This is a genomic window from Mesorhizobium sp. P2_C4, from assembly GCF_056404575.1.
Genome location: NZ_JBFUDT010000001.1, coordinates 1017883 through 1075333, shown reverse-complemented (window position 1 = coordinate 1075333; position 57451 = coordinate 1017883). Strand labels below are relative to the sequence as shown.

The window sequence follows — 57451 nt, the reverse complement described above, 5'->3', positions numbered from 1 at the left end:
ATCGGTGACGATGCCTTCCTCCATCACCCTGGCAGCTTCCAGCGCAATGGTGACCAGCAGGCGCTGCTGCAACTCTTCATAATCGACCTTTTCGGGCGCCAGCTGCGGATAGAGATCCCTCAGGCCGGGCCACAGCTTCTTCTTGGCCGGCTTTGCCGGATAATCGTAAAAGCCCTTGCCGTTCTTGCGGCCGAAGCGGCCGTGCGTGTCGACCATGGTGTTGATCAGCGCCATCTGCTTGGGGTCGACGGCTTTGTCGCCGAGATCCCTGATGGTCTGCTTCATGATTTTCTGGGCGAGGTCGATCGCCGTTTCGTCGGTCAGAGCCAAGGGACCGACCGGCATGCCGGCGGCCTTGGCGGCGTTCTCGATCATCGGCGCCGGAACGCCCTCGATCAGCATCTTGTAGGCTTCCGACATGTAGCGCAGCACGCAGCGGTTGACGTAGAAGCCGCGCGTGTCGTTGACGACGATCGGTGTCTTCTTGATGGCCCGCACGAAGTCGATCGCGGTCGCCAGCGCCTTGTCGCCGGTCTTCTTGCCCAAAATGATCTCGACCAGCATCATCTTGTCGACCGGCGAGAAGAAATGAATGCCGATGAAATTCTTCGGCCGCGCCGAATTCTTGGCCAGCGACGAGATCGGAATGGTCGACGTATTTGACGCGAAGATCGCAGCCGGCTTCAGCACCGCCTCGGCCTGTTCGGTCGCGCTCTTCTTGACGGCCGAATCCTCGAACACCGCCTCGACCACCAGGTCGCAACCGGCAAGGTCGGCATAGTCGGCCGTCGGCGTGATCATTGACAAAAGCCTGTCCTTCTCCTCGGGCTTGGCGCGGCCCTTCTTCACCTGGTCCGTTACCAGGCTTTCCGAATGCGCCTTGCCCTTGGTGGCCGACTCCATGTCGCGGTCGAGCAGCACCACCGGAATGCCGGCCTTGGCCGTGACATACGCGATGCCGGCGCCCATGAATCCGGCGCCGAGCACGCCGATCTTCTTGAACTTCGTCTCCGGCACGTCGGCCGGGCGGCGCGCGCCCTTGTTCAACTCCTGCAGCGAGACGAACAGCGAGCGGATCATCGCCGCCGCTTCCTTGGTCTGCATGATTTCGGTGAAATAGCGCTGCTCGATCCTGAGGCCGGTGTCGAACGGCACCAGCAGGCCTTCATAGACGCATTTCAGGATCGCGGCCGCGGCCGGATAATTGCCAAAGGTCTCGCGGCGCAGGATGGCGATGGCCGGCGGCCACAGATTGGCGCCCGCCACCGAATAGACCGGGCCGCCGGGCAGCTTGAAACCCTTCTCGTCCCACGGCGCCACCGGCTTCAGGCCATTCTTGATCATCGCCTTGGCGGTCTCGACCAGCTTGGCCGGCTCGGCGATCTCGTGGATCAGGCCCATCGCCTTGGCCTTCTGCGGCGACAGCGTCTGGCCGGAGGTAAGCATCTGCAGCGCCTGCTGCTGGTCGGTCAGCCGCGGCACGCGCTGGGTGCCGCCGGCGCCCGGGAAGATGCCGATCTTCACTTCGGGAAGCGCCATCTTGACCTTGTCGCTGTCGGCCGCGACACGGCCGTGGCAGGCGAGCGACATTTCGAAGGCGCCGCCCATGCAGGTGCCGTTGATCGCCGACACCCAGGGCTTGCCGCACGTTTCCAGCTTGCGGAACAGACCGGTCATATAGCCGGCATTGTCGAACAGCGCCTTGATCGCCTTGTCAGCGTCCTTGCCTTTATCAGTGGCGTAGGTGGCCAGCATCTTCTGCAGCATGGTGATGTCGGCGCCGCCGGAGAAGGTGTCCTTGCCCGACGTGATCACCGCGCCCTTGATGGCGGCATCGCCGGCCACATGATCGACGATTGCGTTCAACTCGCGCATCACCTCCTCGGTGAAGACGTTCATCGAGCGGTCCGGGCTATTCCAGGTGACCAGGGCAATGCCGTCAGCGTCGGTGTCGAGGGTGAAATTGGTGTAGCTCATTGGTCTCTCTCCCCGTCAGACGCGTTCGATGATCGTTGCGGTGCCCATGCCGGCACCGATACACAGCGTCACCAGCGCGGTGTTCAGGTTGCGCCGCTCCAGTTCGTCCAGCACGGTGCCGAAGATCATGGCGCCGGTGGCGCCGAGCGGATGACCCATGGCGATGGCGCCGCCATTGACGTTGATCTTGTCGTGCGGGATGTCGAAGGCCTGCATGTAACGCAGCACCACCGAGGCGAAGGCCTCGTTGAGCTCGAACAGGTCGATGTCCGAAATCTTCATCTTGGCGCGCTTCAACAGCTTCTCGGTGACGTCGACCGGGCCGGTCAGCATCAGCACCGGCTCGGAACCGATGTTGGCGAAAGTCCGGATGCGGGCGCGCGGCTTCAGGCCCATGGTCTTGCCGGCTTTCTTCGAGCCGAGCAGAATGGCGGCGGCGCCATCGACGATGCCGGACGAATTGCCGGCATGGTGGACGTGGTTGACCTCCTCGACCTCGGGATGCTTCTGCACCGCGACGGCGTCGAAGCCGCCCATTTCGCCGGGCATGACGAAGGACGGGTTGAGCGCTGCCAGCGACTGCATGTCGGTCGACGGACGCATGTGCTCGTCATGGTCGAGGATGGTCAGGCCGTTCTGATCCTTGATCGGGATCACCGAATTCTTGAAGCGGCCGTCGGCCCACGACTTCGCGGCGCGCTTCTGGCTCTCGACGGCGTAGGCGTCGACGTCGTCGCGCGAAAAGCCGTATTTGGTGGCGATCAGGTCGGCCGAGATGCCTTGCGGCACGAACCAGCCGGGCAGGCCGACCGAGGGGTCCATGAACCAGGCACCACCGGACGCGCCCATGCCGACGCGCGACATCGATTCGACGCCGCCGGCAATGACAATCTCGTCAGCGCCCTGCGCGATCTTGGCGGCGCCGAAATTGATGGCGTCGAGACCGGAAGCGCAGAAGCGCGAGATCTGCATGCCAGGCGCCTTGGTGTCGTAGCCGGCCTCGAAAGCAGCGGCGCGCGGAATGACCGAACCGGCTTCGCCGACCGGGTCGACGCAGCCGAAGATGATGTCGTCGACAGTGCCGGTGTCGAGCCCGTTGCGGTCGCGCAGCGCCTCCAGCACCTTGGCGCCGAGCCTTACCGCGGGCACTTCGTGCAGCGAGCCATCCTTCTTGCCTTTGCCGCGCGGCGTGCGCACGGCGTCATAGACATAGGCCTCAGTCATCTTCTTGCTCCTCGGGTTTGCTGACAGTCGCTCAGAGAGAGCGTCCGATCAGCAATTTCATGATCTCGTTGGTGCCGCCGTAGATGCGCTGGACGCGGGCGTCGCGGAACATGCGGGCGATCGGATATTCATTCATGTAGCCATAGCCGCCATGCAATTGAAGGCATTCGTCGACGACTTTTCCCTGCAGATCGCTGAGCCAGTACTTGGCCATCGAGGCCGTCACCGGGTCGAGACCGCCAGCGATGTGGCGGGCAACGCAGTCATTGTAGAAGACGCGGCCGACGGTGGCTTCGGTCTTCAGTTCGGCGAGCATGAACTGGGTGTTCTGGAAATCGATGATCGCCTTGCCGAAGGCCTTGCGCTGCTTGACGTAGTCGATGGTCAGCGCCAGCGCCCGCTCGATCATGGCGATGGCGCCGGTGCCGATCTGCAGCCGCTCCTGCGGCAATTGCTGCATCAGCTGGACAAAACCCTGGCCTTCCTCGTGGCCGAGCAGGTTGGAGGTCGGCACGCGCATGTCGTTGAAGAACAACTCCGAAGTGTCGTTGGCCTTGAGCCCGATCTTGTCGAGGTTGCGACCGCGCTCGAAGCCTTCCACCTCGTCGGTCTCGACGACGATCAGCGAGGTGCCCTTGGCGCCCTTGGCCGGATCGGTCTTGGTGACGATGATGATGAAGTTGGCCAGCTGGCCGTTGGTGATGAAGGTCTTGGAACCGTTGATCTTGTACTGGTTGCCATCCTTCTCGGCCCGGGTCTTGACGCCTTGCAGGTCGGAGCCGGCGCCGGGCTCGGTCATGGCGATGGCGCCGATCAGCTCGCCGGTCGCCAGTTTCGGCAGCCACTTCTTCTTCTGCTCCTCCGAGCCGTAGTGGAGGATGTAGGGGGCGACGATCGAATTGTGCAGGCCGATGCCGAAACCATCGACGCCGACATGGCCGATCGCCTCGATGATGGCGCTCTCATGGGCGAAGGTGCCGCCGGAGCCGCCATATTCCTCCGGCATCGAGGCGCAGAGCAGGCCGGCAGCACCGGCCTTCAGCCAGCTCTCGCGGTCGACCATCTCGTTCTTCTCGAACTCGTCGTAGCGCGGCGCGATCTCTTCCGACATGAAGCGGTGCGCCATGTCGTAGAGCATGCCAACCTCGTCCGCCGCCCAGGCGGGCTTGGGAAGGCCAAGAATTTCGGCTGGATTTGTCGCCACGATTTCCTCCGCGTTCCGACAATTGTGGGCCGGCGGTACCGGCCCGCCAAACTTAGAACGCTTCCGCAGGCAGCGCCATTAGCGTGTCCGCACCACTCGAAATGCGGGCAAGATGTGCCGATGTCTCCGGCATGATCCGCTCCATGAAGAAGCGCGCCGTGACAATCTTGTTGTCGTAAAAGGACTGGGAGCCATTGGCACCGCTCTTGCCGAGCGCCGCCTTTGCCATCTGCGCCCACATGTAGCCGAGCGCCACCAGGCCGAAGAGATGCATATAGTCGGTCGAGGCCGCACCGGCATTGTCAGGCTTGGCCATGCCGTTCTGCACCAGCCACATCGTCGCCGCCTGCAAATCGTTGAGGCCCTTCTTCAACGCCTTGGTGAAGGGCGCCATCTTTTCTTCAGTGCGGTTTTCCTCGCAGAATTCGCCGACATCCCTAAAGAAGGCCTGGATGGCGCGGCCGCCATTGAGGCCGAGTTTGCGGCCGACGAGGTCGAGCGCCTGGATGCCGTTGGCGCCTTCATAGATCATGGCGATGCGGGCATCACGGACGAACTGGCTCATGCCGTGTTCTTCGATGTAGCCATGGCCGCCAAACACCTGCTGCGCCATCACGGCGTGGTCGAAACCCTTGTCGGTGAGCACGCCCTTGACCACCGGCGTCAGCAGGCCGGTGTAGTCGTCAGCCGCCTGGCGGTCCTTGTCGTCGGCGGAGCGGTGGGCGATGTCCGACTTGATCGCCGTCCACAGCGCCAGCGCGCGACCGGCCTCGTTGAAGGCCTTCATAGTCATCAGGCTGCGGCGGATATCGGGATGGACGATGATCGGGTCGGCCTTCTTGTCCGGCGCCTTGGCGCCCGACAGCGAGCGGCCCTGCAGGCGGTCCTTGGCATAGGACACGGCGTTCTGGTAGGCGACCTCGGACATGGAAAGTCCCTGCAGGCCGACGCCGAGCCGCGCCTCGTTCATCATCGTGAACATGGCCTTCAGTCCGCCATTGGCTTCGCCCAGCAGAGTGCCTTCCGCCTCGTCATAATTCATGACGCAGGTCGAGTTGCCGTGGATGCCCATTTTCTCTTCGATCGAGCCGCAAGAGACCGTGTTCCTCGCGCCCGGATTGCCCGCGGCATCGAGCTTGAGTTTTGGCACGACGAACAGCGAAATGCCTTTGACGCCTTCCGGCGCGCCCTCGATGCGGGCCAGCACCAAATGGACGATGTTGTCGGCCATGTCGTGCTCGCCGGCCGAGATGAAAATCTTCTGGCCAGAAATCTTGTAGGTGCCGTCGCCGTTCGGGACAGCCTTGCTGCGCAGCAGGCCGAGGTCGGTGCCGCAATGCGGCTCGGTCAGGTTCATGGTACCGGTCCAGGACCCCTCGACCAGCTTCGGCAGCCATGTCGACTTCTGCTCGTCGGTGCCGTGAGTGATGATGGCCGCGATCGCGCCCTGGGTCAGGCCGGGATACATCATCAGCGACATGTTGGCCGACACCATATATTCGGCGACCGCCGTGTGCACCGCGTAGGGCAGGCCCTGGCCGCCAAACTCGACCGGCGCGGCCAGCCCCATCCAGCCGCCTTCGCGATACTGGTCGAAGGCTTCCTTGAAGCCTTTCGGTGTCGTCACCGAGCCGTCGGCATGGCGCACGCAGCCTTCCATGTCGCCGACACGGTTGAGCGGCTGCATGACGTTTTCGGCGAGCTTGGCACCCTCGGCGAGGATGGCCTCGACCACATCAGGCGTCGCATCGGCAAATCCGGGAAGATTGGAATAGCGCTGGTAGCCCAGCACTTCGTTGAGCACGAACAGCGTGTCCTGGACAGGCGCCCTGTAGATCGGCATGCGTTTCCTCCACCATGCGGTCCTGGCCCGAAATCAAGCCGTTCACGGCAAGCGGACCAAAGTTGAAGTTCGCATAGCAAAAATTGACGTTTGCGTAAACGTCAATTTTTTGCTGCGGCAAAATTTCTTCGGCGCGGCACACCGGAGCGTAGTGGGGCAACATCATGAGCACCAGCACGGAGCGTGCCTGAAATGCCGTTCTGCCAACAGCCAAGCGCACAAGGAAAGAGCCGCGCGGCAGGCCACGCGGCTCTCATTCATCAAAAGGCTGTTCGGGGATGGACGTCGCCGAATTAACCGGCGGCGCTGGCCGGCGTCGAGCGTTCTGCGAGCATCTGCCGTACGGCCGACATCGAGCCGCTCAGCTCGTTGATGGCGTCGTCGATCAGCGAGCGCTGCTTCTGCAGGCGGGCAAGCTGCTTCTCCGACTTGTCGAGCGCCAGCCGCAACTGCTTGGTGTTGGAGCCGGTGGGATCGTAGAGATCCATCATCTGCTTGACGTCGCGCAGCGAGAAACCGACCTTGCGACCGAGCAGGATCAGCTTCAGCCTAGCCTTGTCGCGGCGCGTGTAGAGACGGGTCGCACCGTCGCGCTTCGGGTTGAGAAGGCCCTTGTCCTCGTAGAAACGCAGCGTGCGCAGAGTCACGCCGTATTTCTTGGCCATCTCGCCGATGCGGACAAGTTCCTCACCGGCTTCGTTCGATATATCATTGGTATTGGCCGCGGCTTCGCCGGGCGAAACGAGTTTCATGGTCACTGGCTTTCCCCGTCTGTGGCGCCGCGGTCCCGGACCTTGCGTCGCCTGAGTGGAAGCGGGGGCGTGCTTCCAATCGTGGTTTCAACAAAATATCGCAAAAGGCGCGATCTGCGCCCCTTTTACGTTTACGTCAATTCTATACCGATAGCCGCCTTACGACGCAAGCGTGTTCTGTGCGCGGCACCTTATGCCGCACCTGACAGACGGCCCGCCAACAACGTTGCAACTTCTTAAGCTTGGTTAACGCGTTGTTTACCACGTTGGGCGAAATGTGCGCATGTCGGTTACCCGTGTTTATCCTGTATCGAATTTTTCACGGTTTTTCGGAGCGCGGGTGAGAACCCCGGGAAGCCTTTCTTCCACCGCAGCAAGGCTGCGGGCGCCTTCGGTTCCGGCAGGAACTTTGGGGAAAACTGGTTGCAAGCCAGCAATTCTGAAAACGGGCGCATCGATGAACAGCAAGCGGTCCTATCTCGATACACTCAACGCCGGCAGGCAGCGCAGGCCGCACACCGCGCTTGAAGAGCTGAACCGTTCACTTGAAACGCTGGAGCAGCGGCTGGAGCGGTCGCGCGAGGACCGGGCAGAGCAGCGGGCCGATCCGCGCCGACCCGGCGCCGAGCCGCGCTACGCCAGCGCCCAGCCCTACGGCCAGCCGCGCTGGTATGAGGATCCGCATCCGGCGCAGCGGCTGAAAAGCCCGGCACCGGCGGCACCCGCCTTCGATCAGAAATACCAGACGATCGCCCGCGACATCGACCGCGTGCGCGGCCAGGAAGACAGCGTCGCCGTGGTCGGCAAGATCGCCGGCGAACTGCGCGGCCTGCGCGAGGAACTGCGCCACCAGATGACGGTCGGGCTGCAGCGCGAATTCGACGCGCTGCGCAAGGACATCGAACGGGCTTTCCAGGCAAGTAGCCAATCAGGGGGCCAGTCGGGCAAGGGCAGCGCCGAACTCGGCATCGAGTTCGAGCGGCTTTCGGGCGCCATCCAGACCCTGGCCGAAAAGAGCGACGACAGAAGCGTCAATATGCTTAGGCTGGAGCTGGAACAGGTCAAGGCCGCGCTCGACACGCTGGCGCGCGAGGAGAGCGTGCAGGCCGTCGACCGCCGCTGGGACGATTTCGACCGGCGCTGGAGTGCTTTCGAGGATCGCGTCGACGCCGACCAGCGCCAGCGGTCGGACGCGCCCGGCTTCTCGATGCTGACCGACCGGCTGGAGCAGATCAGCAATGCGGTCAACAATCTGCCGGAATCGCTGTCGCTGCGTTCGCTTGAGGACAAGGTTCGCACGCTTGCCGGCGCCGTCGATCATTTCATCAACCAGCAGGACAATCGCGGCAGCGATACGTTCGGCATGATCGACGAGCGGCTTGACGAGATTTCCCGCGCCATCGTTGCCTCGACCGTCGCCGCCCAGGCCAATTCCGTCGACCCCGAACTCTTCGAGCGCATCGAAAAGCGGATCGCTTCGCTTGCCCAGCAGATCGAGGAAGTGACGCAGGACCGTCCGAGCGGCGAGGTCATCGACCGCCTCAACATGCTGTCGGACCGGGTCGACGATCTCGCCGGCCGGGCCAATTTGCCGGAACAGGCGATGGAGCGTCTCGGCAAGCAGATCGCCCTGATCGCCGACAAGATCGACCGCGCCCCGGCCATGCCGGACGCCGACTATATTTTCCAGGGGCTGGAGCAGCGCTTCGACGTTTTGTCCGGCATGATGGAACGCCGCCAGGGTGATGCGATCGAACAGGGCAATATGCTGTTTCGCGATCTCGAACGGCGGCTGGACGAAGTCGCCGACCGGCTGGACCAGCGCACACCGCAGGTCGACGGCGCCGGCATCATGGACGCCATCGACGCCCGCTTCACTGCACTGGCCAAGCGCATGGAGACGCGCGTTCCGGATCCGGCCAACGAGGCGGCGATACGTGGCCTGGAGACCCGGCTGGAAGACATTTCAAGCCGGCTGGAATCGTCGGCCGCGCAGGTCGCCGGCATCGACCCGGCATTGATCCGCAGCCTCGAGGCACAGGTCTCGGGCCTGTCGGCTCATCTGTCCAAGCCAGGCACACCATTGCCGGAATTCGAGGACATCAGCCCGCGTCTCAACGAAATCGAAAGGTCACTGGCCGGAACCCGCGATTCGATCCTCGGTGCGGCGCGCGAGGCGGCCGAGAGTGCCGTGCGCACGATGGCCGGGTCAAGCGCCAACACGGCGGCCGTTGCCGGCCTCGCCCAGGATCTGAAGACGCTCGAATCGCTGACCCGCCGTTCCGACGAACGCAACTCGCGGACGTTCGAGGCCATCCACGACACGCTGCTCAAGATCGTCGACCGCCTGGGATCACTGGAAACCAACGAGCCGATCGAGGCGGTGAGCGAACTCGTCGATGCGGCCGCGCCAGCGCGTGCGCGCACGATCCGGGCGACACGCACCTCCAAGATCGCGGTGCAGGATCCACCATCGATGGATATCGACCAGCCGCAGCCGCTGACAGGCGACATGGCCGACCTCGACAGCCGCGCCGCAGCCATCATGCGCAACGAGCCGGATACGGATGGCGACCTGGGTACGCATGGCGACCCGGGTGTGCGTAGCGAACCAGCTCCGCGCTCGCCAGCCGAAGCCGCTGCCGCTGCCGCCATGGCGGCGCTCGGTTCGGACACCGTCCCGGATAGAAGCGGCCAGCCCGGTCGCAAGACGTCGATGTTTGGCGGACTGGCGCGCGCCTTCAAGGGCAAGAAGCAAGCGGACATCCCGCCGCTTGCCGGCTCGGCGCCGAATGTCGACATACCGAGCGTCGATCTCGACGAGCCGCTCGACCCCAAGCTCGCCAACCGGCCGCTGGAACCCGGCTCGGGTGCGCCTGACCTCAACGCCATCATGAAGCGCGTGCGTGACGAGCGCGGCCAGCCGGTCCGGCATAGCGATACCGATGCGTCGAAATCCGACTTCATCGCCGCAGCCAGGCGCGCCGCGCAGGCCGCCGCCGCCGAGGCCGAGGCTCTGAAACGCCAGTCGACGATGAAAGGTCCGGTAAAGGCGCTGAGGATCGGCGACCTGCTCAAGGCGCGGCGCAAGCCGATCCTGATGGGAGCCATCGCGATCATGCTGGCGCTTGCCGGCCTGCAACTGGGCAAGGCCTTTTTCGCCGATCCCGTCGAAATGGCCAGCAATGATGCGGCGCCGATTGTTGCCGCACAGCCGGTGAAAACGGCTGCGGTCACCACCACCAACGAGCCCAAGGCAGAACCGCAGGCAGCCGCGCAGGAGGCGCCGGCCCGCATCGTGAGGCAAGCGGAGCCCGCCGAGCCGGCAGCCAAGGACGAGATGCCTGCGCAAATTGCCTCGGCCATGCCATCAAACATCGAAGCACCGATGGACGATGTGGCCGCGCCGGCTCCGGCGCCGATGGCTTCGACACCGTCTGCCGATGCGGCAGCGCCAACAGCGGACGTGAAGGCGCCGGCTGTTCCGGCTGCAGCGGAACCGGTGGCGTCGGATACCGACTTCCCGCAGAACGTCAGCGCGCCAGCCCCCTCCCAGGACACGACCGGTGCGGTTCCCCCCACCAACGCTTCGGCAACCACGGCCACGGCCAAGATCGACATCCCGGCCGATGCCGGTCCGGCCGCACTGCGCGACGCGGCTGCCGGCGGCGACGCCAAGGCGCTGTTCGAGATCGGTTCGCGCTATGCCGAATCGCGCGGGGTCAAGGAAGACATGGCGGCGGCAGCCAAATGGTACGAGAAATCGGCCGAGCTCGGCTTTGCTCCGGCCGAATACCGCATCGGCAATTTCTACGAGAAGGGCATCGGCGTCGCCCGCGACATCAAGAAGTCGAAAACCTGGTACCAGCTCGCCGCCGAGCAGGGCAATGCCAGCGCCATGCACAATCTTGCCGTGCTGTTCGCCATGGCCGCGGACGGCGTCACCGACAATGAGTCGGCGGCGCACTGGTTCCAGGCCGCCGCGGACGTCGGCGTCAAGGACAGCCAGTTCAATCTCGGCATCCTGGCGGCCAAGGGCGTCGGCATGAAGCAGAACCTTGAAGAATCCTACAAATGGTTCGCGCTCGTCGCCAAGACCGGCGACAAGGACGCAGCGGCCAAACGCGACGAGATCGCCGCTGCGCTGCGGCCCGAGCAGCTGGAGCGCGCACGCGCCGCCACTGAGCTGTGGAAGCCGAAGCCGCTCGATCCGGCGTCCAATTCGGCCGACATCCCTGAATCATGGCAGGAAGGCGCACCGCAGACGACCGCCAGCATCGACATGAAGAAGGCGGTCAAGAACATCCAGCTCATTCTCAACAAGAACGGCTACGACGCCGGCGGCGCCGACGGCATGATCGGCCAGAAGACCAAGGACGCCATCATGGCGTTCCAGACCGACAACAAGATGAAAGCAACCGGCGAGATCGACGAAAAACTGGTCAAGGCGCTGCTTGCACACAAATAACGGCAGATGCGTCGCTTATGCGACGCCCTTGCCACACATTTGCCTGTTAACTGATTGAGATGTTTTTTGTTTCGGCGTCGCGGCGAGGTTTGACTTCGCCGCCTTGCCGGCGCAAGAACAAACCAGCTTTTCGGCGCAAAATGCCCGCAACGGTTGCATTCGCCGAGGGCACACTGATCGAGACTGACGGGTGGGCATCTATCTCCCGATCGCGGAAATTTCCGTCAACGTCTTCGTACTGCTGGCCATGGGCGCGGCGGTGGGTTTCCTGTCGGGCATGTTCGGGGTGGGCGGCGGCTTCCTCATCACCCCGCTGCTGATCTTCTACAACATTCCACCGGCGATTGCGGTCGCCACCGGCGCCAACCAGGTCATCGCCTCCTCCTTCTCCGGGGCGCTGTCGCACATGAAGCGAGGCACGCTCGACTTCAAGCTCGGCGGCGTGCTTCTGGCCGGCGGCATTGTCGGCTCCACCGGCGGCATCTTTGTCTTTGCCTTCTTGCGCCGGCTCGGCCAGCTCGACCTGTTCATCTCGCTGCTCTATGTCGTGCTGCTCGGCACCGTCGGCGGGCTGATGCTGGTCGAGAGCGTCAATGCGCTGCGCGCCACCCGCAGCGGTGCTGCACCGGTGCTGAAGAAATCCGGCCAGCACAACTGGATCCACCGGCTGCCGCTGAAAATGCGCTTCCGGGCCTCGAAACTGTTCGTCAGCGTCATCCCGGTGCTGGGTCTGGGTGCCGGCATCGGCTTTCTGTCGTCGATCATGGGCGTCGGCGGCGGCTTCATCATGGTGCCGGCGCTGATCTACCTCTTGAAAGTGCCGACCAATGTCGTCATCGGCACCTCGCTGTTCCAGATCATCTTCACCTCGGCCTACACCACGCTGGTCCACGCCACGACCAACCAGACGGTCGATGTCATGCTCGCCTTCCTGCTGATGGCCGGCGGCGTCGCCGGGGCGCAATATGGCGCCAAGGCCGGGCAGAAACTGCGCGGCGAACAGCTCCGAGCACTGCTGGCGCTGCTGGTGCTGGCGGTCGCCATCCGGCTTGCCATCGACCTCTTCGTCACGCCGCCTAACCTCTACTCGCTGACCGCCGCGGGCGTTAGCTGATGGCGGGCTTGAAGACGTTTGCGGCCGCTGCATTTCTGTCGCTGCTCAGCGCCGCGTCGTCAGGAAAAGCGCAGACGCTGCCGACCGAAAGCATCCAGATCGGCCTGTCGACCGATGCGGTGTCGATCACAGCCGGCTTTTCCGGCGCCGACCTCACCATCTTCGGCTCGCTGGAAAACGCCGACCCGCTGGTCGCGCGCCAGGGCCGCTATGACGTCATCGTCGTGCTCGAAGGCCCGCCGCGGCCAGTGGTGGTGCGCCGCAAGGACCGGGTGCTCGGCGTCTGGATCAACCTGCAGTCGGAAACTTTCGAGAACGTGCCGATGTCCTATTCGGTGGCAACGACGCGCCCGCTGCAGGACATCACCGAGCCCAACAGCTACAAGCAATTGTCGCTCGGCGCCTCCAACCTTTACATGCAGCCGACCGACGAAGGCGACAGCCCGGCGACGATCGCGGAATTCACCACGGCGCTGCGCGAACGCAAATCGGCGACCGGTCTCTACAGCGAAAATGTCGGCGGCGTGCAGTTCCTGTCGCAGAACCTGTTCCGCGCCACGGTGCGGCTGGCGCCGAATGTCCCGGTCGGCACCCACAAGGCACGGGCCTTCCTGTTCAAGAGCGGCCTGTTCATCAAGGAAAGCTCGGCCCAGCTCGAGATCCGCAAGTCGGGTTTCGAGCAATCGGTGTTTCGCGTCGCCCACGACTACTCCTTCCTCTATGGCGTCTTTGCGGTGTCGCTGGCCATGCTGACCGGCTGGCTTGGAAGACTGATCTTCCGGCGCGACTAAAGCACGTCGCGTTGAAAAGGATTCAGTCGACGTGCTTTAGGCCTTTGTTTTTATGCATGTCGTTGTCCCAAAACCGCTGCGCACTTTTGGGCGACATGCATTAGGATCGGCCTTTTGCGAAAAGCGGTTTCCCTTTTGAGGGTCATGCGTTAGACCGCGCTCTCCCAGCCACCCGGCAGACACAAACAATTCAGTTCAGCAGAGCAGTCCGGTCCCCGGATGCGCGCCCTCCCATGGCGCCGATCCGCTCGCCAAAGACAATTCAGGAACAGGCCATGCGACCAGCATTCGGCGGTATCGACTTCGGCACGTCAAATTCCACCGTTGGCGTGGTCAGGAACGGCCAGCCGCGGCTGGTGGCGCTGGAGGACGGCCAGGTGACGCTGCCAAGTGCGGTGTTCTTCAATTTCGAGGACAACCGCACCTGTTACGGCCGCCACGCCATCGCCAACTACACCGACAGCATCGAAGGCCGCCTGATGCGCTCGCTGAAGAGCGTGCTCGGCAGCTCGCTTGCCCATGAAAAGACGCGCATCAAGTCGCGCTCGATCGGCTTTATGGAGATTGTCGGGCTGTTTGTGGGACATCTGAAGAAGCGGCTGGAAGGAGATGCAAAAGACACGGTCGAGAGCGTGGTGCTCGGCCGTCCGGTGCAGTTCGTCGACGACGATGCGGAGGCGGACGCCAAGGCCGAGGGCGAACTCGAACACGCGGCCCGCGCGCAAGGGTTCAAGCACATTGCCTTCCAGTTCGAGCCGATCGCCGCCGCACTCGACTACGAGCAGAAGGTGGCGAAGGAAGAACTGGCGCTGATCGTCGACATGGGCGGCGGCACGTCGGATTTTTCCATCGTGCGGGTCTCGCCGCAGCGCGCCCGCTCGCCCGACCGCAAGGACGACATCCTGGCCAGCCGCGGCATCCATATCGGCGGCACCGATTTCGACCGGCTGCTGAGCATCGCCCATGTAATGCCGCAGCTCGGCTATCTCACCCCGACCAAGGACGGCAAGCGCAATCTGCCGGCCAGCTACTTCATCGACCTGGCGACATGGCAGCGCATCAACCTGGTCTACACCGCCAGGGCGATGACGCATCTGCGCCAGATCCGCTATGAGGCCGAACGCGCCGACCTGGTCGACCGCTTCATCCATATCGTCGAGCACCGCTACGGACACGCGCTGGCCGCGCTGGTCGAGCGAGCCAAGATCAAGCTGACCGACCAAGTGTCCGCCGATGTGGCGGTCGCGCTGCCGGGGGTAAAGTTCGCCGCCGAAATCACGCGCGCTGGGCTGGAAGCAACGATTGACCGGGACATCGAGCGTGTGACCGCCACGGTGGCGCAGACCATTCAAGATGCGCAGGTGAAACCGTCCGACATCACCGCGGTGTTCCTAACCGGCGGATCGACGGCGATCCCGCTGGCCAGGCAGCAGATCCTGGCACTGGTGCCGCAAGCGTCCGTCATCGAAGGCGACATGTTCGGCTCGGTCGGGCTTGGCCTGGCGCTGGACGCTCAAAGAAAGTTCGGCTGAAGCCTTCCAAGAGCGGTTCAGCTTTTCACAGAATCGCTGATCCGCTAGCTGAAGACCGCGCCCACGGTTCGATTGGAAGAAGCAGGGTTCGGCGATCGGCCGGATACCAATGAATTCCGTGCTGGCCAAGTAGAATCACTTGACCGCCCGCCCTTGGCATGGACGAGAACCGCCGCAGTGCTGATGCTTGCGAGGCGGCGCAGGGTGTCTGAAAGGATATCAGCGCCAAGCCCCTTCCCGGTATGGCTACGTCAGACCGTGGATATCGCGATGAGCCCGTAGCGGACTTGTCCAAAACGCAAACCGCAGATCTCGCACAAATAGGCCCAATCCCGCAATCAAGTCTTATATTATTCTGCTCACAATCCAGCGATGTTGTAGCATGTCTTTTCGAGGGCAGTGAGATAACACTAGCCCGGCACAGTAACCGATGGAACCTTTCGAATGCAGGACGAGCAATGGCCGCCCGATAGTTTGATCGATATGATGATGCAGTTGAGCGATGGAGACTTCTCTGTTCTTGTTGGCGCGGTGGCGCACCGCGCTTCAATGTCAACATGGGCCGGTAGTCGCAATCACGCATTCTGGAGTGAGCTTGCAAAGCTCGGATTGTTGAAAGAGGATCCACCCATTCCCATCGAAGAACTCGCCGATGCGCGTAATTTCTCTGTCGTCAAAGGGGGTGCGCCTCGCCTCGATAAATTGCTCCGCAAACGCGTCATCTACACCATGATGCGACAATTTTTGGAGACCGAATGCGAACCATTTTCGACGAAGGTCGTTGAGCGCGTTAGGGATGCAGGAGGCGGCACTGCGGACATCATAATCTTGATGGGTGTCATCCTCACTTCTGTTCTATCGAAGAGTTTTCCGCAGCAAGATTGCGAACAGGTGATCCAAGCCGTGGCAGACCTTGCCAGGAAGCGTTTGGCTAGGAATAACTCTTAGAAGGATCCGCTGCCGCGCGCAGCAAATGCCGCGATGCCAAGGAAAATCAGAATGGCGCGCAGCGGTTTTCCTGGAATTGCTCTAGCCCGTCGGCGATGCATCCGCCTTGCCCGTCAGATGCGCCTTGAGCGCCATCTGGGCGAGGCTCGCCTGCCGGTCGCGGTGGGTGATCATGGCGAAATCGCGCTTCGGCAGGTCTAGCGGCACCGCGCGCAAACTGCCCTCGGCGACCGCGCGCGCAACGACGAGTTCTGAAATGATGGTGGCGCCGGCGCCGGCCTCGACCGCCTGCCGGATCGCCTCGTTGCTGGGCAGCACCAGGAATATCTGCAGCTCGGCGAAGGAAATCCCTTCGCGGCCGGCAATGTCCTCCAGCACCTCGCGCGTTCCCGAGCCGGCTTCGCGGATGATCCAGCGCAGTCCCCTGATGTCGGGATGCCCGCGCGACAGTTCCGCGATCTCAGGATGCGAACGCCCCACCACCAGAACCATGCGATCCACGTCGACCTTTGCACGTCGAAGAATGTCGGATTCGGTGCGGCCCTCGACCAGGCCGAAATCCGCCGTGCCGTCGAGAACATTGGTCTCGACCTGCCTGGTGTTGCCGATGGTGACGCTCAGCCTGACGGCGGGATAGGCTTCGTGGAAGGAGGCCAGGCGGCGCGGCAGCCAATAGCTGGCGATGGTCTGGCTGGCGGCGATCGACAGGCTGCCCGATATCGTCTGCGAGACATGCTCCAGCACGTTGTTGGCGGCAGCCGCCCGCTCGAGAACAGCCTTGGCCTCGGGCAGGAACCTGAGCCCGGTCTGCGCCAGCTCGATGTTGCGCCCGACACGGTTGAACAGCTGGACGCCGTGCTGTTGTTCAAGCGAGCGAATGGCGGCAGACGCCGCCGATTGGGAGATGCCCAGCAGCTCGGCCGCCTTGGTCATATGGCCGCGCTCGGCGACGGCGACGAAGATGCGCAACTGGTCCAGGGTCATGCCTGATTAAGAAGCAAATTCGATCGGAATTACAAGAGCAACTTGTTAGACAGATCGATTGCTTTGTTCTAAGTTTTTGCGCGAAATTGGAAAAAAATCGCGATCGAATCGCGAGGGTTAGAAATTGATGGGGCGGTTCAAGTCTTTGTTCGCGCATTGGACGCGTAGCCTGAGGCGGCGCGTCGCCGGCGAACGCTACCACCCTGAGCAGCACTACATGCGCGGTCCCGGACCCAAGACGAGAGCCAAGAACGCGGACCGCAAAAGCGCGCCCAGATCATGAGGCACGCAGCGCCGCGCGGCGCCAATTCCGCACCTTCGCAACGGCCGCTTGCCGACACGCGCGCGCCCGACGAGGGCGACGGCGTCGAGACATCGCCCAGCATCTCCGACAGCATCGCCAAGACCACCTGCTATATGTGCGCCTGCCGCTGCGGCATCGACGTCCACCTCAAGGACGGCAAGGTCCGCTACATCAACGGCAACAAGGACCATCCGGTCAATCGCGGCGTGCTGTGCGGCAAGGGCAGCGCCGGCATCATGCAGCATTACAGTCCGGCGCGGCTGAAGAAGCCGCTGTTGCGCAGCGGCCCGCGCGGCTCCGGGGAGTTTCGCGAAATCGAATGGGAAGAGGCGCTTTCCATCGCGACAGAGCGACTTTCGAATATCCGCCGGACCGATCCGAAGAAACTCGCCTTCTTCACCGGGCGCGACCAGTCGCAATCGCTGACCGGCTGGTGGGCGAGCCAGTTCGGCACACCGAACTTCGCCGCCCATGGCGGCTTCTGCTCGGTGAACATGGCCGCCGGCGGGCTCTACACGATCGGCGGCTCGTTCTGGGAGTTCGGCGAACCCGACTGGGACAACACCAAATACTTCATGCTGTTCGGCGTCGCCGAGGACCATGATTCCAACCCGATCAAGATCGGTCTCGGCAAGCTCAAAGCGCGCGGCGCCAAGGTGGTTTCGATCAACCCGTGCCGCACCGGCTACAACGCCATTGCCGACGACTGGATCGGCATCCGGCCCGGCACTGACGGGCTGTTCGTGTTTGCCCTCATCCATGAATTGCTGAAGGCCGGCCGCATCGATCTCGATTATTTGCTGCGCTACACCAACGCCCATGTGCTCGTCGTGCAGGAGCCTGGGGCTGCCAGTGACGGGCTGTTCGTGCGCGACGGCGACGGCAATCCGCTGGCCTGGGACAGGGTGGCGAAGACACCTGTCAGCGCCACCTATGCCGACGCGAAACCGGCGCTGACCGGCAGCTTCACAGTCGACGGCCGCCGTTGCGTGCCGGTCTTCCAGCTCATCGCCGATCGCTATCTCGAGGAGAGCTACGCGCCGGATGCGGTCGCCGAGCGCTGCGGCATCCCGGCCGACACGATCCGGCGGATCGCCGCCGAACTGGCGCATGTCGCCTTCGAGCAGACGATCGAGCTGCCGATTGCCTGGACCGACTGGGCCGGGCGCCGGCATGAAACGATCAAGGGGCGGCCGGTGTCGATGCACGCGATGCGCGGTATCTCGGCCCATTCGAACGGTTTTCACACATGCCGCGCCATCCATCTGCTGCAGGTGCTGCTCGGCACCGTGGATGTTCCCGGCGGCTTCCGCTTCAAACCGCCCTACCCGCGCTCGGCGCCGCCGGGGCCGAAGCCAGCGGGTAAGGACGTCACGCCGATGACGCCGCTCGAAGGCATGCCGCTCGGCTTCGTCTGCGGGCCGGACGACCTGCTGGTCGATGAGGTCGGCGTGCCCGTGCGCATCGACAAGGCCTATTCCTGGGATGCGCCGCTTGCCGCGCATGGGCTGATGCACACGGTCATCCGCAACGCCTGGGCCGGCGATCCCTACAGGATCGACACGCTGTTCATGTACATGTCGAACATGGCCTGGAACTCGTCGATGAACACCGTCGAGACGATGGCGATGCTGACCGACAGCGATGAAGACGGCGCCTACAAGATCCCCTTCATCATCTATTCCGACGCCTACTATTCCGAGACCGTGCCGTTCGCCGATCTGGTGCTGCCCGATACGACCTATCTCGAACGGCATGACTGCATCAGCCTGCTCGACCGGCCGATCAGCCATGCCGACGGACCGGGCGACGCCATCCGCCATCCTGTCGTCGAACCGGACCGCGACGTCAGGCCGTTCCAGACGGTGCTGATCGAACTCGGCGCGCGGCTCGGCCTGCCCGGTTTCGTTGACGAAAGCGGCGCGGCCAGGTACCGCGACTATGCCGACTACATCGTCAACCACGAACGTACGCCCGGTATCGGCCCGCTCGCCGGCTGGCGCGGCAAGGACGGGACCGCGATCGGCAGAGGCGAGGCCAATCGCGACCAGTTGCAGCGCTACATCGACAATGGCGGCTTCTGGCACCACGATTTTGCCGACGACCAGCGCTACTACAAGATGGCCAATCGCTCCTATCTCGACTTCGCCGAGAGCATGGGTTTCATCCCGAAGGCCGAGCCGATCGTTTTTCAGCTTTATTCCGAGCCGCTGCAGCGCTTTCGCCTTGCGGCACGTGGCCATGGGAGGGTGCAGCCGCCGGAAGCCGAGCGCGCACGCATCGAGACCTATATGGACCCGCTGCCGTTCTGGTACGCCCCGTTCGAAGAGGCATCCGTCGACCTCAAGAAGTATCCCCTGCACGCCCTCACCCAGCGGCCGATGCACATGTATCACTCCTGGGGCTCGCAGAACGCCTGGCTCAGACAGATCACCAGCCAGAACCGGCTGTTCGTGCACCAGCGGACAGCCGCCGGCCTCAGGCTCGTCGACGACGACTGGGTGTGGGTCGAGAGCATCAACGGCAAGGTCAAGGGACAGATCAAGCTGGTCGACGGCGTCAACGCCGACACGGTGTGGACCTGGAACGCCATCGGCAAGCGGCGCGGCAGTTGGGGGCTGAAGGACGACGCCGCCGAGAGCAACCGCGGCTTCCTGCTCAACCACATCATCGGCGACCAGACTTCTGCCGACGCCAGCGGCAAGCGCTACTCGAATTCCGACCCGGTCACCGGCCAGGCGGCATGGTTCGATCTGCGCGTACGCATCGTCAAATGCGCGGCTGAGGAAGCAGGCTTCACCGAGCCGCAGTTCGAGCGTTTTCAGCAGCCGCCGCATTTCGAGCCTGCACCGGACAAGCTCAGTTTCGGGGCCGATTTTCGCCGGGCAAGAAAGGCCGCTGAATGACCTGCCTTCCCGCTCATACCGACAAGAAGCTCGGTCTCGTCATCGATCTCGACACCTGCGTCGGTTGCCAGGCCTGCGTCACCGCGTGCAAGGAATGGAACACCGGCGGCCATATGGCGCCGCTGACCGACATCGATCCCTATGGCGGCAATGTCGACGGCGTCTGGTTCAACCGCGTGCACAGCTATGAGCACACGACGGAGATGGGCGGGCGTACGGTCAATTTCCCGCGCTCCTGCCTGCATTGCGAGACGCCGGCCTGCGTCACCGTCTGCCCGACCGGCGCCTCCTACAAGCGAGCCTCTGACGGCATCGTGCTGATCGACGAGGACAAATGCATCGGCTGCAAACTCTGTAGCTGGGCCTGCCCCTATGGCGCGCGCGAATTCGACACCGATGTCGGCGTCATGAAGAAATGCACGCTGTGCGTCGACCGTATCTACAATGATAATCTGGCTGAGGAAGACCGCGTGCCAGCCTGCGTCGCCGCTTGCCCGACCAGCGCCCGGCATTTCGGCGATCTCGGCGATCCCAAGTCGGCGGTCTCGATGCTGGTGACGGAGCGTGGCGGCGTCGACCTGATGCCGGAGATGGGCTACAAGCCGACCAACAAATATCTGCCGCCGCGCGCCCATACGGAACGCGCCGCATCGGTTCCTGCCCCGGCGCTTGAAACGGTGCGGGCCGAAGGCGGCTTCCTTGGCTGGGTCGACCGCATGCTTTCGAACTGACATCCATGCATCCTGCCTTTTCCGTTGTCTTCTTCACCACCGCTACGGGCGCCGGCTACGGCTTGCTTGCGCTGCTTGGCGTGCTGGGCGGACAGGGGTTTATCCCATCGGATTTCTGGCTCGGCGTCATCGGCATGGGGCTGGCACTTGGGCTGATATCCGCCGGACTGTTGTCGTCGGCCGGTCATCTCGGCCGACCCGAAAGGGCATGGCGGGCGTTCTCACAATGGCGCAGTTCATGGCTGTCGCGCGAAGGCGTCGCCTCGGTCGCCACCTTCGTCCCGGCGGGGCTGTTTGCCATCGGCTGGCTGTTTTCCGGCCGCACCGACGGCTGGGTGGCCGTCGCCGGGCTGCTGGCGGCCGTTGGCGCGGTGGTCACAGTCTGTACCACCGGCATGATCTATGCCTCGCTGAAGCCGATCGCGCAGTGGCACAGTCGCTATACCTTGCCCGGCTATCTCATTTTTTCGGCGATGACCGGCAGCGTGCTCTTGAATGCGCTGCTGCAAGGATTTGGCTTGGGTTCGACCATGCTTCTGGCGTTTGCGCTGCCGCTGATCTTGCTCGGTTGGGGCTGGAAGCTGGCGACATGGCGCTACAATGATCAGCTGGAAATCCCGACCAACGCCAACACCGCGACAGGGTTGGCCGGCGGCACGGTGCGGTCGCTGGAGTGGCCGCATACCGAGGAAAATTATCTGCTCAAGGAGATGGGCTTTCGCATCGCGCGCAAGCACAGCGCGCGGCTGCGCCAGGTCACGCAAGCGATGGCCTTCGCCCTGCCCGTCTTGCTGCTGGTTGCCACTTTCGCCTTGCCATGGCCGTTCGCGGCGGTGGTTTCGGTGCTCGCCGCAATGGTGCAATTCGCCGGCATGCTGGTCGAGCGCTGGCTGTTCTTCGCCGAGGCGAAGCACACGGTGACACTCTACTACGGCCGATAGGGTTCAGCCCGGCCTGAGCATCGAGCGCGAGATGGCAAAAATGCGCTCGGCGCCGAGCATGTAGGCCATCAGCGTTTCAAGGCGAAACAGGCCGGCATAGGCGCGATCGAGCACGTTGAGCGAACCGGTATAGGCGCCGAAGGCCGGCATGATCATGCGGCCGCCATCGCCGGCAAAGCAGCGCCGCCGCACCGAGCGGCCGCGCTGGACGATGCGGGCACAGGGATGCAGGTGTCCGGCGACTTCGCCTTCCACCCTCACCGCTGAAGGCTCGTGTCGAAACAGCAGCGAGCCAATGGCCAATTCGCGCACGGTCTCGCCGGGCAGGTCGGCCGGCGCATCCGGATCATGATTGCCGGCGACCCAGAACCAGTCGCGGCCTGCCATCAGCGCTTCCAGTCTTTCCCGGAAACTCGCATGCATGCGCTCGGCGCCACCGCCATCATGGAAGCTGTCGCCCAAGCTGATGACGATCGCCGGCTGATAGTCTGCAATCACCGCCTGGAGCCGCAACAAGGTCGCGCCGGTGTCGTAAGGCGGGATCAGCGTGCCGCGGCGAGCGAGCGAAGAACCCTTTTCCAGGTGCAGGTCGGACACCGCCAGCAGCCTGAGGTCCGGAAGATAGAGCACGCCACGCGGGTCGCAGACCGCGCGCTCGCCGGCGATGCCGACCATGTCGGCCTCGGCGATCAGCAATGCGCGTGCCAGCGAAAAATTCATCTCGAAACCAAACTCATCTTTGGCCCATGGCCTCCTCGACCAGATCGGCGGCTTCCATCAACAGCGATTCATTGGCGCCGCCATTCACCGATTCCTTGCCGATCTCCAGCATGATCGGCACCGCCAGCGGCGAAATCTGGTCGAGATGCTTATGCATGATTCGACCACGCACACGCGAGAGCATCTCGGCAAGTCTGCTGACATCGAGCAATCCGGACGAGGCGTCGGTGCGCGTCGCCTGCAGCAATATGTGGTCCGGCTCGTGGCTGCGCAGCACATCGTAGATCAGGTCGGCCGACACCGTCACCTGCCGACCACTCTTCTCCTGGCCGGGAAAGCGTTTCTCGATCAAACCGGCAATGACCGCGCAATTGCGGAAGGTGCGTTTCAGCATCCAGCTGTCGTTCAGCCAGGCTTCGAGATCGTCGCCCAGCATGTCCTCGTCAAACAGAGCCGCCAGCGAGGGCTTCTTCGCCTTGAACAGTGCAGCCATGTCGTCCAGCGCCCAGACGGCCAGCGAATAGTCGGTGGCGACGAAGCCGAGCGGGCGGGCGTTGGCCCGCTCCAGCCGCCGTGTCAGAAGCATGCCTAGCGTCTGGTGCGCCAGCCGGCCTTCGAAGGGATAGGCGACCATGTAGTGCCGGTTGCCGCGCGGGAAGGTCTCGACCAGCAGGTCGCCGCGTTTGGGCAGCACCGACTTTTCCTTCTGCAGGCGCAGCCAGTCTGCAACCTGTTCGGGCAAAGCCTGCCAACGGTCGCTGTCGGCCAGCATGCCGCGCACCTGGTCGGCCAGATAAGTCGACAGCGGAAACTTGCCGCCGGCATAGGACGGCACGATGATGTTGGCACTGGTGCCGTTGGAGACGACGCATTCGTTCTCGCGGATGCCTTCGAAGTGCAGCACCTTGCCGGCGAACAGGAAATTGTCGCCGGGCCGAAGCGTCTCGGCAAAATACTCCTCGATCTTGCCGAGCACCGGCCCACCGCGCCCGGCCATACCCCGCCCCTGCCTGACATAGCGCACGTTGAGCTCCGGCATCTCGACGATGGTGCCGACGTTCAGCCGGTATTGCTGGGCGATGCGCGGATTGGAGACGCGCCACAAGCCATCCTTGGTCTGGCGAATGCGGGCGTAGCGCTCGTAGTTCTTCAGCGCGTAGCCGCCGGTGGCGACAAAATCGACGACACGGTCGAACGTCTCGCGCTCCAACCCGGCATAGGGCGCAGCACTGCGCACCTCTTCGAACAAAAGATCGGCATTGAAGGGCGCGCCGCAGGCGACGCCCAGCACGTGCTGCGACAGCACGTCGAGCGCACCATTGATCAGCGGTGGCGTGTCCTGCGCGCCAAGATAATTGGCGTCGAGTGCTGCCCGGCATTCCAGCACCTCGAAGCGGTTGGCCGGGATCAGGATCGCCTTCGACGGCTCGTCCATGCGGTGGTTGGCGCGGCCGATGCGCTGCGCCAGCCGGCTGGCGCCCTTGGGCGCACCAACATGCACGACCAGGTCGACATCGCCCCAGTCAATGCCGAGATCGAGCGTCGACGTGGCGACAATGGCGCGCAGCGCGTTGTCGCCCATCGCCTTTTCGACGCGCCGGCGCTGGCCGACATCGAGCGAACCGTGATGCAAGGCGATCGGCAGCGAGTCCTCGTTGGACCGCCACAGCTCCTGGAACAGCAGCTCGGCCTGGCTGCGGGTGTTGACGAACAAAAGCGTCGTGCGATGGCGCTTGATCGCCTCATAGATTTCGGGAATGGCGTAGCGGGCCGAATGGCCGGACCACGGCACGCGCTCCTGCGAATCGAGGATGGAGATGTCGGGCTTGGCGCCGCCTGTCACGGTGATCAGCCCGGCCATGGCGCCTGCTGGATTCTGGCTGACGAGCCAGCGGCGCAATTGATCCGGCTCGGCCACCGTCGCCGACAATCCGATGGTCTGCAGGCCGGGAACAATGCTGCGCAGCCGCGCCAGCCCGAGCGCCAGCAGGTGCCCGCGCTTCGAGATCACCAGTGAATGCAGTTCATCGAGCACGACGTAGCGCAGGTCTTCGAAGAAGCGCCTGGCATCGGGTGCCGCGATCAGCAGCGCCAGTTGCTCGGGCGTGGTCAACAGGATGTCGGGCGGCACCAGTTTCTGCCGCTGGCGCTTGTGCGAGGGCGTGTCGCCGGTACGTGTCTCGATGGTGACAGGCAGGCCGATCTCTTCCACCGGCTTGCCGAGATTGCGCTCAATGTCGACGGCCAGTGCTTTCAGCGGCGAGATGTAGAGCGTGTGAATGCCACGATGCGCCTGCCCCGGTTTTCGCCTGGGGCGATTGGCCAGCTCGGTCAGCGAGGGCATGAAGCCGGCCAGCGTCTTGCCGGCGCCGGTCGGCGCGATAAGCAACACCGATTGGCCAGCTTGCGCCCTTGCCAGCAATTCGACCTGATGGGCGCGCGGCGACCAGCCCTTTTCCCCGAACCATCTGATGAACGGCTCGGGCAGGGCCACGGCGGCATTCTGTTCGGCAAGGCGCGGCTGCTCTGTCACCCGCAAGACGTAGCGCGACGGCGTGCAATCGCCAAGCAGAATCGGAACAAAAGGTGATCGGAGAGCACCCCTCGCCCCGTTTACGGGGGAGGATGCCGGCAGGCAGGTGAGGGGCAGCGCGAACTTTTGAATCGTTAGCGCCGCCCCTCATCCGCCCTTCGGGCGTTCGTCGTTCGAAAAGCCAAGCAATTGGCTTCTAGCCCGCTGCGCGAACCACTCCTCACCTCCCCGTAAACGGGGCGAAGGAAGAGGCGCTACGGCCTGCGAAACCCGGTCGGGGCACCATAGAGATAGCCGATGCGGGCGATCGCCTCTTTCAGCCCTTCGCGCGACACCAGCATGGTGTGGCCGTTGGCGTGGATCATCGTCTCGGCGTCGGTCATGACAGCGACGTGACCTTTCCAGAACACCAGGTCGCCGCGCTGCAGACCGGCAAAATCCGGGCCGGGATCGAGCGGCTGGCCGAGGTTTGCTGCCTGCATATCGGAATCGCGCAGCACGTTTCTGCCGGCCATGCGCATCGCCAGCTGGACGAGACCGGAACAGTCGATGCCGAAGCCTGAGGTGCCGCCCCAGAGATAGGGTGTGCCGAGAAACATCTCGGCAATGGCGACATAGTCGGCGGCGGCTTCACCGACAGGCTGCAGATGGCCTGCGATCAACGCCTCGCCGGAAGATAGGACGGCATAGTGTGTGCCGCGTGTTTCTGCAGCACCGGTCACGGTCACCGTCGATCCCATCGACAGTTGTCCGCTCAGCGGAAACCGCAGATCCGGACCGGGATAGAGGAAGGTGCGCGGTACCGAAACAATGTGGGTCGGCGCATGGTCGCGCCCGCCCAGTATGGTATCTGCGATATAGCCGACATAGCCGTCGCGCTCGGCCTGGATCCAGGCCCAGCCCTCGGCGACATCGAAAACGAGGACGTCGTCGCCTAACAGAAGTTGCGTGTTGACGCCGGCATCGGGGCGCGGCGCCTTGCGGACATCGGCCACGGAGGCGGCAATGCGCGCCGGCCGGCCGGCGACAAAACGGTCCGCGGTGACCTCGCCCTTCAGCCGTGCATCGGCGAGATCGGAACGGAAGGCGTGAAGGCGGGCATCCCTGGCGGTCAAATCGGCAACTCTGTCAGATTGGGTCGGTCAGATAGGCAGTTCGTGGGCTCGGGCGATGATACCATCGCCGAAGCGCTCGACAAAGAGCGCGCCCTCGACGGTGCGCTTGACCAGCACGTTGCGCTTGTCGAGTTCGTCGCGGTGGCGCGACACCAGCTTTAGCGCGCCCAACGTATCGAGCGCGCGGGTGATGACCGGCTTGGTGACGTTGAGCCGGGCGGCGAGCCCGCGCACCGTATGCGGCGGCGGGTCGAGATAGATGGTGAACAGGATGGCCGTCTGGCGCATGGTGAGGTCAGGCGCGTCGTCGCGCACCTGCGACAGCATCACCTGCTGCCACAGTCGCAAGGCCTGGCTCGGGCGCATGGAAATCGACATCCGTCCAGCATGACGGCAAATTGTTTCGGTTCCGTTTCAGTCGCAGGCTCTTCTTGTTGAACCATGATCTTGTCCGAAAACCGGCTCCCACTTTTCGGGATCATGGTTAGCCAAAGCGTTTCGAGACAATCCGCTCCAGCGCGCGGATGGCTTGCGCCTCGCCACCTGCCGGACCATACGGGCGATCGGACGGGTTCCAGGCGAAGATGTCGAAATGCGCCCAGGCCGTGGTCCTTTCGACGAAACGCTTGAGGAAAAGTGCCGCCGTTATCGAGCCGGCAAAACCGTCCGTGGTGACATTGTTGATGTCGGCGATCTTCGACGACAGTTTTGCGTCATAGGGCCGCCACAGCGGCATGCGCCACAGCGGATCCTCGACCGCGACCGAAGCCGCCGCCAGGTCCGAAGCCAGCTTCTCGTCATCGGTGTAGAAGGGCGGCAGGTCGGGTCCGAGCGCGACACGGGCTGCCCCGGTCAGCGTCGCCATGTCGATGAGCAGCTGCGGCTCATCGTCGTCGGCCAGCGCCAGGGCATCCGCCAGCACCAGCCGCCCCTCGGCGTCCGTGTTGCCGATCTCGACGGTGATGCCCTTGCGGCTGGTCAGCACATCGCCGGGCCGAAAAGCGTTGCCGGCAATCGAATTCTCGACCGCGGGGATGAGCACGCGCAGCCGGACCTTCAGCCCGGCAGCCATGATCATGGAAGCGAGGCCAAGGACGTTGGCGGCGCCGCCCATATCCTTCTTCATCAACAGCATGCCCGATGACGGCTTGATGTCGAGGCCGCCAGTGTCGAAGCAGACGCCCTTGCCGACCAGCGTCAGCTTCGGCGCGTTGTTCGGTCCCCATGTCATGTCGATCAGGCGTGGCGCACCGGTCGAGGCGCGGCCGACCGCATGGATCATCGGAAAATTCTGCTTGAGCAATTCGTCGCCCGTGATCACCTGAACGTCGGCCTTGTGCGTCGCGGCCAGGCTTCGCACCGCCTTCTCCAGCTCGTCCGGCCCCATGTCGCTGGTCGGCGTGTTGACCAGATCGCGGGTCAGGAAAACACCCTCGGCGGTGCGGCGAACACGCGCCGCATCGACACCGGAGGGCAGCGCGAAGCGCAGCGCCTTGCCTGGCTTCTTGCCGTAGCGGGTAAAGACATAGCCGCCGAGCACCAGCGCGATGGCGGTAAGTTCCGGCTCAGCCGGGGCGGTGGCAAAATACCAGTCGCCTTCCGGCAGGGCTCGTGCCAGCGCGCCGACGGCAAGCGCGCCCTCGTCATCGCCGACACCGAACAGTGCACCAGCAACAGCGCCGTTTTCACCAGGCATGACAAGCGTCCTGCCGGCCTCGCCGGAAAAGCCGTTGGCGCCGGCCCAGGCGATCGCGGACGGCGCTAGGCCCGCCGCATCCAGGCCGCCCTTGGCGACCAGATGGATCGGCAATGCGGCCTTCGGTTTCGTTTCGACGAGTTCGACAGGCATTCGATGTTCTCCGCGCGCGGCTTTTCGAGTCGGCGTTTCTTAACCGTCCGTTAGGGTTAACAGAATATTTCTGCGGGAGGGAAGATGGTCAGGCAATGGCCACGCATATGAATGGAGACCCAGGTGCCCATGCCGATCAACCGCACAACGAACGCCACGGGAAAACGGCTGATCACCACGGCATTCATGATGGCACTTGCGGCCGGCATCGCCGGGTGCGGCACCAGCAAGTTCACGACCGGCTCCATCGGACGCACCAGCGGCAAGCCGCTGGAAACCATGTCGGCGGGCGAACTGCACACCGCCACGACCGCGCTCGGCGAATCATATGCCCGAAACCCCGACGACAAGCGCATAGCGACAAATTATGCGGCGGCATTGCAGATGGACGGCGACGCCGACCAGTCACTCGCCGTGATGCGCAAGCTGGCGATCGCGCTGCCGAAAGATCGCAGCGTGCTTGCCGCCTATGGCAAGGCGCTCGCCGCCAACGGCCAGTTCGAGCAGGCGCTCGACGCCGTGCGCCGCGCGCAGACGCCGGAATATCCGGACTGGCGGCTGGTGTCGGCGGAAGCCGCCATTCTCGACCAGCTCGGCCAGAAAGACGAAGCGCGCCAGGATTACCGCAAGGCGCTCGACCTCAAGCCGAACGAACCCTCGATCCTTTCCAATCTCGGCATGTCCTACGTGCTGGAGGGCGACCTTCGCACGGCCGAGACCTATATGCGCTCGGCCGCCCAGCAGCCGAACGCCGACAGCCGCGTGCGCCAGAACCTGGCGCTGGTCGTTGGCCTGCAGGGCCGCTTCGACGAGGCCGAGAAGATCGCTTCGCAGGAGCTGTCGCCCGATCAGGCGCAAGCCAACGTCGCCTACCTTCGCCAGATGCTCGCCCAGCAGAATGCCTGGAGCCAGCTGAAAGACCAGGACAAGACAAAACCGGCGACCAACTGAGCGGACGACGTTCGCAGCAGCCGGCCAACCGCGCCGACAATCAACGCTGAAATGCAAAAAGCCGCGCGGCATCCAGCAGCGCGGCTTTATGTTGATTTCATTGCTTCGTAGATTTCGATGACACCTACTCGCTGGACTTGTGCTGGTCGCCGAAGATGCCACGCTGGCTTACCTGCATGCCGGCGGGTCCCAGAATGATGGCGAAAAGCACCGGCAGGAAGAACAGGATCATCGGCACGGTCAGCTTCGGCGGCAGGGCCGCGGCCTTCTTCTCGGCCGCGTTCATGCGCATGTCGCGGCTTTCGGCGGCAAGCACGCGCAGCGCGTGCGCCACCGGCGTGCCGTAGCGCTCGGCCTGGACCAGCGCCTGGGTCACCGACTTCACCGATTCCAGACCGGCGCGGTTTGCCAGGTTTTCGTAGGCCTGCTTGCGTTCCTGCAGATAGGAGAGCTCGGCGTTGGTGAGGATGAATTCTTCCGCCAGCGCCACCGACTGGGCGCCGATCTCGTCGGCAACCTTGTGAAGCGCCGCCTCCACCGACATGCCTGATTCAACGCAGATCAGCATCAGGTCGAGCGCGTCCGGCCACGCCATCTGGATCGACTGCTTGCGCTTGGCAGCGCGATTGTTGACGTAAAGGATCGGCGCATAGAAGCCGCCATAGGCGACGAGAATGCAGACGAACACTTTCACGAAAGCCGGCCGATCCGGCAGCCCGCCAAGCACGAACAGGTAGACGGCAGCCAGACCGAAGCCGACAAAGGGCAGGATCAGGCGGAAGAAAAGGAAGCGCGTCAGCGGGTTCTGTCCGCGAAAGCCCGCCACCTTGAGCTTCTGCAGCGTCCCCTCGTCAGCCAGGGCGCGCCTCAGATCCAGCCGGTCGACGATGTTGCGCATGCCGATCGATTGCTCCTCGCGCAAACCCTTGCGGCGGCGATCGGCTTCGTTGGCAAGCCGCGCGCGTTGTTTTGCACGCAATTCATCGCGCTCGAGCGCCACCGATTTCATGCGCGCCTTGAGCTGATTGCCGCTAAGGGCGGGCAGCAGCGTGAAGACGGTCGCAAACACCGCGATGCCGACCAGCAAGGCGATCAGGAAGGCGGGGTCGGTAAGGGATTTGACGACTTGGTCGGTCATTGGCGCGAAATCCTAGACTTCGAAGTTCATCATCTTGCGCATCACCAGGATGCCAATCGACATCCAGACTCCGGCGCAGCCGAGGATCAGATTGCCGGTGCTGGTGGTAAACAGTGGCATGATGTAGTTCGGGCTCGACAGGTAGACGAGAAGCGCGACGACGAAGGGCAGCGCGCCGATGATGACGGCGGAGGCCTTTGCTTCCATCGACAACGCCTGAACCTTGGCCTTCATCTTCTTGCGGTCGCGCAGCACGCGCGAAAGATTGCCCAGCGCCTCGGAGAGATTGCCGCCGGCCTGAGACTGGATCTGGATGACGATGCCGAAGAAACTTGCCTCGGTGCACGGCATCGTTTCGGCCATGCGCAAGGTGGCATCGGGGATCGACAGGCCCATTTGCTGGGAATCGACGATACGACGGAACTCGGTCCTGACCGGCTCGGGAGATTCGTTGGCGATCAGGCGAACGGCGTCGTTCAGCGGCAGGCCGGATTTGACCGCACGCACGATGATGTCGAGGGCGTTCGGAAATTCGTTGAGAAAAGCCTTGACCCGGCGCGCGCGGCGAAACGAAACGAACCAGCGCGGCAGGCCGAGCGCTCCGGCCAGCAACGCACCTGGCAAGGTCAGCATCGGCGCACCGGCGTAATAGGCAAGAGCCGTGAGCACGATGCCGCAGACAGCGGAGTAGATGTAAAAGCGCTCCATGGAAACCTGCATGCCGGCCTGACGGATCTGGGCCTTCAGCGGCGGTTTCTTGACGATACGGTCCTTGGATTTCTGCTTTTGGTCGAGATTCTTCAGCGAATCCTGAACGGTTTTCTTCCGCTTGACCGCTTCGGCGGCACGATCGCGCGAAGCCTTGACGACGGAACGATCGGTCTCGGCGGTCTTGATCGTCTCAAGCCGCTTGCCGACCTGCTTCTCATTGCTGATGCGGGTGAACAGGAAAGCATAGGCGACCGCGCCGGCGCTGAAGCCGGCGAGCACGATGAATGCCAGTACGGTGCCGTCAATTCCGAACATTGATCAGAGCCCCCACGCCTCCAGTTGCATCAGTCAGCGCGCTTCTCCATGGACTCGAGCGCAGCGGCGAGGCGCTGTTCCTCGCCATAGTAGCGCGCGCGATCCCAGAAATGCGGGCGGCCGATGCCGGTCGATACATGCTCGCCCAGCAGCCTGCCATTCGCGTCTTCGCCCTTGATGTTATAGAGCACGATATCCTGCGTGATGATGACGTCGCCTTCCATGCCGATCACCTCGGTGATGTGGGTGATGCGGCGCGACCCGTCGCGAAGGCGTGCTGCCTGGATGATGACGTCGATGGAACCGACGACGATCTCGCGCACGGTCTTTTGCGGCAGCGAGAAGCCGCCCATGGCGATCATCGATTCGATACGGTTCAGGCATTCGCGCGGGCTGTTCGAGTGGATCGTTCCCATCGAGCCGTCGTGACCGGTGTTCATCGCCTGCAGAAGGTCGAAGACTTCCGGTCCGCGCACTTCGCCGACGATGATGCGCTCGGGCCGCATGCGCAGACAGTTCTTGACCAGGTCGCGCATGGTCACCTCGCCCTCGCCCTCGAGGTTGGGCGGGCGGGTTTCGAGACGAACGACATGCGGCTGCTGCAATTGCAACTCGGCCGAGTCTTCGCAGGTGATGACGCGTTCCTCGCGGTCGATATAGTTGGTCAGGCAGTTGAGCAGCGTCGTTTTGCCCGAGCCGGTACCGCCCGAGATGACGATGTTGCAGCGGACACGGCCGATGATCTTGAGAATCTCGGCGCCTGCCGGCGAGATGGCGCCGAACTTGACCAGCTGGTCGAGCGTCAGCTTGTCCTTCTTGAACTTGCGGATGGTGAGCGCGGTGCCGTCGATGGAGAGCGGCGGCGCGATGACGTTGACGCGGGAACCATCGGGAAGGCGCGCATCGCAGATCGGACTCGATTCATCGACGCGGCGGCCAACCTGGCTGACGATGCGCTGACAGATGTTGAGAAGTTGCTGATTGTCGCGGAAGCGGATGCCGGTCTGTTCGACCTTGCCGTTGACTTCGATGTAGACGTTCTTGGAGCCGTTGACCATGATGTCGGCGATGTCGTCGCGGGCAAGCAATGGCTCCAACGGCCCATAGCCAAGCACGTCGTTGCAGATGTCCTCGAGCAGTTCTTCCTGCTCGGCGATCGACATCGCGAAATTCTTGATCGCAATGATGTCGTTGACGATGTCGCGGATTTCCTCGCGCGCGCTCTCAGGGTCGAGCTTGGCAAGCTGCGACAGATCGATGGTGTCGATGAGCGCGGAAAAAACCTGGCTCTTGGTGTCGTAGTAGGTTTCGCTTTTTTCGCGCTGGACCCTTTTCGGCTCCGGCGCCAGCGGCGGCGCCTCGACCGCGCGGCGCGCCGGCGGCGCGGCAGCCTGGGGCGTTGCCGCAGGCCGGGCCAGAACCGCCGTTTCCGCAGTTGCAGCCGCCGGTGCTGCAGGGGCAGGTGCCGGTGCTGGCTGGCGGAACTCCGGGGCGAACCGGTTGCCGTCGTCAGAGCCTCTTTTACCAAACATGATCGACTACCAATTCCGCTTAAGGAGCGTCACTTCTTGTTGCGCGAGAGTTTGCCGAGGAGACTACCGAGGCCGGCTTTCTTCTTCGCCTTGATTTCGCTGCGCCCGGTCAGCACATGCGCGATTTCGTTGATCATGCCGACGACCGGACTCTTGGCGTCCATCTCGCCCAGCATGCGCCCGTTGTTGGCCGCGTTGCCGAACAGCAGTGGATCAAAAGCGATGACCGACATCGGCGAGATGCCAAGCGGTTCGGCGAAATCGGCCGATGCAATCTCGGGCCGCTTCGGCACGCCTGCCTGGTTGATGATCAGCTTGGGCGGCGCGTCGTTCGGGCGAAGCCGTTTCAGCATGTCGACCATGTTCTTGGTGTTACGCAGATTGGCCAGCTCCGGGGTTGCCGTGATGACGATCTCGTCGGCCTTGATCAGGGTGTTCTTGGTCCAGCCGGTCCAGACGTGAGGGACATCGAGCACCAGCAGCGGCACACTGCGCTGGGCCACGTCGATGAGCTGGGCGAAGGCGTCGGGATCAAAATCGTAGACCCGTTCCAGCGTGGAGGGTGCTGCAAGCAGCGACAGATGTTCGGAGCACTGCGCGAGCAGCCGGTCGAGATAGACTTCATCGACGCGTTCGGGCGAAAACACCGCCTCGGCGATGCCTTGTGCCGGATCCTGATCGAAATTGATGTTGGCCGTGCCGAAAGCCAGGTCGAGATCGGCGACGACCACTTCGGACTTGAACAGCGACGACATCGCCCAGGCCACATTATGGGCAATGGTCGACGAGCCGACGCCGCCCTTGGCCCCGACGAATGCGATCGAGCGGCCGATCGGCTCGGCTTCCGGATCGACGAAGATCGATGAGACCACGCTGACGATGTCGGCCATCGACACCGGTGCGATGACATATTCGGAAATGCCGGAGCGGATAAGTTCGCGATAAAGGCCGATATCATTATAGTGGCCGATCACCACAACCTTCGATGTCGGATCGCAATATTCGGAGAGCTGGGCGAGCTGCTCCAGCAATTGTTTGGGCTCGCTGCGCGATTCCAGAAGGATCAGGTTCGGCGTCGGCGCAGAGTGGTAGAACTCGACCGCAGTGGCGACGCCGCCCATATGGACCTTTAGATGCGCCTTCGCCATGCGGCGATCCTCGCCGGCGCGTTCGATGGGATTGGCGACACCCTCGGTCTCGCAAAAAGCCTGGATCGAGATGCGCGGGATCGGCCGCAGCGCCTGCATCGCGGCGATGTCCTGTTGCGACGTGTCGCCGCTGTCGGATGGGGTCTCGTAGGCCAGATTGCTCATGTCCGCGTGCTCCAGACTGCGATCGATCAATAGTCGACTTCTGTTGTGGGGACCGGTGAGAAGAATGGGGCCTTTCGATATCCGTCGATGACGATCCCACGCCTCTCAGCGTCGATGGGCGTCTGCTTGCGCGGCCCAAGCAGGTCGGCCGGATTGGCCATCTGGGCGGCGAGGTTGTTCTGATACGAGCAGCCGTAATCGGCATAGTGCTTGTTTTCCGACGACTGCAGCATGTCCTCGGGCCAGCGCCCGCATTTGTCGGTCTGGGCTTTCGTCGAGATATAGGCGACACGGACCGGGGCCGAGGCTTCGACGGAAGCGGACTGATAAGTGGTCATGACGATCCGGTTGCGGTTGATGCCGCTGGCGACCGCCAGCCTGGCGAAGTCGCGTCCAGCCGCCGTCGCCGCGATCTCGTTGGCAGAGCCAACCGGAACTGCGATCGTCAGCGATGGGGCGGCGCTCTTGTCGTAGCCGTCCAGGAAACCCAGAAGCGTGGCGCGCTGGAAGCCGGTCATGCCGCGATCGCCGGCGCCGACCGGAAGGTCGATCTTCTCGTTCTTCTCCGCGATGACGATCGGGTGCGTGGTGCGATAGTCGTCCGGAATTGCACCAACCGTGATGCTGTCGCGTCTGAGATTGGCGCAACCGGCAAGCGACGCCGCGACCGCGATCGCCAGGATCGGGATAGCCGACCGGCAGATGCGCTCGCGGCTGGATCGTACCGTGGCGGCGATCGTCGTTGCCTTTGATGCTGACTGAGACATGTCCGCTTCCCCGCTTACTTGTAGATGAAGCCGACAACGCCGTGATAACGGCCGTTGGGCTTGTCGGTCTGCATGGTGCCGTAGACGCGATTGACGCGGCCGAGGAACATGCCGGCGCCATCACTCGGCGCATTGAAATTATCGTCCGGCTTGGCCAGATCGTTGCGGGCCACCGGTCGCGCCAGATAGGGCGTGATGATGACGACGAGTTCGCTTTCGTTGCGTATGAAATCCTTGCTGCGGAAGAGTGTGCCAAGCACCGGTATCTTGCCGAGGCCCGGTAGTCCCGATACAGCCTGACGAACGTCGTCACGGACCAATCCGGCAATCATCATCGAACCGCCGGAGGGTAACTCGACCGTCGTGTCGGCAAGTCTCTTGCGGATCGAAAGCAGGCTGGTTCCGGGCAAGCCCCCGCTGGCTTCAAGCGTGGAGGCGCCTTCGGTGGTCGGCTCCGAGACCGACGTCCTGACCTTGAGACTGATGCGGCCAGCCGACAACACCACGGGCTGAAACTCGAGGCCAATGCCATATTCGATTTTCGTGTTCGTGTATGTGACAGGTCCCGTGCCTGTACGTTGGGTGATGAGGTTGTACTGGCCGCCTGCCTTGAACGTTGCCTTCTCGCCCGAGACCGCCGTAAGTGTCGGTTCCGCCAGCGTCTTCATGACGCCGCTTTGTTCCATTGCATTGATGTAGGCTTGAAGCCCGTTGCCGCCGGCACTGCCCAACGCCATGTTGGAAAGCTGCGAAATCGGTTTGCCCAGCCCGAAAGGCGGCGAACTTATCGCGCCGGCGCTGATGCCGTTGATGCTGCCGTTGCCGATCAGATTGACGCCGAGCTGCTTCATGACCGAGCGGCTGACTTCGGCGACCGTAACTTTCAGCGTCACCTGATCGTCGCCGATGATCTGCAGCAGGTTGACGATCTTGCTGACACGACGCTCGGCATCCGGATTGTTGATGTCGACGCCGCCATTGGCCGAACCACCGGCCGCCGTCTGTGAATACTGTCCGGTGGTCGCCTCGCCGCCGGATACGAAGATGGTCGCGAGATCGACGGCGCGCTTGGCGTCCAGCGGCGTGTCGACGGTTCCGGTCAGAACGACGTTGTCGTTCAGCAACTCGACCTTGATCTGCGCCGTCGGAAGGAAACGCCTGAGGTAGTCTTCCAGGCCGGCGACGTCGCGTTCGACGGCCAGATCCAGGCTGACGATCTGTTCGCCATTGGGGCCAAAGACGAAGATGTTGGTCTCGCCAACGGACTTGCCGAACAGATAGATGCGCCTTGCTGTGCGGGTCACCGCATCGGCGACCGCCGGATTGGCAACCAGGATGTCATAGGCATCACTCGGCAGGTCGATGACCACCGACTTGTTGAGGCCAAGCTTGACACGCTGGGTGGCGGTCGAAGCCGATACCTGGGCATTCTTGCCGGCGGCCTTCGCCTCGACGAGGCCATGCGCATTGGTTCCGATGAGAAACAGGCCGATTGCCGCTGCCATCATGACCGGCAGTTTACTGTTTAGCCTCATTTCCTTGCCCCCACTTCGGAAACTTCGCCCGACTTGATCAACCGCACCGTTCCGCGCCGTCCATTGCCGGAAACGAGGTAGTCGGCCTCATCCGAGATCTTTTCCTGGTTGTCCGTGATCGACCGCAGCGCCAGGGTCAGGCGATCTGCCATCTGCTGGGCGACGGTGATGATCTCCGCCTGCTGCGGCGTCAGCTCCAGCGTGGCGGTCTGGCCGACCCTGGTCTTCTTGCCTTCCTCGTCCTCCTGGATGGTCTGATCGATCGCCAGGACGCGGATGTTCTTGAGGATGGTCTCGGTCGTAAACCCACTGCCGCCGCTAACATCGGACCTGCGGGTCATAATGACGTCGACAAAATCGTTGGGAAGAATGAAGCCGCCTGCCGAAGTGTCGGCCGAGATCGCCGTAGCGACGGCACGCATGCCGCTGGGCAGGATCGACGACATGAAGCTTTGCCCCTCGCCGATCAGCTTGGAGCGCCGCAGCGGTTCGCCAGTGTACATCGCCACGCGGGCGACGGAGCTTTTCAGCTTCTCCAGCGCCTCGGGCTCGGCAGCGCGGGTGATGAAGTTTGCATTGATGCCGTTGGCCGGCCAGGACTCCCAGTCGATGTTGTTCTCAAGCTGGCTGCCCATCGCAACGTCGCCGGAAAGGACGAGCACATCCTGCAACGCGATCGCCGGCGCCTGGGGGGCGCCGACAATGACCTGAGGCGGCGGAGCCGCCACCATGTTTTTCGCAACATATCCTGCGCCACCTGCCGCGGCCACCGCCACGCTCAGAATGATCAGTCGGGATGCTGGCATCTGTCCGAACCCTCGCCTTTTTGGCAAACCACCTGGCCAGGCCGGACTTTGCAGCCGCAATCGTCAAAACAAGGTTAATGCAGTGCTTACGATCGTGATTAATTTAAGGTTTACATAAATTAGACGGAACCGGTTCCCACAAACGGAAAGGGCGGCCAGGCCGCCCCTCTCCAAGCCAATATTTCAAGCCTCACCAGGTCGGGAAAATTACGCGGCCAACCTTGCCAGCGCCCACACCATCAATGGCGAATCGGGATAGGCAATCAGCCCGCCTATGCCGAGCGCGATGCCATAAGGGACGCCGCCCGCGTCGTCGGCGAAGTGGCGCAGGAACGCATTGTGGCTGGTATAGGTCGCCAGCGGCGATTTCCGATAGACGAGGATGGCGAGCGTCAGCAGGCCGCCTATGAAGGTCGAAAAGACGAGGTATTCGACAAGGTGGATGTTGAGTCCCATCCAAACGGCAGTGGCCGCCAGCAGCTTGGCGTCGCCGCCGCCCATGCCGCCGAGCGCAAACAGACCGAATGTCACTGCCAGCACCAGACCACCGGCGGCGAAATGCCAGCCATAGGTTGCCCAGTCCATACCCGTCAGTGGCGCAACCAGGGCAAAAACGGCCAAAAGCAGGACCGGCACGCGATTGGCGATCGTCATCGACAGCGTGTCGGAGATCGCGGCAAAAAGCATGCAAAACGGAAAGACAACGAAAATCAGAGCTTCAAGCATGGGCGCGGCGCCTATGGTGAAATTGTACCTGGCCTCAGTCTAGGCAGGCTCGATTAACGATTGATGATGCCAAGAATTCAAAGTGGTTCATAACACGGAATAAGGGCCGCCAATGAGGCGGCCCTTATTATGAAATAACGACCAGATATGGTTAGTTAGAGTTATTCACCGCCGAAGCGATGGCCGTGAACTTGTTGTTCAGGGCGTTGCCGAGCGAGCCAGCGCCGACCATGATGGCGAGCGCGATGAGAGCGGCGATCAGACCGTATTCGATGGCGGTCGCGCCGGATTCGTCCTTCACAAAACGTGCGATGAGATTAGACATTAGAGAGCTCCTACTCCACGTGGTTACAGCACTTCCGTCAACTTCTGTGGTGGTTGATCGGATGCTGCCAATCTAGGGAGAAGCTCTTTCGATCGGCTTAAGAAACAGGATTACCGATTCCTTTCCGGTATCCAACAGCTTGCGTGGTTAACCGTGAGCTAAATATCGAATGATGGTCTGAGCGCAGGAAAAAGGGCGCGAAAGGCGCGACTGCGCGGTTGTCGGAAAGCTGCCTGCTTTATTAAATGCGAACAGGTCGATGCAGGCGCCACCGCGCCGGTCGTCGACTTAACCGTTGGTTCACCAATCTCGTTCATATTCCATTGAACAGTTTGCTGCCGTGGGAGCGCCTCAATGACCGGGTCGAGATCGTTGTTTCTGATTGCCGCGCTTCTCGTTGCGCCGGTTTTCATCGTGCCCGCCAAGGCTGGAGCCGGCATTGAAGTCACCATGAACCAGGCGAAGATCGTCAAATTGACGCGCGCCGCCGACACGATCGTTGTCGGCAATCCGGCAATCGCCGACGCCGCCGTACAGGATGCATCGACGATCGTGTTGACCGGCAAGGGATTCGGCGTCACCAACCTGGTTGTTCTCGACCAGGACGGCAGCCCGATCATCGACGAGCAGGTCACCGTGGTGCGGCAGGCCGCGTCATCGGTGCGTATCTACAGACGTGCCCAGATACAAACAATGTCCTGCACGCCCTACTGCGAGAGCTCTTTCAAGAGTGACGCCGAGAAAAACTCCGAAGCCGAGATGAGCGCCGGCCAGTAGGCGATCAGGGCCATCTGCTCTTCCCGGCAACCGCCTCTCTTGCTGAACATGCCGCTGCGGTTAGCGGGCGGTTAACGCCATCTCGCAGAATTTAGCGGTCATCCAAACCGGACCTCAATGGGTTTTCGCTAGTGTTCCGGCCGATACCGCATCAGGATTGGCAGGGACGGGAATGAGCTGGGACCCAAAACCCAAAATCGGCAAGGGCAAGGCAGGGCGGACGCGCTTCCCCCGGCGCTTCCTTGGTGATCGACGCGGCAGCACGGCAGTCGAATTTGCGATGCTTGCTTTGCCGTTTGCGCTTCTCGTCTTCGCCATCCTTGAGAGCTGCATCTCATTTGGCGGGCAAGAAGTGATGACCAACATCACCGACGATATCGCCCGTCAACTGCGTACTGGCCAGCTAAGACAGGTCGACGTGGCGGGAAACAAGCTGAAGGACATGATCTGCGCCAGACTGGAGATTATTGTTGCCAAGAATTGCCCCGGTTTGCTGGTGGATCTGCGGGCGTTCCCGACTTTTGACGACGCGGCCAAGGCTGGCTTCAAGATTTCAGGCGCGGACATTGTACTGACCGGCACGACGGACACGACTTTTCAGGTCCAGACAGGCTTGGCGGAATCGAAGAACATGCTGCGGGTTTTTTACAAATGGCCGGTCATGACAGATTTCATGGCCAGTTCGATGGCCAATATACAAGGCGGAAAAACGCTGCATTTCGCATCGGTGACCTGGCAAAACGAGCCGTTCAACAACTGAAACCTGCGCTGCTGCGTCAGCAAAAGAGGGTAGAAGCATGTATCGTGCGGGGGCGCATTCGCGGATTTCACTCATATGGAAGAGAGCGATGCGGTTTTTTCCCGATCGCCGCGGTGTCGCGGCCGTCGAGTTTGCCCTGATCGTGCCACTTCTGTTTGTCATGTATTTCGTGACCATGGAGGCCTCGCAGGGTTTCGAAACCAGCAAGAAGGTCAGCCGCATCAGTTCCATGGTGGGTGACCTCGTTGCGCAGCAGACGTCGGTCGTCAAGGCAGATCTCACCGCCATCATGAAGATCGGCAATTCCACGCTTCGGCCCTACAATCGCTCAGTCCCCGATATCTTCATCACTGCAATACAGATCTCCACCGATCCGACGCCGAAGGTGCAGGTGGCGTGGTCGTGGAAAGTGGTCAATGGCACCTACAGCGTCGACGCCGCCAAGGACAGCACCACGACCGTTCCGTCGACGGTCAAGATCGCTGGAACCTTCCTTATTCGCGTTCAAACCACTCTCGCATACAAGCCGATGGTCACCTGGTCGCAAGACAGCGAAAAACGGGTTGGATTGACCTCGGCCTTCGACAACATAAAGATGAGTGAAACCTTTTATTTCAGCCCCCGCCGAGCCCTGACGATCCCATGCAGCGACTGCTGAAACAATTTCGATCGCACGGCTTGCTTCAAACGCGCGACGCGCTCTTTCGAAATGACGAGCCCTGAAGCGGACCTTCGGCTCGGGGTCAATGGCCTACTGACCGTCGTTTGACACCAGGTGCACGATGGCTGCGGCCATCGCATAATCCTGCAGACCGGCGACGATGAACCCTCCGGAATGTTTCGTTTCCAGGAGATCGTAGATATCCGGCGACAGCGATTTGAGATTGATGAGGAAGACGGTGAGCCGACGCTTGGCCTCGGGGTCAAGGTCGCTGCGGACGGCATGGGGGCCGTATCGCAACAAGCCGGACGTCCATATGACCTGCAGCGCTGCCTGTGAAATCCCCGCCGCCTCCAGTCTCGTCATGGTGCCATCCGGGTCAGCCGGCTGGCTGCCGGGTATGGTCGGCTGGCCGACCGCCGTGGCGGTCTCCCAGCCAAACAGGGCATCGGCCTGGCCGTCGACCAGCATCGCTTCGGCAGCAGCAGCCGAATCAGCATGGGTCAGAAACGGCGCATCTTCGGTGATCCCGACACCTTCGGCCGTCAGCCCGGCAAGCGGCAAAAGGGAACCGCCAATGCTGTCCGCGGGCGCCATGGCGATCCGGTGATCCTTCATCGCGGCCAGATCGGCAACCTTGCCGTCCCGCGTCAGCAGGACGGAGCGGATACCGATGGCGCCGTCGGCATCGACCGGTGCGACGAGCGGTTCGACGCAGCCGCAGCGCTGCGAGGCGGTGGCGTAGGCGGTCGCCGAATAGACGGCGTATTCGATACGGGCATTGGCCTGTGCCTCGATCAGCGCAGCATAGTCACGGGCAACGACGAATTCGACCTTCATGCCAAGCGCCTTGGTATAGGCGTCCGTCAACAGCGCCAGACCCGGAACGGTGTTGCTGGCACCGGGTTCGGCGACGATGCCGATGCGGAACGTGCCGATGTCATCGCGCCAGTCGGCACGTGCGGCATTCGGCCAGGCGGCGCCGAGCAGCGCCAGGACGGCCGCGAACGCCTTCCCGGCAGGCTTCTTGCTGAAATCCGCCGCCCGTCTCATCGATCCATGCCCATGCCGCCGTTTGGCCACGTCCCGACTATCGTGCCAAGCCGTTGCCGTTTGGTTTCCGAATTGCCAATGGCGGTGCGGAACCCTATGTCTGGGCCGACAGACAGGCAACGATGAATCCTCCAATGGCGCGCGCTTTCCTCTTCGTTCTCGATTCTTTCGGTATCGGCGGCGCGGCCGATGCCGAAGCCTATGGCGACGCCGGCTCCAACACATTCGGACATATCGCCGAAGCCTGCGCGCAAGGCGGTGGCGACCGCGAGGGCCTGCGCAGCGGCCCGCTCTTCGTGCCCAACATGCTCTCACTCGGTCTTGGCCATGCGGCCGAAACCGCGACCGGCTTCAAGTTCGACAGCAAAGGCAAGGCCCGCCTTGCCTCCGCCTTCCATGGCGCGGCGCAAGAGGTCTCGAGCGGCAAGGACACACCATCGGGTCACTGGGAGATCGCCGCCTTGCCGGTGCGCTTCGCCTGGGGCTACTTCCCGGACACCGTGCCGGCCTTTCCAGCCGAACTGACAGCGGCGATCATCCGGGAAGGCAAGGTGCCGGGCATTCTCGGCAATTGCCATGCGGCGGGCACCGAGGTCATCCAGCGGTTCGGCGAGGAGCATATCCGCACCGGCAAGCCGATCTGCTACACCTCGGTCGACTCCGTCCTGCAGATCGCCGCGCATGAAGTGCATTTCGGCCTCGAGCGGCTCTACGAATTCTGTCAGGTGGTGCGTCGGCTGGTTGATCCGTTGAAAATCGGCCGGGTGATCGCACGACCATTCCTGGGCGAAACCGTCGCCGCCTTCGAGCGGACGTACAACCGCCACGACTATGCCGTGCCGCCGCCGGAGCCGACGCTGCTCGACCGGCTGACCGCGCGCGGCAGCCGGGTCATCGCGGTCGGCAAGATCGGCGACATCTTTGCCCATCGCGGAATCTCGGAAGTGCGCAAGGCTCCGGGCAACATGGCGATGTTCGACGAGGCGCTGGGCGCGATGGACGCCGCTGGCGACGGCGATCTGGTGTTTGCCAATTTCGTCGATTTCGACACCGAGTTCGGCCATCGGCGCGACGTTGCCGGCTATGCTGCGGCGCTCGAAGCCTTCGACCGGCGCCTGCCTGAAGCGCTGGCAAAACTGCGCCACGGCGACCTTCTCATCCTGACCGCCGACCATGGCAACGATCCGACCTGGCGTGGCACCGACCACACGCGCGAGCGCATTCCGGTGATCGGCACCGGGCCGGGGCTCAAAGGCGGCGACATTGGACTCAGGACCACCTTCGCCGATATCGGTGAAACCGTGGCCGAACATCTCGGGCTGGCGCGCGGCCGCCACGGCGCTTCCTTCCACGCGACGATCGGCGGCCATGCCTGAGTTGCCGGAGGTCGAAACGGTCCGGCGCGGCCTGCAACCGGTTCTGGAAGGTGCCCGCATCATCAGCGTCGAGGCACGCCGCCCCGACCTGCGCTTTCCGTTTCCCGCAAAGTTTTCCGAACGGCTGACCGGCAAGACCATTACGGCGCTCGGCCGCCGGGCCAAATATCTTGTCGTGCATGTCGAAGGCGGCCCGGTGCTGATCTGCCATCTCGGCATGTCGGGCTCGTTCCGCATCGAAACGTCCGATGGCAGCGAGATACCAGGAGAGTTCCACCACGAGCGCTCGAAGAGCACGGCGCATGATCATGTCGTGTTCCATGTCGCCTCTCCCGAAGGTGCCCAATCCCGCGTGATCTTCAACGACCCGCGTCGCTTTGGTTTCATGCTGTTTGCGGAAGGCGAGCCCGATAGCCATCCGATGCTGAATGGACTGGGCGTCGAGCCGACCGGCAACATACTGGACGGCGCCCTGCTCGCCTCACTGCTGAAGGGCCGAAGATCGCCGCTGAAGGCCGCTCTCCTCGACCAGCGGCTTATCGCCGGGCTCGGCAATATCTATGTGTCGGAGGCGCTGTGGCGCGCCGGTCTGTCGCCATTGCGCGAGGCAGGCACAATGGCGAAGCCCGGCAAGAAAGCCAAAGCGCAGAGCGAGCGCCTGGCCGATGCGATCCGCTCGGTTATCGCCGATGCGATTGCCGCCGGTGGATCGTCGCTGCGCGACTATGTGCACACGGACGGGTCGCTGGGCTATTTCCAGCATTCCTTCGCGGTCTACGACCGCGAAGGCGAGCCCTGCCCCACACCCGGCTGCAGTGGCCACATAGAGCGCATCGTGCAGAGCGGGCGCTCGACTTTCTTTTGCCGGACCTGTCAGGTGTGAACCAAAGAGGAGACCCAGTCATGGCCTATGAAACGATCATCGTGGAAACACGCGGCAAGGTCGGGCTGATCACGCTGAACCGGCCGAAGGCGCTCAACGCGCTGAATTCGCAGGTTCTGGCGGAATTGGTTGCGGCCGTGAACGCCTTCGGCGCAGACCCCGCTATCGGCGCCATGGTCATCACCGGTTCCGAAAAAGCCTTTGCCGCGGGCGCCGACATCAAGGAAATGCAGGCAATTTCCTATGTCGATGCCTATGTGCAGGACTTCTTCGTCGGCTGGGAAGAGTTCACACGGGCGCGAAAGCCTATTATCGCGGCGGTCGCCGGCTATGCGCTGGGCGGCGGCTGCGAACTGGCGATGATGTGCGATTTCATCATCGCTGCCGATACCGCCAAGTTCGGCCAGCCCGAGATAACGCTCGGCGTCATGCCCGGCATGGGCGGATCGCAACGGCTCACCCGCTTCGTCGGCAAGTCCAAGGCCATGGATATGTGCCTGACCGGACGGATGATGGATGCCGCGGAAGCCGAGCGTTGTGGCCTGGTGTCGCGGGTCGTGCCGGCCGGCGACCTTGTCGAGGAAGCGCTGAAGGCAGCCGCCAAAATCGCCGATTTTTCGCTGCCGTCGGTGATGATGACAAAAGAAGCCGTCAACCGCGCCTTTGAAACGACCCTTGCCGAGGGGCTGCGGTTCGAACGCCGTCTGTTTCACTCGCTGTTTGCGCTGGACGACCAGAAAGAAGGCATGGCGGCCTTTGCCGAGAAGCGGAAGCCGAATTTTACCAACCGCTGATGCATGTCGCCCAAAAGTGGTCCCGGTTTTGGGAGAACGACATGCATAAGAACAAAGACCTAAAGCGCGTCGCCTGAATCCGTTCAAACGCGACGCGCTTTAGGATCACCAAAAAGAAGGCCAGGCGGCGTTGACGCGCCGGAAAAGCTGAACTATAAGCCGCACCAACCGAGGCGGCCCTGGCTGCCCGTTTGTTTTTTGCGCCCTGCGGCATCCCGCATGCGCCCACCAGATCAGAAGAGAGGCATCATGGCCAATACCTCCTCGGCCAAAAAGGCAACGCGCAAGATCGTCCGTCGCGCGGCGATCAACAAGAACCGCCGCTCGCGCGTGCGGACCTATGTCCGCCAGGTCGAAGAGGCGCTCGCCGCCGGCGACAAGGTTGCCGCGCTGGCCGCCTTCAAGACCGCCGAGCCGGAATTGATGCGCGCCGCCACCAAGGGCGTGATCCACAAGAACACGGCGTCCCGCAAGGTGTCGCGCCTGGCTCACCGGCTCAAAGTCCTGTCGGCCTGATATAGCTTTCCTGAACTTGCGTTCTTCGAACCCGGCGGATCACGCCGGGTTTTTTCGTTTGCCGGCAAGTACTTAAAAAAGAACGCCCGCAAAACGAACTCGACTTGGATTTCAAAGCTCGGAATGCTTTGCCGGCACATACATGTCCGCGAGCGCTCCGATCCGCCGAAACTGGCGTTGCCAATAAATTTGGCTGTCACAAATTACCTTTGTTTTTCAGTTACTTGCCAGCGGTCATCCACAGCTTGTTCACATCGACCGAGGGCGATCGGGTACAAGTTGCTGTCAAGCGAAATATTTCAGAAAATTTCGCGCCGTGTGGCCTTTTTCACATTCGCCGGAAAAGGGTTTGAATCACAATGGCTTTGTCGGAATGTGCAGTTGCAGCATCAGGGCTCAACCCGTCTCCACTAACCAGATTCCTTAAAAATCCGTTAGTCATGGCCTTGCCCTATCCACAGCGATTTCGGTAATGTCCATCCATCGAAAGGGACGGGCCATTGGGCCCTCAACCCAGCCTGGATCGGCCACCACAAAATGGCAGAATTCATGACGTGGAGCAATTCCGCGCACGGGCTTGGTTTGTCTTTTTCGATGTGGGTTAGGGGACTGGCGTAATTGTTAAATGGCAGGTCAGCGACGCGCCGGCGTTTTCGCCGGACGGCGATGCATTGCCCGGACGCGGTCAAGACGGACTGGCTCAGGCGCCGGTGCCGATCCCTTGGCGACGAGGCAACATTCATCCGCCGGCGGCGGCGATGGTGTTGTAGCGAATGAACGGTGGCCGGAACCATGGATGCAGGAGGCGCATCCCCGGCTGAAACAGGTACAAGAAGAACAAGGAACGCGATCATGCAGAGCGGCATCGAAAGGGAGCTTATGGGCGACCTCCCATTTCCTGGAACTCTAGTCGGAGGGGACGACATGACGGCTTCCAGCGACGCGGAGCAAAAGTTCGATCGGGTCAAGACCCAGTTGAAGGCGCGCCTGGGAACCGAGGTCTATTCGAGCTGGTTCGGGCGGATGAAGGTTGCCGAGGCATCCCGCGGCATTGTCCGCATCTCCGTGCCCACGGCCTTCCTGCGCTCGTGGATCAACGGCCACTATCTCGACCTCATCGCCGAGCTGTGGAAGCATGAAGATCCGGAAGTGCTCAAGATCGAGATCGTCGTGCGCACCGCGACCCGTCCGGCGCGCAATGGCGTGGAGCCGGAAGTGGTGCCGGCACGCAAGATGACCACCCGGCAGACCCAAACGGCGCTGGCCGCAGGCACTGCAGGCCCCGGCCGGGTGGAGCGGGCACCGGCGCCGCGCCCAGGCACGCCGATCGAGACCGAGTTCCGGCACAATGTGCTCGGTTCGCCGCTCGACCCGCGTTATACGTTCGGCTCCTTCATCGAAGGTCCTTCGAACCGGGTGGCTTTCGCCGCGGCCAAGGCGGTGGCGGAATCGCAGTCGAGCGCGGTGCGCTTCAATCCGCTCTTCCTTCACGCAACGGTCGGGCTCGGCAAGACCCACCTGTTGCAGGCGATCGCGGCTGAATCCCTGAAGCAGAACCCGAAATCGCGCGTCGTCTATCTGACGGCCGAGTATTTCATGTGGCGCTTCGCCACCGCGATCCGCGACAACAACGCGCTGACGCTGAAAGAACAGTTGCGCGACATCGACCTGTTGATCATCGACGACATGCAGTTCCTGCAGGGCAAGTCGATCCAGCATGAATTCTGCCATCTGATCAACATGCTGCTCGACAGCGCCAAGCAAGTGGTGGTCGCCGCCGACCGGCCGCCGTCAGAGCTGGAATCGCTGGAGCCGCGCGTCCGCTCGCGTCTCAATGGCGGTGTCGCGCTGGAAATGTCGGCGCCGGATTTCGCCATGCGCATCGGCATGCTGAAACTGCGTCTCGCCACCGCCAAGATCGACGATGCGTCGCTCGATATTTCGGAGGAGATTCTCAACCATGTCGCCCGCACGGTGACCGGCAGCGGACGAGAGCTCGAAGGCGCATTCAACCAGCTTTTGTTTCGCCAGTCGTTCGAGCCGCAGATCACCATCGACCGCATCGACGAGATCCTCGGCCATATCTATCGTTCGGGCGAACCGAAACGGGTGCGCATCGAGGACATCCAGCGCATCGTCGCGCGCCACTACAATGTGTCGAAGACCGAGCTCCTGTCCAACCGGCGCACGCGCACCATCGTCAAGCCGCGACAGGTCGCCATGTACCTGTCGAAGGTGATGACGCCACGCTCGCTGCCGGAGATCGGAAGGCGTTTCGGCGGCCGCGACCACACGACGGTGCTGCACGCCGTGCGCAAGATCGAGGATCTTTCCGGTTCCGATAACACGCTGGCGCAGGAACTCGAACTGCTGAGAAGGCTGATCAACGACCAGGCCTGATTGGTGCGGGAAAACGCCGGCTTGCGGACTTCGCCAGCTTTATCCCCAGAAAGCCCGCGTAACCGGCGTGAACCGGTGGCGCGGGCTTGCGTTTACTGGCTTTTTCCTGTCAGTTTGTGCAGATTCTGAGCCTGTTCAGACCTTTCGCGGGGCGCCGCCCACTGGTGACCCGTTCATTCATTCAAGCGAGCCTGTTTCGTCATGCGTGTTATCCTGGAACGGTCAAATCTCCTGAAGTCCCTCAACCACGTTCATCGCGTGGTCGAGCGGCGCAACACCATACCGATCCTGTCGAACGTGCTGCTCAGCGCCGAGGGCGCCAGCCTTGAAATGAAGGCAACCGACCTCGATCTGGAAGTGACCGAAGCCACGCCCGCCAAGGTCGAGCGCGGTGGCGCGACCACAGTTCCGGCACATCTGCTCTACGACATCGTGCGCAAGCTCGCTGAAGGGGCGGAGGTCATGCTGAAGACCGACGAGGACGGCAACGCCATGACGGTGACGTCGGGCCGCTCGAGCTTTCGTCTCCAGTGCCTGCCGCAGTCCGATTTCCCGGAGCTCTCGGCCGGATCCTTCTCGCACATCTTCCGGCTCGATTCGGTGGCGCTGAAAGGCCTGATCGAGAAGACCCAGTTCGCCATCTCCACCGAAGAGACGCGCTACTATCTGAACGGCATCTACCTGCACACGCACGAGACCGGCGGCAAGCTGAAGCTGCGCTCGGTGGCGACCGACGGCCATCGGCTGGCGCGCGCCGAGATCGACGCGCCGGCAGGGTCCGAGGGCATGCCCGGCATCATCATCCCGCGCAAGACGGTCAGCGAGTTGCAGAAGCTGGTCGACGACCCTGATGTCGCGGTTACCACAGAATTGTCCGACACCAAGATTCGCTTCACCATCGGCAGCGTGGTTTTGACCTCGAAGCTTATCGACGGCACCTTCCCCGACTATCAGCGGGTCATCCCGACCGGCAACGACAAGAAGCTGATCATCGACCGGCAGAGCTTTGCCGCCGCCGTCGACCGCGTCTCGACCATTTCCTCCGAACGCGGCCGCGCGGTGAAGCTTTCGATCACCGAGGGACAGGTCACGCTTGCGGTCAACAATCCGGATTCGGGCAGCGCCACCGAGGAACTGGCCGCAGATTATTCGTCGGATCCGATCGAAATCGGCTTCAATGCGAAGTATCTGCTCGACGTCGCCGCGCAATTGACCGGCACCGAGGCAAAATTCATGCTGGCGGATGCCGGCTCGCCGACGCTGATCCACGACATGGCCGATGAGACAGCGCTTTACGTGCTGATGCCCATGCGCGTGTAGTCGCACTGCGGCGCCCAGTTCGGCTCCGCGACAATGTGCGACTGCGAGAATGATTGCGGCGACTTCGACAGGCGGATAGCGGTTGCCCGGGCAAATCCATATAAGTAAGCTTACACTTACCAATTTCCGCAACTATGCGGCATTGTCGATCGACCTCGGCCCGGGCGCGGTGGTGTTTTCCGGCGACAACGGCGCCGGCAAGACCAACCTCCTGGAGGCGATTTCCCTGCTGACACCGGGCCGCGGCCTGCGCCGCGCGCCTTACGCCGACGTGGCGCGCGAAGGCGGCGACGGCGGCTTTGCCTTGCATGCCCGTATCGACGGGCCGGACGGCCAGGTCGAGATCGGCACCGGCATTGCCGGCGGCGACACCGCCGGCGAAGGCGGCCGGCGGGTGCGCATCAATGGCGCCCCGGCACGATCGGCGGAAGACATGCTGGAATGGCTGCGCGTCGTCTGGCTCACACCTGCCATGGACGGCCTGTTCCCAGGACCGGCCGCCGACCGCCGCCGCTTTCTCGACCGGCTGGTGCTGGCGATCGATCCCCAACACGGCCAGCGCGCACTCGACTATGAAAAGGCGATGCGCGGCCGTAACCGATTGCTTACGGAAGGGTCGCGCGATGGCGCCTGGTTCGATGCAATCGAGACGCAGATGGCCGAGACCGGCGTGGCGATTGCCGCGGCGCGCGCCGAACTCGTGCGCCTGCTCACCGCCATGATCGACAGGCTGCCCAGCACAGGTCCGTTTCCGCAAGCCGATATCAGCCTGTCCGGCGAACTGGAAAGCGAAGTCAGCACCGCGCCCGCCGTCGATGTCGAGGAGCGGTTCCGCGCAGCACTGGCGCAAGGCCGCGACCGCGACCGCGCCGCCGGCCGCACGCTCGACGGCCCACACCGTTCGGATCTGCTGGTGCGGCATAGGCCGAAGGCGATGCCGGCCGAACTGTGCTCGACCGGCGAGCAGAAGGCGCTGCTGGTCGGCATCGTGCTGTCGCATGCAAGGCTGACCGGCGAGATGTCGGGGATGACGCCGATCCTGCTGCTCGACGAGATCGCCGCGCATCTCGACAGCGGCCGGCGCGCGGCGCTGTTCTCGATCCTGGAGGAGTTGAACTGCCAGGCCTTCATGACCGGAACCGACGCCGCGCTGTTTTCCAGTCTTTCTGGACGCGCGCAGTTCCTGACGGTCGACCACGGCACGGTTGGGCCAACCGAAGACGCCTGACAAGATTCTTGCACCGCTATATGGTCCGGCAATGATCCCTGCTGCCCTCACCGACGAAGAGCTTGAGCGCTATGCCCGCCACATCGTGCTGCCGGAAATCGGCGGCGCCGGCCAGCAGAAGCTGAAACGCGCGCGCGTGCTGGTCATCGGCGCCGGCGGGCTAGGCGCGCCGGTGCTCGAATATCTCGCTGCCGCCGGCGTCGGCACGCTTGGCATCGTCGATGACGACAGCGTCTCGCTGTCGAACCTGCAAAGGCAGGTGATCCATGACACCGACGCGGTCGGCTTGGCCAAGACCGACAGCGCCAAAGCGGCAATCGCGCGCATCAATCCCAATGTCGTCGTCGAGCTGCACAATCTCAGGCTGACGGCTGACAATGCCCCTGCCCTATTCGCCAGCTACGACATCGTCGTCGATGGCTCCGACAATTTCGAAACACGCTATGCGGTGGCCGACGTCTGCGCCGCCGAAAAACGGCCGCTGGTGCATGCCGCCGTCGGCCGCTTCGACGGCTCGGTGACGGTGCTGAAGCCGTTCGAGACCGGGAGCGACGGCAAGCCCAACCCTGGATATCGCGATCTGTTTCCCGAAGCGCCGCCGCCGGGCCTAGTGCCATCCTGCGCTGTCGCTGGCGTCGTCGGCGCGCTGACCGGTGTTATCGGTACGCTGCAAGCGATGGAAGCGATCAAGCTGATCACCGGCATCGGCGAACCACTGGTCGGCCGGCTGCTGCTCTATGATGCACTGTCGGCGCGCTTCGATACGATCCGCTACAAGAGAAGCTGACCGCATGGACCAGCCCGCCAGCGTTTTGGTCACGCAACTTGCCCCCAGTTTCGAACGGTGGGACGCGTTGCTCAGCCTGATCATGCGCGCCTTTGCGCCTATGGATGGCGTCATCGACCCGCCATCGTCAGCGCACCTGCTGAATGCCGAAAATCTGAAACAGAAGGCCGGCCAGGAGACTGTGTTTCTAGCGATGAAGGACGACAGGATCGTTGGCTGCGTTTTCGCGGCGGAGAGGCCTGATGACTTCTATGTCGGCAAGCTCGCCGTCGCGTCCGGCTTTCAGGGACAAGGCATTGGCAAGCAGTTGATGCAAGCTGTCGAAGCTCTTGCCCGCAGCCGCAACAAACCCGCCATCGAGCTGCAGACGCGGATCGAGCTCATCGCAAATCACGCGACCTTTGCGCGTCTCGGCTTTCGCGAAACCGAGCGAACAGCGCACAAGGGCTATGACAGGCCGACCTCGATAACCATGCGCAAGGTGCTTGCATGAGCCTCGCCCTCAGCCCGGAGGAACAGGCGATTGCGTCCGGCCAGGACGGCGCGGCGATGGCGATGCGTATCGTTGCCGAAAGCGCCCGCCTGCTCGGCGCGCCACGACTGATCCCAATTGCTTCGGCGCATATCGACGGCGCGCTCTATCATGGCGATTCGGGCACGCTGTTTGCCGAAAAACTGGTCGAGGGCAAAGCCCGTGTCGCTGTTCGCTCGACGCTCAATGTCGGGGCGCTCGACCTGATGGGCTGCTCGCGCATCCGCCTCGAAGAGCCGGCGCGCGGCATGGCGCGGCGGATGATGGACGCCTACCGCAAGCTTGGCTGCGAGCAGAGCTGGACCTGCGCGCCCTACCAGGCCGGGCACCGGCCGGCGCTGGGGAGTGACGTCGCCTGGGGCGAATCCAATGCCGTGGTGTTCTGCAATTCGGTGCTGGGGGCGCGCACCAACCGCTATGGCGATTTCCTCGACATCGCTTGCGCCATCACCGGTCGCGCGCCCGACTACGGCTTGCATCGCGCCGAAAACCGGCGGGCGCGGCTGGTGTTCGACGTTTCGGGGCTTGCCGCATCATTCCTCGGTTCGGAAGTGGCGTGGCCGGTGCTGGGCAGCCTCTATGGCCGTGAGGTCGGCAATGCCGTCGGCGTCGTCATTGGCGTGCCACGCCATCCCGGCGAGGATGCGCTGAAGGCATTTGGCGCGGCGGCGGCATCATCGGGCGCCGTCGGTCTTTTCCACATCGCCGGCGTCACGCCCGAAGCGCCCGACGCCGAGACCATTCTGGCCGGCGCCGCGCCGGAAACCGTGATCCGCATCACGCCTGACATGATTGCGAGGGCTCGCGCCGGTCTTTCGACGGCGGCGAAACCAAAAAACATCGACGCGGTGGCGATCGGCAGCCCGCATCTGTCGTCAGCCGAGTTCGATGCGCTGGAGCGGCTGATCGCCGGGCGGCAGCTCAGCGTGCCGATCTACGCCTGCACCGGACGCCATGTACTTTCGGGACTCGAACAGAACGGCCGGCGAAAAGCGCTCGAAGCAAGCGGGGTCATCATCGTTGCCGACACCTGCGTGGTGGTGACGCCGATCCTGCCCGACCTTGCCGGCGGCGTCCTGATGACGAACTCGGGAAAGTTCGCGCACTACGCGCCGGGCAATACCGGCTATTCGGTGCTCTACGGATCATTGGTCGACTGCGTGGAAAGCGCCGTAGCCGGCAGGCCGAAGTTTACGGATATTGCCGCATGAGCGCCGCTGCTGAAATCCTGGTACCGGGCAAAGCTGGCGAAGGCGCGGCGCTGCTGCTGACCGCGCCGATCAGTTTCTGGGGCGGTGTCGATCCGAAGACCGGCCGCATAGCCGATGTCCGTCACCCGCAGCATGGCGAGAACATTTCCGGGCGCGTGCTGTTCCTGCCGGGCACGATCGGCTCGTCGTCGGCATCCGCCGTGCTCTTGGAACTCGTCCACAATGGCCACGCGCCGGCGGCACTGGTGCTGCATGAGCCGGACGCGATCCTGCTGCTGGGGCTGATCGTCGCCAGGGAAATGGGCTGGGAGACGCCGATGGCACTGCAACTCGGACGCGACCAGTTCGAACGGTATCAGGGTCGCAGGGCCACTGTCACCGCGGATGGTTCGATCTTGGGCGCCAGCATCCCGGATGAAACGTCATGAACTTTCTCGTTCGCCCGGCCACGAGGAATGACGCGCTCCATGTCGCCGCGATCGTCGACATTGCCGGGCATGGCATCGATCTTGAAAGCTGGCTTAGGGACAGCGGAGAGGATCACGCGGTCCTGGAGGCGGCACGACGGGCGGCATCCGCCGACGCCAACTCGCCCTATCATTTCTCCAAGGCATATGTTGTCGAGGTCGACGGGACGATCGCGGGCGGGCTGGTCGGCGAATTGCTGACGCAGAATGAAGACTATGCGGCGGAAATTTCGCCGGCGCTCATGCCGCTCGTGAGCCTGGAAACGCGGCTCATCGGCTATTGGTCGATCCTTGCGATAGCCACCTATTCCGAGTTCCGCGGCAAGGGTCTGGCAACGCAGCTGCTTGCGCACGCCGGCCAACTGGCTGTTGCTGCCGGGGCAAAAGGCTTGTGCCTGACCGTCGAAGACACCAACCTTCCGGCGATTTCGGTCTATCAACGGCTGGGCTTCGTTACCGGCGACAGTCTTCGCTGGGTTGCCTATGGCGGCAGGAGTGGCCCACACGAGTGGATTATGATGAAGCGGGACTTCTAGTTCTAGGTCCTGAGCGGCAGCACGCGGTCGGGCGGGCGATGGCCGTCGAAGAAGGCGCGGATGTTGATGATGACCTTTTCGCCCATGTCGATGCGGCCTTCGAGCGTTGCCGAGCCCATATGCGGCAGAAGCACGACCTTGTTCTTGGCGGCGAGCTTCAGCAATTTGCTGTTCAGCGCCGGCTCGTGCTCGTAGACGTCGAGGCCGGCGCCGGCGATCTTGCCGTCCTGGATCAGTTTGACCAGCGATTCCTCGTCGATAATGTCGCCGCGCGCCGTGTTGACGATGTAGGCTGTGGGTTGCATGAGTGCCAGCCGCCGCGCCGAAAGCAGGTGAAACGTCGCCGGCGTCGACGGGCAATTGACCGAGATGATGTCCATGCGGGCAAGCATCTGGTCGAGGCTTTCCCAATAGGTCGCTTCCAGCCCCTCTTCGACCGCCGGCAGCACGCGATGGCGGTTGTGATAGTGGATCGAAAGACCGAAGGCCTTGGCCCGCCTAGCGACGGCGGTGCCGATGCGGCCCATGCCGACGATGCCGAGCCGTTTGCCCCAGATCCGCCGGCCGAGCATCCAGGTCGGTGACCAGCCGGCCCATTTCTTGTCGCCGGTGAGCACATTGGCGCCTTCCGCCAGCCGCCGCGGCAGCGCCAGCATCAACGCCATGGTCATGTCGGCCGTATCTTCGGTCAGCACGTTGGGCGTGTTGGTGACGGTGATGCCCTTTTTCGCCGCTGCCTCTACGTCGATCTTGTCGACGCCATTGCCGAAATTGGCGATCAGCTTGAGATTGTCGCCCGCCTGGGCAATCAGCGCGGCGTCGATATTGTCGGTGATGGTCGGCACCAGAACGTCGGCTTCCTTGACCGCGGCAACCAGCTCCGGCTGCGTCATCGGCCTGTCCTCGACATTCAGCCTCGCGTCGAACAATTCGCGCATGCGGGTCTCGACCGGGTCGGGCAGCTTGCGCGTGATGACGACGAGAGGCCGTTTTTTGCCTGCCATTGTTTCCTCGAACCGATCTCGTTGAGACCTCTTTAACCAAGACAGGCGAAACTGGAAGCCGGTCGCGGTGCCAGTGACTCATGTAACAAGCGGTGCCGCCGAAGACAAAGAAAAAGGCGCGCCGTTACTGATAGGCAGGCGCCGAAAGGAATGAAAGTGTCTGGTTTCGCGTCGCTTCGCCTGGCTCTCAGCGCAGCAATTCTCGGCGCTGTCCTTTATTCCCCTGAGGTGGCGGCGCAGAGCGCGGCTGCCCCCGCACAGACCGTCACACTCGGGCCTAGCGGCCTGCCGCTGCCGCGGTTCGTCAGCCTGAAATCGGGCCGCGTCAACTCACGCGTCGGCCCGGGCGCCAACTATTCCGTCGACTGGATGTACATGAAGGCCGGCCTGCCGATGGAAATCATCCAGGAATTCGATACCTGGCGGCGCGTGCGCGATGCCGATGGCTCGGAAGGCTGGATCAACCAGTCGCTTCTTTCAGGTCGCCGCACGGCCATCGTCGCGCCCTGGCAGCGCAGCAAGGGCGGTGGCCGAATCAACCTTCTCGACGATCCGCAAAAGGATGCCAGCGTCATCGCCATCATCGAACCGGGGGTCATGGGCACGATCAAGACCTGCGATGGCCAATGGTGCGAAATGACCTTCGACGGCCACACCGGTTGGCTGCCGCAATCGGTCGTCTGGGGCGCCTATCCGGGCGAGCACGTCAAGAACTGAGCGCTTCCGGTTTGAGCGGATTCATTTCGAACCAAAGGTTCGGGATCGCGGCTTAACGGCCAACGGATGTTCTGGAGGAGATGCGGCTCAATCGCAGCGCTTCGGGCGCAGCCTCACCACGATATCGACATTGGCGATCTCCATGCCCTCCGGTGGCTCCGGCAGGTTGGAAACCGTGACAGGACCGCTGGCGATGTCGAAGATCCTGTTTTCACCTTCGATATAGAAATGATGGTGATCGGAGGTGTTGGTGTCGAAATAAGTCTTCGAGCCTTCGACGGCCAGGATGCGCAGAAGACCGGCCTGGGTGAACTGGTGCAGGGCATTGTAGACGGTGGCCAGCGACACCGGCACTCCGGCTGCGATCGCCTCCTCGTGCAATTCCTCGGCCGAAAGATGGCGGTCGCCCTTGGCAAAAAGCAGATCGGCCAGCGCGATGCGCTGGCGTGTCGGCCTCAACCCGGCTTCGCGAACCCACTTGTCCACAGCGACATTTTCCTTCCGGCCGCCCAGATCCATCCGTCCGTCCAAGCTCACAGTTCTGCCCCAAGACACGCCCAGAGTGGCAAAAAAACGTCATCGGCCGAAACTGGATGCCTCCCGACATATATTCTGTCGGCTGAATACGATCAATAGCGCGCATTGACCCGGACAGACGGGCGGGTTAAGCGCAAACGCCGGTTTCCGGCCTGAAACAGATTGTGTTAGGAAACCAACGACAAGGGCGCCCTACCGCCCGGGACGATTACGGGGACGAGATTGATGGCGGGTACGAAATCCAGCTACGGTTATGAAGAATTGCTGGCCTGCGCCCGCGGCGAGCTGTTCGGGCCTACCAATGCCCAGCTGCCCTACCCACCGATGCTGATGTTCGACCGCATCACAGAGATCAGCGAGACCGGTGGCGCCTTCGACAAGGGCTTCATCCGCGCTGAATTCGACATCAAGCCTGACCTTTGGTTCTTCGCCTGCCATTTCATCGGAAATCCGATCATGCCAGGGTGCCTGGGCCTCGATGCGATGTGGCAGTTGACGGGATTCTATCTCGGCTGGCTCGGTGAGCAGGGCAAGGGAATGGCGCTGTCGACCGGCGAGGTCAAGTTCAGGGGCATGGTCACACCATCGGTCAAGAAGGTGGAATACGGCATCGACTTCAAGCGCGTGATGCGCGGACGGCTGGTGCTTGGCATTGCCGATGGCTGGCTGAAAGCCGACGGCGAGCCCATATACGCGGCAACGGATCTCAAAGTGGGTCTGTCAAAGCAATCGGCGGTCGCCTGATCGTCACCGGACACTCTGGAAGGAGCAGCCCATGAGACGGGTCGTAGTCACAGGCCTCGGCATCGTGTCGTCGATCGGCAACAACGCCAACGAGGTGCAGACCTCGCTGCATGATGCCAGATCCGGCATCAGCTTCTCCGATTCCTTCGCCGAACACGGCTTCCGCTGCCAGGTCTGGGGAGCGCCGACGCTCGACCCTTCGGCCATGATCGACCGGCGCGCCATGCGCTTCCTGAGCCAAGGTGCGGCCTGGAACCATGTCGCCATGGACCAGGCGATCGCCGACGCCGGCCTCGGCGAGGCCGACATCACCAACGACCGCACCGGCATCGTCATGGGCTCGGGCGGACCGTCCACGCGCACCATCGTCGAGGCCGCCGAGACGACGCTCAAGAACGGCAGCCCGAAGCGCATCGGTCCGTTCGCGGTGCCGAAAGCGATGTCGTCGACGGCTTCGGCGACGCTCGCCACCTGGTTCAAGATCCACGGCGTCAACTATTCGATCTCCTCGGCCTGCTCGACCTCGGCGCATTGCATCGGCAATGCCTACGAGCTGATCCAATGGGGCAAGCAGGACGTGATGTTTGCCGGCGGCCACGAAGACCTCGACTGGACGATGTCGGACCTGTTCGACGCGATGGGCGCGATGTCGTCCAAGTTCAACGACAAGGCATCAACTGCTTCCCGCGCCTATGACGTCAATCGCGACGGCTTCGTCATCGCCGGTGGCGCCGGCGTGCTGGTTCTGGAAGAGCTCGAGCATGCCAAGGCGCGCGGCGCCAAGATCTATGCCGAGATCGTCGGCTACGGCGCGACCTCGGACGGCTACGACATGGTGGCGCCGTCTGGCGAAGGCGCGATCCGCTGCATGAGGCAGGCCCTGGCGACCGTCTCGTCGCCGGTCGACTACATCAACACCCACGGCACCTCGACGCCGGTCGGCGATTCCAAGGAAATGGGCGCCATCCGCGAGGTGTTCGGCGACAAGATGCCCCATATCACCTCGACGAAATCGCTGACCGGCCATTCGCTGGGTGCGGCCGGCGTGCAGGAATCGATCTATTCGATCCTGATGATGCAAGGCGGCTTCATT

Annotated in this window: 51 protein-coding genes (2 of these 51 running past the window's edge); 27 read left to right on the top strand and 24 right to left on the bottom strand. The window is 62.9% G+C overall.

Annotated features, from left to right (window positions below; genetic code table 11):
• The 6 genes from AC1DX6_RS05110 to AC1DX6_RS05085 all read right to left on the bottom strand — a co-directional run.
• A protein-coding gene (locus AC1DX6_RS05110) for a 3-hydroxyacyl-CoA dehydrogenase NAD-binding domain-containing protein (protein ID WP_477311630.1) crosses the window boundary here: on the bottom strand, positions 1–1977 show its 5' portion. The gene continues 243 nt to the left of window position 1, outside the view; 1977 of the gene's 2220 nt are visible here — the first part of the coding sequence; the start codon lies at positions 1975–1977; its stop codon lies beyond the left edge, outside the window.
• A 15-nt stretch (positions 1978–1992) separates the two neighbouring features.
• Positions 1993–3201, bottom strand: a complete 1209-nt coding sequence (locus AC1DX6_RS05105; protein WP_477311629.1) for an acetyl-CoA C-acetyltransferase — start codon at positions 3199–3201, stop codon at positions 1993–1995.
• A 31-nt stretch (positions 3202–3232) separates the two neighbouring features.
• Positions 3233–4405, bottom strand: coding sequence for an acyl-CoA dehydrogenase family protein (locus tag AC1DX6_RS05100; RefSeq protein ID WP_477311628.1), 1173 nt, complete (start codon positions 4403–4405; stop codon positions 3233–3235).
• A 52-nt stretch (positions 4406–4457) separates the two neighbouring features.
• Positions 4458–6248 carry an acyl-CoA dehydrogenase gene (locus tag AC1DX6_RS05095; RefSeq protein ID WP_477311627.1) on the bottom strand — a complete coding sequence of 597 codons (1791 nt, stop codon included), beginning with the start codon at positions 6246–6248 and terminating at the stop codon, positions 4458–4460.
• A gap of 293 nt (positions 6249–6541) precedes the next feature.
• A complete protein-coding gene (locus tag AC1DX6_RS05090) occupies positions 6542–7000 on the bottom strand; it encodes a MerR family transcriptional regulator (protein WP_477311905.1) in 459 nt (152 codons plus the stop codon).
• Between the two features lie 300 nt (positions 7001–7300).
• On the bottom strand, positions 7301–7468 hold the full coding sequence (locus tag AC1DX6_RS05085; protein WP_477311626.1) for a hypothetical protein: 168 nt from the start codon (positions 7466–7468) through the stop codon (positions 7301–7303).
• Between AC1DX6_RS05085 and AC1DX6_RS05080 the strand changes: the two genes are divergently transcribed.
• The 5 genes from AC1DX6_RS05080 to AC1DX6_RS05060 all read left to right on the top strand — a co-directional run bounded on the left by AC1DX6_RS05080 (position 7458) and on the right by AC1DX6_RS05060 (position 15853).
• Entirely contained in the window at positions 7458–11468 is a 4011-nt protein-coding gene (locus AC1DX6_RS05080; RefSeq protein ID WP_477311625.1) for a peptidoglycan-binding protein, read from the top strand. The genes AC1DX6_RS05085 and AC1DX6_RS05080 overlap by 11 nt on opposite strands.
• A 190-nt stretch (positions 11469–11658) precedes the next feature.
• On the top strand, positions 11659–12582 hold the full coding sequence (locus AC1DX6_RS05075; RefSeq protein WP_477241709.1) for a sulfite exporter TauE/SafE family protein: 924 nt from the start codon (positions 11659–11661) through the stop codon (positions 12580–12582).
• On the top strand, positions 12582–13373 hold the full coding sequence (locus AC1DX6_RS05070) for a TIGR02186 family protein (protein WP_477311624.1): 792 nt from the start codon (positions 12582–12584) through the stop codon (positions 13371–13373). The genes AC1DX6_RS05075 and AC1DX6_RS05070 overlap by 1 nt, the downstream gene beginning before the upstream one ends.
• A gap of 275 nt (positions 13374–13648) precedes the next feature.
• Positions 13649–14905, top strand: a complete 1257-nt coding sequence (locus tag AC1DX6_RS05065) for an Hsp70 family protein (protein ID WP_477311623.1) — start codon at positions 13649–13651, stop codon at positions 14903–14905.
• 444 nt (positions 14906–15349) lie between these two features.
• Positions 15350–15853: a hypothetical protein gene (locus AC1DX6_RS05060; RefSeq protein ID WP_477311622.1), complete on the top strand. Its 504-nt coding sequence runs from the start codon at positions 15350–15352 to the stop codon at positions 15851–15853.
• 81 nt (positions 15854–15934) lie between these two features.
• On the opposite strand, the gene AC1DX6_RS05055 is transcribed toward AC1DX6_RS05060, so the two are convergent.
• Complete coding sequence (locus AC1DX6_RS05055) at positions 15935–16837, bottom strand: LysR substrate-binding domain-containing protein (RefSeq protein WP_477311621.1); 903 nt, start codon at positions 16835–16837, stop codon at positions 15935–15937.
• Between the two features lie 279 nt (positions 16838–17116).
• On the opposite strand from AC1DX6_RS05055, the gene AC1DX6_RS05050 reads away from it, so the two are divergent.
• The 3 genes from AC1DX6_RS05050 to AC1DX6_RS05040 are packed head-to-tail and all read left to right on the top strand — an operon-like array spanning position 17117 to position 21719.
• Positions 17117–20047: a molybdopterin oxidoreductase family protein gene (locus AC1DX6_RS05050; protein ID WP_477311620.1), complete on the top strand. Its 2931-nt coding sequence runs from the start codon at positions 17117–17119 to the stop codon at positions 20045–20047.
• Positions 20044–20778, top strand: coding sequence for a 4Fe-4S dicluster domain-containing protein (locus tag AC1DX6_RS05045; protein WP_477311619.1), 735 nt, complete (start codon positions 20044–20046; stop codon positions 20776–20778). The genes AC1DX6_RS05050 and AC1DX6_RS05045 overlap by 4 nt, the downstream gene beginning before the upstream one ends.
• A gap of 5 nt (positions 20779–20783) precedes the next feature.
• Positions 20784–21719 carry a dimethyl sulfoxide reductase anchor subunit family protein gene (locus AC1DX6_RS05040; RefSeq protein WP_477311618.1) on the top strand — a complete coding sequence of 312 codons (936 nt, stop codon included), beginning with the start codon at positions 20784–20786 and terminating at the stop codon, positions 21717–21719.
• A gap of 3 nt (positions 21720–21722) precedes the next feature.
• On the opposite strand, the gene pdeM is transcribed toward AC1DX6_RS05040, so the two are convergent.
• The 5 genes from pdeM to AC1DX6_RS05015 all read right to left on the bottom strand — a co-directional run bounded on the left by pdeM (position 21723) and on the right by AC1DX6_RS05015 (position 27936).
• The gene (gene pdeM, locus AC1DX6_RS05035) at positions 21723–22439 is read right to left on the bottom strand and encodes a ligase-associated DNA damage response endonuclease PdeM (RefSeq protein ID WP_477311617.1); all 717 of its coding nucleotides are present in this window, start codon (positions 22437–22439) and stop codon (positions 21723–21725) included.
• Positions 22440–22452: 13 nt separating this feature from the next.
• Positions 22453–24972 carry a ligase-associated DNA damage response DEXH box helicase gene (locus AC1DX6_RS05030; RefSeq protein WP_477311616.1) on the bottom strand — a complete coding sequence of 840 codons (2520 nt, stop codon included), beginning with the start codon at positions 24970–24972 and terminating at the stop codon, positions 22453–22455.
• 254 nt (positions 24973–25226) lie between these two features.
• Positions 25227–26087 carry a C40 family peptidase gene (locus AC1DX6_RS05025; protein ID WP_477311615.1) on the bottom strand — a complete coding sequence of 287 codons (861 nt, stop codon included), beginning with the start codon at positions 26085–26087 and terminating at the stop codon, positions 25227–25229.
• 27 nt (positions 26088–26114) lie between these two features.
• The gene (locus tag AC1DX6_RS05020) at positions 26115–26465 is read right to left on the bottom strand and encodes a MarR family winged helix-turn-helix transcriptional regulator (RefSeq protein WP_477311614.1); all 351 of its coding nucleotides are present in this window, start codon (positions 26463–26465) and stop codon (positions 26115–26117) included.
• A 106-nt stretch (positions 26466–26571) separates the two neighbouring features.
• Positions 26572–27936: a leucyl aminopeptidase family protein gene (locus AC1DX6_RS05015; RefSeq protein WP_477311613.1), complete on the bottom strand. Its 1365-nt coding sequence runs from the start codon at positions 27934–27936 to the stop codon at positions 26572–26574.
• Between the two features lie 129 nt (positions 27937–28065).
• Here AC1DX6_RS05015 and AC1DX6_RS05010 point away from each other — a divergent pair, with 129 nt between their 5' ends.
• Entirely contained in the window at positions 28066–28887 is an 822-nt protein-coding gene (locus tag AC1DX6_RS05010; protein ID WP_477311904.1) for a tetratricopeptide repeat protein, read from the top strand.
• Positions 28888–29011: 124 nt separating this feature from the next.
• On the opposite strand, the gene AC1DX6_RS05005 is transcribed toward AC1DX6_RS05010, so the two are convergent.
• The 9 genes from AC1DX6_RS05005 to AC1DX6_RS04965 form a co-directional block, all read right to left on the bottom strand.
• On the bottom strand, positions 29012–30025 hold the full coding sequence (locus AC1DX6_RS05005; protein ID WP_477311612.1) for a type II secretion system F family protein: 1014 nt from the start codon (positions 30023–30025) through the stop codon (positions 29012–29014).
• A gap of 12 nt (positions 30026–30037) precedes the next feature.
• Complete coding sequence (locus AC1DX6_RS05000; protein ID WP_477311611.1) at positions 30038–31051, bottom strand: type II secretion system F family protein; 1014 nt, start codon at positions 31049–31051, stop codon at positions 30038–30040.
• A gap of 29 nt (positions 31052–31080) precedes the next feature.
• Positions 31081–32583, bottom strand: a complete 1503-nt coding sequence (locus AC1DX6_RS04995; RefSeq protein ID WP_477311610.1) for a CpaF family protein — start codon at positions 32581–32583, stop codon at positions 31081–31083.
• 29 nt (positions 32584–32612) lie between these two features.
• On the bottom strand, positions 32613–33896 hold the full coding sequence (locus AC1DX6_RS04990) for a CpaE/TadZ family protein (protein ID WP_477311609.1): 1284 nt from the start codon (positions 33894–33896) through the stop codon (positions 32613–32615).
• Between the two features lie 26 nt (positions 33897–33922).
• Positions 33923–34663, bottom strand: a complete 741-nt coding sequence (locus tag AC1DX6_RS04985) for a CpaD family pilus assembly protein (RefSeq protein ID WP_477311608.1) — start codon at positions 34661–34663, stop codon at positions 33923–33925.
• 14 nt (positions 34664–34677) lie between these two features.
• Positions 34678–36198, bottom strand: coding sequence for a type II and III secretion system protein family protein (locus tag AC1DX6_RS04980; protein ID WP_477311607.1), 1521 nt, complete (start codon positions 36196–36198; stop codon positions 34678–34680).
• Positions 36195–37004 (bottom strand): Flp pilus assembly protein CpaB, encoded by an 810-nt coding sequence (gene cpaB / locus AC1DX6_RS04975; RefSeq protein WP_477311606.1) that lies wholly within the window; start codon positions 37002–37004, stop codon positions 36195–36197. Before cpaB ends, AC1DX6_RS04980 begins: the two co-directional genes overlap by 4 nt.
• A gap of 207 nt (positions 37005–37211) precedes the next feature.
• On the bottom strand, positions 37212–37730 hold the full coding sequence (locus AC1DX6_RS04970; protein WP_477311605.1) for an A24 family peptidase: 519 nt from the start codon (positions 37728–37730) through the stop codon (positions 37212–37214).
• Between the two features lie 151 nt (positions 37731–37881).
• Complete coding sequence (locus AC1DX6_RS04965) at positions 37882–38055, bottom strand: Flp family type IVb pilin (protein ID WP_477241671.1); 174 nt, start codon at positions 38053–38055, stop codon at positions 37882–37884.
• 354 nt (positions 38056–38409) lie between these two features.
• Here AC1DX6_RS04965 and AC1DX6_RS04960 point away from each other — a divergent pair, with 354 nt between their 5' ends.
• The 3 genes from AC1DX6_RS04960 to AC1DX6_RS04950 all read left to right on the top strand — a co-directional run bounded on the left by AC1DX6_RS04960 (position 38410) and on the right by AC1DX6_RS04950 (position 40250).
• Positions 38410–38832 (top strand): pilus assembly protein N-terminal domain-containing protein, encoded by a 423-nt coding sequence (locus tag AC1DX6_RS04960; protein ID WP_477311604.1) that lies wholly within the window; start codon positions 38410–38412, stop codon positions 38830–38832.
• Positions 38833–39004: 172 nt separating this feature from the next.
• Positions 39005–39592, top strand: coding sequence for a TadE/TadG family type IV pilus assembly protein (locus AC1DX6_RS04955; RefSeq protein WP_477311603.1), 588 nt, complete (start codon positions 39005–39007; stop codon positions 39590–39592).
• 37 nt (positions 39593–39629) lie between these two features.
• On the top strand, positions 39630–40250 hold the full coding sequence (locus AC1DX6_RS04950; RefSeq protein WP_477311602.1) for a TadE/TadG family type IV pilus assembly protein: 621 nt from the start codon (positions 39630–39632) through the stop codon (positions 40248–40250).
• 93 nt (positions 40251–40343) lie between these two features.
• Here the strand turns inward: AC1DX6_RS04950 and AC1DX6_RS04945 are convergent, their stop codons facing one another.
• The gene (locus AC1DX6_RS04945) at positions 40344–41306 is read right to left on the bottom strand and encodes a phosphate/phosphite/phosphonate ABC transporter substrate-binding protein (RefSeq protein ID WP_477311601.1); all 963 of its coding nucleotides are present in this window, start codon (positions 41304–41306) and stop codon (positions 40344–40346) included.
• Positions 41307–41440: 134 nt separating this feature from the next.
• On the opposite strand from AC1DX6_RS04945, the gene AC1DX6_RS04940 reads away from it, so the two are divergent.
• The 12 genes from AC1DX6_RS04940 (at position 41441) to AC1DX6_RS04885 (ending at position 53356) form a co-directional block, all read left to right on the top strand.
• Positions 41441–42682 carry a phosphopentomutase gene (locus tag AC1DX6_RS04940; protein WP_477311600.1) on the top strand — a complete coding sequence of 414 codons (1242 nt, stop codon included), beginning with the start codon at positions 41441–41443 and terminating at the stop codon, positions 42680–42682.
• Positions 42675–43565 (top strand): bifunctional DNA-formamidopyrimidine glycosylase/DNA-(apurinic or apyrimidinic site) lyase, encoded by an 891-nt coding sequence (gene mutM / locus AC1DX6_RS04935; RefSeq protein ID WP_477311599.1) that lies wholly within the window; start codon positions 42675–42677, stop codon positions 43563–43565. Before AC1DX6_RS04940 ends, mutM begins: the two co-directional genes overlap by 8 nt.
• 20 nt (positions 43566–43585) lie before the next feature.
• Positions 43586–44359, top strand: a complete 774-nt coding sequence (locus AC1DX6_RS04930) for an enoyl-CoA hydratase (protein WP_477311598.1) — start codon at positions 43586–43588, stop codon at positions 44357–44359.
• 249 nt (positions 44360–44608) lie between these two features.
• Positions 44609–44875: a 30S ribosomal protein S20 gene (rpsT, locus tag AC1DX6_RS04925; RefSeq protein ID WP_477241655.1), complete on the top strand. Its 267-nt coding sequence runs from the start codon at positions 44609–44611 to the stop codon at positions 44873–44875.
• A gap of 924 nt (positions 44876–45799) precedes the next feature.
• On the top strand, positions 45800–47275 hold the full coding sequence (gene dnaA / locus AC1DX6_RS04920) for a chromosomal replication initiator protein DnaA (RefSeq protein WP_477311597.1): 1476 nt from the start codon (positions 45800–45802) through the stop codon (positions 47273–47275).
• Positions 47276–47476: 201 nt separating this feature from the next.
• Positions 47477–48595: a DNA polymerase III subunit beta gene (gene dnaN / locus AC1DX6_RS04915; RefSeq protein WP_477241651.1), complete on the top strand. Its 1119-nt coding sequence runs from the start codon at positions 47477–47479 to the stop codon at positions 48593–48595.
• Positions 48596–48677: 82 nt separating this feature from the next.
• Positions 48678–49823, top strand: coding sequence for a DNA replication/repair protein RecF (gene recF, locus AC1DX6_RS04910; RefSeq protein WP_477311596.1), 1146 nt, complete (start codon positions 48678–48680; stop codon positions 49821–49823).
• Positions 49824–49854: 31 nt separating this feature from the next.
• Positions 49855–50610 (top strand): molybdopterin-synthase adenylyltransferase MoeB, encoded by a 756-nt coding sequence (locus AC1DX6_RS04905; RefSeq protein ID WP_477311595.1) that lies wholly within the window; start codon positions 49855–49857, stop codon positions 50608–50610.
• 4 nt (positions 50611–50614) lie between these two features.
• The gene (locus tag AC1DX6_RS04900) at positions 50615–51103 is read left to right on the top strand and encodes a GNAT family N-acetyltransferase (RefSeq protein ID WP_477311594.1); all 489 of its coding nucleotides are present in this window, start codon (positions 50615–50617) and stop codon (positions 51101–51103) included.
• Positions 51100–52353, top strand: coding sequence for an aconitase X (locus AC1DX6_RS04895; RefSeq protein WP_477311593.1), 1254 nt, complete (start codon positions 51100–51102; stop codon positions 52351–52353). Before AC1DX6_RS04900 ends, AC1DX6_RS04895 begins: the two co-directional genes overlap by 4 nt.
• Complete coding sequence (locus AC1DX6_RS04890; RefSeq protein ID WP_477311592.1) at positions 52350–52781, top strand: aconitase X swivel domain-containing protein; 432 nt, start codon at positions 52350–52352, stop codon at positions 52779–52781. The genes AC1DX6_RS04895 and AC1DX6_RS04890 overlap by 4 nt, the downstream gene beginning before the upstream one ends.
• Positions 52778–53356, top strand: a complete 579-nt coding sequence (locus AC1DX6_RS04885; protein ID WP_477311591.1) for a GNAT family N-acetyltransferase — start codon at positions 52778–52780, stop codon at positions 53354–53356. Before AC1DX6_RS04890 ends, AC1DX6_RS04885 begins: the two co-directional genes overlap by 4 nt.
• Positions 53357–53358: 2 nt before the next feature.
• Here AC1DX6_RS04885 and AC1DX6_RS04880 read toward each other — a convergent pair whose 3' ends face one another.
• Positions 53359–54360, bottom strand: coding sequence for a 2-hydroxyacid dehydrogenase (locus AC1DX6_RS04880; protein ID WP_477311590.1), 1002 nt, complete (start codon positions 54358–54360; stop codon positions 53359–53361).
• Between the two features lie 156 nt (positions 54361–54516).
• Between AC1DX6_RS04880 and AC1DX6_RS04875 the strand changes: the two genes are divergently transcribed.
• Positions 54517–55077, top strand: coding sequence for an SH3 domain-containing protein (locus AC1DX6_RS04875; RefSeq protein WP_477311589.1), 561 nt, complete (start codon positions 54517–54519; stop codon positions 55075–55077).
• An 87-nt stretch (positions 55078–55164) separates the two neighbouring features.
• Here AC1DX6_RS04875 and irrA read toward each other — a convergent pair whose 3' ends face one another.
• Positions 55165–55596: an iron response transcriptional regulator IrrA gene (irrA, locus tag AC1DX6_RS04870; RefSeq protein WP_477311588.1), complete on the bottom strand. Its 432-nt coding sequence runs from the start codon at positions 55594–55596 to the stop codon at positions 55165–55167.
• 243 nt (positions 55597–55839) lie between these two features.
• Between irrA and fabA the strand changes: the two genes are divergently transcribed.
• Positions 55840–56358: a 3-hydroxyacyl-[acyl-carrier-protein] dehydratase FabA gene (gene fabA / locus AC1DX6_RS04865; protein ID WP_477311587.1), complete on the top strand. Its 519-nt coding sequence runs from the start codon at positions 55840–55842 to the stop codon at positions 56356–56358.
• 31 nt (positions 56359–56389) lie between these two features.
• On the top strand, positions 56390–57451 hold the 5' portion of the coding sequence (gene fabB / locus AC1DX6_RS04860; protein WP_477311586.1) for a beta-ketoacyl-ACP synthase I. The gene runs 159 nt beyond the window's last position; the window shows 1062 of its 1221 coding nt (coding positions 1–1062); it begins with the start codon at positions 56390–56392; its stop codon lies off the right edge, out of view.

Excerpts from the sequence above, each read along its gene's own strand:
- AC1DX6_RS05105 (WP_477311629.1), bottom strand. The coding sequence starts at position 3,201 with ATGACTGAGGCCTATGTCTATGACGCCGTGCGCACGCCGCGCGGCAAA.
- AC1DX6_RS05095 (WP_477311627.1), bottom strand. The coding sequence starts at position 6,248 with ATGCCGATCTACAGGGCGCCTGTCCAGGACACGCTGTTCGTGCTCAAC.
- AC1DX6_RS05090 (WP_477311905.1), bottom strand. The coding sequence starts at position 7,000 with ATGAAACTCGTTTCGCCCGGCGAAGCCGCGGCCAATACCAATGATATA.
- AC1DX6_RS05080 (WP_477311625.1), top strand. The coding sequence starts at position 7,458 with ATGAACAGCAAGCGGTCCTATCTCGATACACTCAACGCCGGCAGGCAG.
- AC1DX6_RS05070 (WP_477311624.1), top strand. The coding sequence starts at position 12,582 with ATGGCGGGCTTGAAGACGTTTGCGGCCGCTGCATTTCTGTCGCTGCTC.
- AC1DX6_RS05065 (WP_477311623.1), top strand. The coding sequence starts at position 13,649 with ATGCGACCAGCATTCGGCGGTATCGACTTCGGCACGTCAAATTCCACC.
- AC1DX6_RS05060 (WP_477311622.1), top strand. The coding sequence starts at position 15,350 with ATGCAGGACGAGCAATGGCCGCCCGATAGTTTGATCGATATGATGATG.
- AC1DX6_RS05055 (WP_477311621.1), bottom strand. The coding sequence starts at position 16,837 with ATGACCCTGGACCAGTTGCGCATCTTCGTCGCCGTCGCCGAGCGCGGC.
- AC1DX6_RS05050 (WP_477311620.1), top strand. The coding sequence starts at position 17,117 with ATGAGGCACGCAGCGCCGCGCGGCGCCAATTCCGCACCTTCGCAACGG.
- AC1DX6_RS05045 (WP_477311619.1), top strand. The coding sequence starts at position 20,044 with ATGACCTGCCTTCCCGCTCATACCGACAAGAAGCTCGGTCTCGTCATC.
- AC1DX6_RS05040 (WP_477311618.1), top strand. The coding sequence starts at position 20,784 with ATGCATCCTGCCTTTTCCGTTGTCTTCTTCACCACCGCTACGGGCGCC.
- pdeM (WP_477311617.1), bottom strand. The coding sequence starts at position 22,439 with ATGAATTTTTCGCTGGCACGCGCATTGCTGATCGCCGAGGCCGACATG.
- AC1DX6_RS05020 (WP_477311614.1), bottom strand. The coding sequence starts at position 26,465 with ATGTCGATTTCCATGCGCCCGAGCCAGGCCTTGCGACTGTGGCAGCAG.
- AC1DX6_RS05015 (WP_477311613.1), bottom strand. The coding sequence starts at position 27,936 with ATGCCTGTCGAACTCGTCGAAACGAAACCGAAGGCCGCATTGCCGATC.
- AC1DX6_RS05010 (WP_477311904.1), top strand. The coding sequence starts at position 28,066 with ATGCCGATCAACCGCACAACGAACGCCACGGGAAAACGGCTGATCACC.
- AC1DX6_RS05005 (WP_477311612.1), bottom strand. The coding sequence starts at position 30,025 with ATGACCGACCAAGTCGTCAAATCCCTTACCGACCCCGCCTTCCTGATC.
- AC1DX6_RS05000 (WP_477311611.1), bottom strand. The coding sequence starts at position 31,051 with ATGTTCGGAATTGACGGCACCGTACTGGCATTCATCGTGCTCGCCGGC.
- AC1DX6_RS04995 (WP_477311610.1), bottom strand. The coding sequence starts at position 32,583 with ATGTTTGGTAAAAGAGGCTCTGACGACGGCAACCGGTTCGCCCCGGAG.
- AC1DX6_RS04990 (WP_477311609.1), bottom strand. The coding sequence starts at position 33,896 with ATGAGCAATCTGGCCTACGAGACCCCATCCGACAGCGGCGACACGTCG.
- AC1DX6_RS04985 (WP_477311608.1), bottom strand. The coding sequence starts at position 34,663 with ATGTCTCAGTCAGCATCAAAGGCAACGACGATCGCCGCCACGGTACGA.
- AC1DX6_RS04980 (WP_477311607.1), bottom strand. The coding sequence starts at position 36,198 with ATGAGGCTAAACAGTAAACTGCCGGTCATGATGGCAGCGGCAATCGGC.
- cpaB (WP_477311606.1), bottom strand. The coding sequence starts at position 37,004 with ATGCCAGCATCCCGACTGATCATTCTGAGCGTGGCGGTGGCCGCGGCA.
- AC1DX6_RS04970 (WP_477311605.1), bottom strand. The coding sequence starts at position 37,730 with ATGCTTGAAGCTCTGATTTTCGTTGTCTTTCCGTTTTGCATGCTTTTT.
- AC1DX6_RS04965 (WP_477241671.1), bottom strand. The coding sequence starts at position 38,055 with ATGTCTAATCTCATCGCACGTTTTGTGAAGGACGAATCCGGCGCGACC.
- AC1DX6_RS04960 (WP_477311604.1), top strand. The coding sequence starts at position 38,410 with ATGACCGGGTCGAGATCGTTGTTTCTGATTGCCGCGCTTCTCGTTGCG.
- AC1DX6_RS04955 (WP_477311603.1), top strand. The coding sequence starts at position 39,005 with ATGAGCTGGGACCCAAAACCCAAAATCGGCAAGGGCAAGGCAGGGCGG.
- AC1DX6_RS04950 (WP_477311602.1), top strand. The coding sequence starts at position 39,630 with ATGTATCGTGCGGGGGCGCATTCGCGGATTTCACTCATATGGAAGAGA.
- AC1DX6_RS04945 (WP_477311601.1), bottom strand. The coding sequence starts at position 41,306 with ATGAGACGGGCGGCGGATTTCAGCAAGAAGCCTGCCGGGAAGGCGTTC.
- AC1DX6_RS04940 (WP_477311600.1), top strand. The coding sequence starts at position 41,441 with ATGGCGCGCGCTTTCCTCTTCGTTCTCGATTCTTTCGGTATCGGCGGC.
- mutM (WP_477311599.1), top strand. The coding sequence starts at position 42,675 with ATGCCTGAGTTGCCGGAGGTCGAAACGGTCCGGCGCGGCCTGCAACCG.
- AC1DX6_RS04930 (WP_477311598.1), top strand. The coding sequence starts at position 43,586 with ATGGCCTATGAAACGATCATCGTGGAAACACGCGGCAAGGTCGGGCTG.
- rpsT (WP_477241655.1), top strand. The coding sequence starts at position 44,609 with ATGGCCAATACCTCCTCGGCCAAAAAGGCAACGCGCAAGATCGTCCGT.
- dnaA (WP_477311597.1), top strand. The coding sequence starts at position 45,800 with ATGACGGCTTCCAGCGACGCGGAGCAAAAGTTCGATCGGGTCAAGACC.
- dnaN (WP_477241651.1), top strand. The coding sequence starts at position 47,477 with ATGCGTGTTATCCTGGAACGGTCAAATCTCCTGAAGTCCCTCAACCAC.
- AC1DX6_RS04905 (WP_477311595.1), top strand. The coding sequence starts at position 49,855 with ATGATCCCTGCTGCCCTCACCGACGAAGAGCTTGAGCGCTATGCCCGC.
- AC1DX6_RS04900 (WP_477311594.1), top strand. The coding sequence starts at position 50,615 with ATGGACCAGCCCGCCAGCGTTTTGGTCACGCAACTTGCCCCCAGTTTC.
- AC1DX6_RS04895 (WP_477311593.1), top strand. The coding sequence starts at position 51,100 with ATGAGCCTCGCCCTCAGCCCGGAGGAACAGGCGATTGCGTCCGGCCAG.
- AC1DX6_RS04890 (WP_477311592.1), top strand. The coding sequence starts at position 52,350 with ATGAGCGCCGCTGCTGAAATCCTGGTACCGGGCAAAGCTGGCGAAGGC.
- AC1DX6_RS04885 (WP_477311591.1), top strand. The coding sequence starts at position 52,778 with ATGAACTTTCTCGTTCGCCCGGCCACGAGGAATGACGCGCTCCATGTC.
- AC1DX6_RS04880 (WP_477311590.1), bottom strand. The coding sequence starts at position 54,360 with ATGGCAGGCAAAAAACGGCCTCTCGTCGTCATCACGCGCAAGCTGCCC.
- irrA (WP_477311588.1), bottom strand. The coding sequence starts at position 55,596 with ATGGATCTGGGCGGCCGGAAGGAAAATGTCGCTGTGGACAAGTGGGTT.
- fabA (WP_477311587.1), top strand. The coding sequence starts at position 55,840 with ATGGCGGGTACGAAATCCAGCTACGGTTATGAAGAATTGCTGGCCTGC.